50 protein-coding genes and 1 tRNA gene (1 of these 51 cut by a window edge) are annotated in these 57,223 nt (G+C 64.0%); 23 read left to right on the top strand and 28 right to left on the bottom strand.

Annotation, left to right across the window (positions count from 1 at the left end; all coding sequences use genetic code 11):
- The 4 genes from ACFOSU_RS18575 to ACFOSU_RS18560 form a co-directional block, all read left to right on the top strand.
- Positions 1-560 carry the 3' portion of an ArsA family ATPase gene (locus ACFOSU_RS18575; protein WP_380691604.1) on the top strand. Its footprint begins 421 nt before the window's first position, so the window shows 560 of its 981 coding nt (coding positions 422-981); its start codon lies beyond the left edge, outside the window; its stop codon occupies positions 558-560.
- A gap of 60 nt (positions 561-620) precedes the next feature.
- On the top strand, positions 621-845 hold the full coding sequence (locus ACFOSU_RS18570; RefSeq protein WP_380691437.1) for a hypothetical protein: 225 nt from the start codon (positions 621-623) through the stop codon (positions 843-845).
- Between the two features lie 3 nt (positions 846-848).
- Positions 849-2,582 (top strand): PAS domain-containing protein, encoded by a 1,734-nt coding sequence (locus tag ACFOSU_RS18565; RefSeq protein ID WP_380691436.1) that lies wholly within the window; start codon positions 849-851, stop codon positions 2,580-2,582.
- A gap of 279 nt (positions 2,583-2,861) precedes the next feature.
- Positions 2,862-4,028 (top strand): GGDEF domain-containing protein, encoded by a 1,167-nt coding sequence (locus ACFOSU_RS18560; protein ID WP_380691435.1) that lies wholly within the window; start codon positions 2,862-2,864, stop codon positions 4,026-4,028.
- A 75-nt stretch (positions 4,029-4,103) separates the two neighbouring features.
- Here the strand turns inward: ACFOSU_RS18560 and ACFOSU_RS18555 are convergent, their stop codons facing one another.
- From ACFOSU_RS18555 to ACFOSU_RS18540, 4 genes are all read right to left on the bottom strand, one after another.
- On the bottom strand, positions 4,104-5,300 hold the full coding sequence (locus tag ACFOSU_RS18555; RefSeq protein ID WP_380691434.1) for an NAD-dependent epimerase/dehydratase family protein: 1,197 nt from the start codon (positions 5,298-5,300) through the stop codon (positions 4,104-4,106).
- Complete coding sequence (locus tag ACFOSU_RS18550; protein ID WP_380691433.1) at positions 5,297-6,343, bottom strand: glycosyltransferase family 4 protein; 1,047 nt, start codon at positions 6,341-6,343, stop codon at positions 5,297-5,299. The genes ACFOSU_RS18555 and ACFOSU_RS18550 overlap by 4 nt, the downstream gene beginning before the upstream one ends.
- Before the next feature lie 507 nt (positions 6,344-6,850).
- Positions 6,851-7,012: a hypothetical protein gene (locus ACFOSU_RS18545; RefSeq protein ID WP_380691432.1), complete on the bottom strand. Its 162-nt coding sequence runs from the start codon at positions 7,010-7,012 to the stop codon at positions 6,851-6,853.
- Positions 7,013-7,265: 253 nt separating this feature from the next.
- Complete coding sequence (locus ACFOSU_RS18540; RefSeq protein WP_380691431.1) at positions 7,266-8,249, bottom strand: NADPH:quinone oxidoreductase family protein; 984 nt, start codon at positions 8,247-8,249, stop codon at positions 7,266-7,268.
- A 442-nt stretch (positions 8,250-8,691) separates the two neighbouring features.
- Between ACFOSU_RS18540 and ACFOSU_RS18535 the strand changes: the two genes are divergently transcribed.
- Positions 8,692-9,567, top strand: coding sequence for an SDR family oxidoreductase (locus ACFOSU_RS18535; RefSeq protein ID WP_380691430.1), 876 nt, complete (start codon positions 8,692-8,694; stop codon positions 9,565-9,567).
- Here the strand turns inward: ACFOSU_RS18535 and ACFOSU_RS18530 are convergent.
- The gene (locus ACFOSU_RS18530) at positions 9,519-10,196 is read right to left on the bottom strand and encodes a TetR/AcrR family transcriptional regulator (RefSeq protein ID WP_380691429.1); all 678 of its coding nucleotides are present in this window, start codon (positions 10,194-10,196) and stop codon (positions 9,519-9,521) included. The two genes, ACFOSU_RS18535 and ACFOSU_RS18530, sit on opposite strands and share 49 nt — an antisense overlap.
- A gap of 185 nt (positions 10,197-10,381) precedes the next feature.
- Between ACFOSU_RS18530 and ACFOSU_RS18525 the strand changes: the two genes are divergently transcribed.
- From ACFOSU_RS18525 to ACFOSU_RS18495, 7 genes are read left to right on the top strand one after another with little or no spacing between them, the layout of a single operon-like run.
- Positions 10,382-12,184, top strand: a complete 1,803-nt coding sequence (locus ACFOSU_RS18525; protein WP_380691428.1) for an acyclic terpene utilization AtuA family protein — start codon at positions 10,382-10,384, stop codon at positions 12,182-12,184.
- Between the two features lie 3 nt (positions 12,185-12,187).
- Positions 12,188-13,360, top strand: coding sequence for an acyl-CoA dehydrogenase family protein (locus ACFOSU_RS18520; protein ID WP_380691427.1), 1,173 nt, complete (start codon positions 12,188-12,190; stop codon positions 13,358-13,360).
- Positions 13,361-13,372: 12 nt separating this feature from the next.
- Positions 13,373-14,989 carry an acyl-CoA carboxylase subunit beta gene (locus ACFOSU_RS18515; protein WP_380691426.1) on the top strand — a complete coding sequence of 539 codons (1,617 nt, stop codon included), beginning with the start codon at positions 13,373-13,375 and terminating at the stop codon, positions 14,987-14,989.
- Between the two features lie 25 nt (positions 14,990-15,014).
- Positions 15,015-16,172 carry an acyl-CoA dehydrogenase family protein gene (locus ACFOSU_RS18510; RefSeq protein WP_380691425.1) on the top strand — a complete coding sequence of 386 codons (1,158 nt, stop codon included), beginning with the start codon at positions 15,015-15,017 and terminating at the stop codon, positions 16,170-16,172.
- A 12-nt stretch (positions 16,173-16,184) separates the two neighbouring features.
- Positions 16,185-16,988: an enoyl-CoA hydratase-related protein gene (locus ACFOSU_RS18505; protein WP_380691424.1), complete on the top strand. Its 804-nt coding sequence runs from the start codon at positions 16,185-16,187 to the stop codon at positions 16,986-16,988.
- A gap of 8 nt (positions 16,989-16,996) precedes the next feature.
- Positions 16,997-18,985 (top strand): acetyl-CoA carboxylase biotin carboxylase subunit, encoded by a 1,989-nt coding sequence (locus ACFOSU_RS18500; RefSeq protein ID WP_380691423.1) that lies wholly within the window; start codon positions 16,997-16,999, stop codon positions 18,983-18,985.
- Between the two features lie 17 nt (positions 18,986-19,002).
- On the top strand, positions 19,003-19,530 hold the full coding sequence (locus tag ACFOSU_RS18495) for a hypothetical protein (protein WP_380691422.1): 528 nt from the start codon (positions 19,003-19,005) through the stop codon (positions 19,528-19,530).
- Positions 19,531-19,610: 80 nt separating this feature from the next.
- Here the strand turns inward: ACFOSU_RS18495 and ACFOSU_RS18490 are convergent, their stop codons facing one another.
- Both ACFOSU_RS18490 and ACFOSU_RS18485 read right to left on the bottom strand, forming a co-directional pair.
- Entirely contained in the window at positions 19,611-20,012 is a 402-nt protein-coding gene (locus ACFOSU_RS18490; RefSeq protein ID WP_380691421.1) for a universal stress protein, read from the bottom strand.
- 103 nt (positions 20,013-20,115) lie between these two features.
- Positions 20,116-20,191 (bottom strand) — tRNA-Gly (locus ACFOSU_RS18485).
- A 190-nt stretch (positions 20,192-20,381) separates the two neighbouring features.
- On the opposite strand from ACFOSU_RS18485, the gene ACFOSU_RS18480 reads away from it, so the two are divergent.
- Together ACFOSU_RS18480 and ACFOSU_RS18475 are read left to right on the top strand one after the other, a co-directional pair.
- Positions 20,382-21,308, top strand: a complete 927-nt coding sequence (locus tag ACFOSU_RS18480; RefSeq protein WP_380691420.1) for a TIGR01777 family oxidoreductase — start codon at positions 20,382-20,384, stop codon at positions 21,306-21,308.
- Complete coding sequence (locus ACFOSU_RS18475) at positions 21,305-22,723, top strand: FAD-binding oxidoreductase (protein ID WP_380691419.1); 1,419 nt, start codon at positions 21,305-21,307, stop codon at positions 22,721-22,723. Before ACFOSU_RS18480 ends, ACFOSU_RS18475 begins: the two co-directional genes overlap by 4 nt.
- Positions 22,724-23,037: 314 nt before the next feature.
- Here the strand turns inward: ACFOSU_RS18475 and ACFOSU_RS18470 are convergent, their stop codons facing one another.
- The 14 genes from ACFOSU_RS18470 to ndhC all read right to left on the bottom strand — a co-directional run bounded on the left by ACFOSU_RS18470 (position 23,038) and on the right by ndhC (position 39,052).
- A complete protein-coding gene (locus ACFOSU_RS18470) occupies positions 23,038-23,916 on the bottom strand; it encodes a hypothetical protein (RefSeq protein WP_380691418.1) in 879 nt (292 codons plus the stop codon).
- A 187-nt stretch (positions 23,917-24,103) separates the two neighbouring features.
- A complete protein-coding gene (gene nuoN / locus ACFOSU_RS18465) occupies positions 24,104-25,561 on the bottom strand; it encodes an NADH-quinone oxidoreductase subunit NuoN (RefSeq protein WP_380691417.1) in 1,458 nt (485 codons plus the stop codon).
- An 11-nt stretch (positions 25,562-25,572) separates the two neighbouring features.
- Positions 25,573-27,099, bottom strand: a complete 1,527-nt coding sequence (gene nuoM / locus ACFOSU_RS18460; protein ID WP_380691416.1) for an NADH-quinone oxidoreductase subunit M — start codon at positions 27,097-27,099, stop codon at positions 25,573-25,575.
- Between the two features lie 43 nt (positions 27,100-27,142).
- The gene (nuoL, locus tag ACFOSU_RS18455; protein WP_380691415.1) at positions 27,143-28,996 is read right to left on the bottom strand and encodes an NADH-quinone oxidoreductase subunit L; all 1,854 of its coding nucleotides are present in this window, start codon (positions 28,994-28,996) and stop codon (positions 27,143-27,145) included.
- Positions 28,993-29,301 carry an NADH-quinone oxidoreductase subunit NuoK gene (gene nuoK / locus ACFOSU_RS18450; protein WP_380691414.1) on the bottom strand — a complete coding sequence of 103 codons (309 nt, stop codon included), beginning with the start codon at positions 29,299-29,301 and terminating at the stop codon, positions 28,993-28,995. Before nuoK ends, nuoL begins: the two co-directional genes overlap by 4 nt.
- Positions 29,298-29,855, bottom strand: a complete 558-nt coding sequence (nuoJ, locus tag ACFOSU_RS18445; RefSeq protein WP_380691413.1) for an NADH-quinone oxidoreductase subunit J — start codon at positions 29,853-29,855, stop codon at positions 29,298-29,300. The genes nuoK and nuoJ overlap by 4 nt, the downstream gene beginning before the upstream one ends.
- A gap of 12 nt (positions 29,856-29,867) precedes the next feature.
- Positions 29,868-30,383, bottom strand: a complete 516-nt coding sequence (gene nuoI, locus ACFOSU_RS18440) for an NADH-quinone oxidoreductase subunit NuoI (RefSeq protein ID WP_380691412.1) — start codon at positions 30,381-30,383, stop codon at positions 29,868-29,870.
- A gap of 46 nt (positions 30,384-30,429) precedes the next feature.
- The gene (gene nuoH, locus ACFOSU_RS18435; RefSeq protein ID WP_380691411.1) at positions 30,430-31,410 is read right to left on the bottom strand and encodes an NADH-quinone oxidoreductase subunit NuoH; all 981 of its coding nucleotides are present in this window, start codon (positions 31,408-31,410) and stop codon (positions 30,430-30,432) included.
- A 64-nt stretch (positions 31,411-31,474) separates the two neighbouring features.
- Positions 31,475-34,162 (bottom strand): NADH-quinone oxidoreductase subunit NuoG, encoded by a 2,688-nt coding sequence (gene nuoG, locus ACFOSU_RS18430; RefSeq protein WP_380691409.1) that lies wholly within the window; start codon positions 34,160-34,162, stop codon positions 31,475-31,477.
- A 23-nt stretch (positions 34,163-34,185) separates the two neighbouring features.
- Positions 34,186-35,499, bottom strand: a complete 1,314-nt coding sequence (nuoF, locus tag ACFOSU_RS18425; protein WP_380691408.1) for an NADH-quinone oxidoreductase subunit NuoF — start codon at positions 35,497-35,499, stop codon at positions 34,186-34,188.
- Positions 35,496-35,963, bottom strand: a complete 468-nt coding sequence (nuoE, locus tag ACFOSU_RS18420) for an NADH-quinone oxidoreductase subunit NuoE (RefSeq protein WP_380691407.1) — start codon at positions 35,961-35,963, stop codon at positions 35,496-35,498. The genes nuoF and nuoE overlap by 4 nt, the downstream gene beginning before the upstream one ends.
- 142 nt (positions 35,964-36,105) lie before the next feature.
- Positions 36,106-37,854: an NADH-quinone oxidoreductase subunit C/D gene (gene nuoC / locus ACFOSU_RS18415; RefSeq protein ID WP_380691406.1), complete on the bottom strand. Its 1,749-nt coding sequence runs from the start codon at positions 37,852-37,854 to the stop codon at positions 36,106-36,108.
- Between the two features lie 45 nt (positions 37,855-37,899).
- Positions 37,900-38,559, bottom strand: coding sequence for a NuoB/complex I 20 kDa subunit family protein (locus tag ACFOSU_RS18410; RefSeq protein ID WP_380691405.1), 660 nt, complete (start codon positions 38,557-38,559; stop codon positions 37,900-37,902).
- Positions 38,560-38,605: 46 nt separating this feature from the next.
- Positions 38,606-39,052: an NADH-quinone oxidoreductase subunit A gene (gene ndhC / locus ACFOSU_RS18405; protein WP_380691404.1), complete on the bottom strand. Its 447-nt coding sequence runs from the start codon at positions 39,050-39,052 to the stop codon at positions 38,606-38,608.
- A 360-nt stretch (positions 39,053-39,412) separates the two neighbouring features.
- On the opposite strand from ndhC, the gene ACFOSU_RS18400 reads away from it, so the two are divergent.
- The 3 genes from ACFOSU_RS18400 (at position 39,413) to ACFOSU_RS18390 (ending at position 42,929) form a co-directional block, all read left to right on the top strand.
- Positions 39,413-41,344 (top strand): aconitate hydratase, encoded by a 1,932-nt coding sequence (locus ACFOSU_RS18400; RefSeq protein ID WP_380691403.1) that lies wholly within the window; start codon positions 39,413-39,415, stop codon positions 41,342-41,344.
- Between the two features lie 290 nt (positions 41,345-41,634).
- Positions 41,635-42,201: a hypothetical protein gene (locus tag ACFOSU_RS18395; RefSeq protein ID WP_380691401.1), complete on the top strand. Its 567-nt coding sequence runs from the start codon at positions 41,635-41,637 to the stop codon at positions 42,199-42,201.
- Positions 42,202-42,314: 113 nt separating this feature from the next.
- Complete coding sequence (locus ACFOSU_RS18390) at positions 42,315-42,929, top strand: class I SAM-dependent methyltransferase (RefSeq protein WP_380691399.1); 615 nt, start codon at positions 42,315-42,317, stop codon at positions 42,927-42,929.
- A 48-nt stretch (positions 42,930-42,977) separates the two neighbouring features.
- Here the strand turns inward: ACFOSU_RS18390 and ACFOSU_RS18385 are convergent, their stop codons facing one another.
- The 4 genes from ACFOSU_RS18385 to purD form a co-directional block, all read right to left on the bottom strand.
- Complete coding sequence (locus ACFOSU_RS18385) at positions 42,978-43,976, bottom strand: alpha-L-glutamate ligase-like protein (protein WP_380691398.1); 999 nt, start codon at positions 43,974-43,976, stop codon at positions 42,978-42,980.
- Positions 43,976-45,514 carry an inactive transglutaminase family protein gene (locus ACFOSU_RS18380; protein ID WP_380691397.1) on the bottom strand — a complete coding sequence of 513 codons (1,539 nt, stop codon included), beginning with the start codon at positions 45,512-45,514 and terminating at the stop codon, positions 43,976-43,978. The genes ACFOSU_RS18385 and ACFOSU_RS18380 overlap by 1 nt, the downstream gene beginning before the upstream one ends.
- A gap of 181 nt (positions 45,515-45,695) precedes the next feature.
- The gene (gene rloA3 / locus ACFOSU_RS18375) at positions 45,696-46,256 is read right to left on the bottom strand and encodes a retropepsin-like aspartic peptidase RloA3 (protein ID WP_380691396.1); all 561 of its coding nucleotides are present in this window, start codon (positions 46,254-46,256) and stop codon (positions 45,696-45,698) included.
- Positions 46,257-46,335: 79 nt separating this feature from the next.
- Complete coding sequence (purD, locus tag ACFOSU_RS18370; protein WP_380691395.1) at positions 46,336-47,637, bottom strand: phosphoribosylamine--glycine ligase; 1,302 nt, start codon at positions 47,635-47,637, stop codon at positions 46,336-46,338.
- Between the two features lie 186 nt (positions 47,638-47,823).
- Between purD and ACFOSU_RS18365 the strand changes: the two genes are divergently transcribed.
- Both ACFOSU_RS18365 and ACFOSU_RS18360 read left to right on the top strand, forming a co-directional pair.
- The gene (locus tag ACFOSU_RS18365; RefSeq protein ID WP_380691394.1) at positions 47,824-48,639 is read left to right on the top strand and encodes a UDP-2,3-diacylglucosamine diphosphatase; all 816 of its coding nucleotides are present in this window, start codon (positions 47,824-47,826) and stop codon (positions 48,637-48,639) included.
- Between the two features lie 82 nt (positions 48,640-48,721).
- A complete protein-coding gene (locus ACFOSU_RS18360; RefSeq protein ID WP_380691393.1) occupies positions 48,722-49,240 on the top strand; it encodes an NUDIX hydrolase in 519 nt (172 codons plus the stop codon).
- On the opposite strand, the gene ACFOSU_RS18355 is transcribed toward ACFOSU_RS18360, so the two are convergent.
- Complete coding sequence (locus ACFOSU_RS18355; RefSeq protein ID WP_380691392.1) at positions 49,230-49,784, bottom strand: 4'-phosphopantetheinyl transferase family protein; 555 nt, start codon at positions 49,782-49,784, stop codon at positions 49,230-49,232. The genes ACFOSU_RS18360 and ACFOSU_RS18355 overlap by 11 nt on opposite strands.
- Positions 49,785-49,981: 197 nt before the next feature.
- Here ACFOSU_RS18355 and ACFOSU_RS18350 point away from each other — a divergent pair, with 197 nt between their 5' ends.
- Together ACFOSU_RS18350 and ACFOSU_RS18345 are read left to right on the top strand one after the other, a co-directional pair.
- Entirely contained in the window at positions 49,982-51,298 is a 1,317-nt protein-coding gene (locus ACFOSU_RS18350) for a cytochrome P450 (RefSeq protein ID WP_380691391.1), read from the top strand.
- A gap of 29 nt (positions 51,299-51,327) precedes the next feature.
- Entirely contained in the window at positions 51,328-53,292 is a 1,965-nt protein-coding gene (locus tag ACFOSU_RS18345) for a non-ribosomal peptide synthetase (RefSeq protein WP_380691390.1), read from the top strand.
- Here ACFOSU_RS18345 and ACFOSU_RS18340 read toward each other — a convergent pair whose 3' ends face one another.
- Together ACFOSU_RS18340 and ACFOSU_RS18335 are read right to left on the bottom strand one after the other, a co-directional pair.
- Positions 53,293-54,003, bottom strand: coding sequence for a lysophospholipid acyltransferase family protein (locus tag ACFOSU_RS18340; protein ID WP_380691389.1), 711 nt, complete (start codon positions 54,001-54,003; stop codon positions 53,293-53,295).
- Positions 54,000-54,749: a lysophospholipid acyltransferase family protein gene (locus tag ACFOSU_RS18335; RefSeq protein ID WP_380691388.1), complete on the bottom strand. Its 750-nt coding sequence runs from the start codon at positions 54,747-54,749 to the stop codon at positions 54,000-54,002. The genes ACFOSU_RS18340 and ACFOSU_RS18335 overlap by 4 nt, the downstream gene beginning before the upstream one ends.
- A 126-nt stretch (positions 54,750-54,875) precedes the next feature.
- Between ACFOSU_RS18335 and ACFOSU_RS18330 the strand changes: the two genes are divergently transcribed.
- The gene (locus tag ACFOSU_RS18330) at positions 54,876-56,363 is read left to right on the top strand and encodes a nicotinate phosphoribosyltransferase (protein WP_380691387.1); all 1,488 of its coding nucleotides are present in this window, start codon (positions 54,876-54,878) and stop codon (positions 56,361-56,363) included.
- Positions 56,360-56,986: a bifunctional nicotinamidase/pyrazinamidase gene (pncA, locus tag ACFOSU_RS18325; protein WP_380691386.1), complete on the top strand. Its 627-nt coding sequence runs from the start codon at positions 56,360-56,362 to the stop codon at positions 56,984-56,986. The genes ACFOSU_RS18330 and pncA overlap by 4 nt, the downstream gene beginning before the upstream one ends.
- Positions 56,987-57,223 lie beyond the last annotated feature (237 nt).

Below are 57,223 nucleotides of genomic sequence, written 5' to 3'. Positions count from 1 at the left end.
CCGATCGCTTCGACGCGGTGGTATTCGATACCGCGCCGAGCGGTCATACCCTGCGCCTGCTGACCTTGCCGTCGATGCTTGGCGCCTGGGTCGAAGGGCTGGCCGGCCAGCGCCAGAAGGTCAACAAGCTGCAGGGCATGTGGCGCAACATGGCCGGGGTTCAGGAGCCCGAGCGCGAGGATCGCGTGCTCGCCCGGCTGCGCCAGCGTGCCGAACGCTTCGCCACCGCCCGGCAGCGCTTGCACGGCGAAGCGGTGTTCCATCCGGTGATGCTCGCCGAACGCCTGCCGATCGAGGAAACCGCCCGCGTTATCGAGCAGCTACGCGATACCCATATTCCGGTGGGTGCGATCTACGTCAATCGGCTCTGGCCGGCGGACACATCGAGCGCCTTCGTCACCGAACGCGTTGCCCAGCAGGATGAGTACCTCGCCGAGATACACACCCGCTTCGCGGCCCACAGGCGCATCGAAGTGGCCCAGAGTGCGCGCGATATCGTGGGGCGCGATCAGCTGCGCGCACTGGCCGCCCGACTGCCGTCGGAGCCGCCCGGACATTGATCCAAGCTTGTCTGCTGTATGCAGGCCACTTTGCTACTAGGCCGATTACCGATCGCGTAGATGGCCACCGAGCTGGCCGCTCAGTCCTGTTGTGGCCGGTTCGCGTCGGCCGGAGCATCACCGGTCGGCGCGGCGCTGGATATCCTGATTGTTGCGATCGATGCGCGAACCCGCCATATTCTTGGTTGTCGGGACGTCGAGGCCGTATCGGATCATGGCCCAGGCGTTGCCGTGTCGGAGGATGTACGGATTTTGGCAATCGGTATGGTCAACGCGATGGTTTGAGACATGGAACAAATCGCTATCGACGTCCTGGAGCGGCATGCGCTGGGCGGCACCTGGTGGTATGACCTGCAGACCCGCCGGATCTGGTGGTCGAAGGGCATCTACCGGATTCACGACGTCGATCCGGCCGATTACACGCCGACGCCGGAGACCGTGGCCGATTTCTACGAGCCGGAATCGCGCGCGAACGTCCGTAAAGCCATCGTAAAGGCCATCGAGCAGGGCAGTGGCTGGAGCCTGACGCTCCTGCTGCGACGTTCGAACGGGCAACTGCGGTATGTTCACTCGGTCGCTCAGGTGGAGCCGCGACCCGGCATGATGCCGGTGCTTGCCGGTGCTTTTTTCGATATCCATGAAGCCACCGTGGAGCGCATCGAGCGCGAAGCACGGCAACAGCGCGAACTCGAGCAGCAGAGCCGGCGCTGGCGGCTTGCCAGCGAAAACGCGGGCCTCGCATTGATCGACTTCGATCCCGTGGCCTATAGGGTAGCCGGTGCCATCGCCGAATATGTCGGCGCCAGCCGCGACCATGATATCGAGATTCCGGCCGAGCAATGGCTCGAATACATCCACCCGGACGATCGCAAGGTGCGCCAGCAACGGCTGGAAGCCTATCTGGCGGGTCAGACCGAGGCCTATGTCAGTGAGTATCGGCTGTGCCTGCCGGATATTCCGGAGATATGGGTTCAGGAGGCGGCCTGTCGACCGGCTGAGGATGATGCCGGCGATCGCATGCTTGGAACGCTGTCTGATATCCGCGAACGCAAACGTGCCGAGCGTGCCATCTTTCAGGCGCGGGAAATGGCGGAAATCACTTTCGAAGCCATTGGCGAAGGCCTGGTGCGCGTCGACCGTGACGGGCAGATAACCGAAGTCAATTCGGCCGCCTGTGCGTTGCTCGGCTGCGACGCTGGTGACATGATCAACGCGCGTTTTTCCAGCCGGTTCCGTCTCTACGAGGCCGCCAGCCGGCGTCGCGTGCCCGACCCGGTTGGCCAGGTGTTGCGTCACGGACAGCGGATACGCGTGCCGATCTTTACCCGGCTACGCCGCAGTGATGGCGCCTATCTGTCGATCGCCGACTCGATCTCGCCTATTCACGATGAGGAGGGCCGGGTATGCGGGGCTGTTTTCGTGTTCCAGGACATCAGCGAAATACGCCGAATGACCGAGGATCTGGTGCATCAGGCCAGCCATGATCCGCTCACCGGTCTGCTTAATCGGCGCGGTTTCGAACAGGCGCTCGAAGCCGCGTGGCGGCGCGTACGCGCTGGCATGGCGCATATCTTCGTTCTCTATCTGGATATGGATGAATTCAAGCAGATCAACGACAACTGCGGTCATTCCGCGGGTGACGAGGTTCTGCGTCGTGTGGCGCGCTCGTTTCGCGCTATTCTGCGAGACAGCGATGTACTCGCCCGTCTCGGGGGGGACGAGTTTGCGGCGATCATTCATGCCAAGGCCGTCGATGATGTGGAGACCATCGCCAACAAACTGATCGCCGCCGCCGAACAGGAGAGAACACCCGCTGGAAGCGCTACCCGCTTTGCCGGAGTCAGCGTGGGCGTCGCGGCTCTCGATCCGACGCTTGCCTCGATGGAGGCTGCGTTGATCCATGCGGATGCCGCCTTGTATGTCGCCAAGGCGGCCGGCCGGGGCCGTTATCATTTTCATGATTCGGTCGCTCACCCCTGGCGACGGCGCGATGACGATGCCTGCGATCGGGCCGCCAAATAGCATCGGCCCGACCGGGCCGCCCGGGGTCTCGGAGGCAGCTGTCGCCATGCGCGGCCGAGCGCCTCCGGGTTGCGTCGCTGGAGCCCCTGCGATGAGATTTCGCGCCTGCGGTGTGCGCACGGGTCAAATCGGCATCGCTGGTGTAATCTGTTGAATAGTCGATAAACCACGGGCCGGGGCCGGACGGCGTCGAGTCATCGGTGCAAGCGCGGGCAAGGGGAATTCGCGGCTGGCAGTACGGGCAGGGGATGAAGGGGAGGGGGTGATTTGTTATTGGACGTGCACCGCCGACTCGGCTACCGCCGATTGGCGGATTTCCTGCGAGCGACCCAGGACCCCGAATATCTGAGCGCCAAGGCGGTCGATATCGGCGATTTTTCGCGCCTCGCCATCCTGCTGGCGGCCGTATTTCTCGTCGCTGCGATCATCTGGGATTACGCCATCGATCCGGCCAATGCGCTCGGCACGGCCTGGTTGCGGATCGTGGAGTCCCTGGCAGTGCTGGGGTGGGCGATGGCCAATCGTCGGGGTATTCACTCGAAAACCGCGCGTATTGCGGCGCTGGTGACGCCGCTGTTCGTGGAGATCACGTTTTTGCAGATTCTTTCCATGCTGCATAACGGATCGGCTTACGGCATGGGCGGGATCCTCTACGGCTATATCTTCGGCCCGTTTCTGGTACTGGCGCAGCCGTTCGGTTTCGCCGTGCTGGTGCTCGCGCTGCCGGCGATACTGCCGGTGCTGGCCTGGTTCCTGGGTCTTTCCTTCGGCGTGGACTGGGGCATCTACAACGCCTATGTGTGGATGGGCTTCGTGCCGGTTGTGTTCATCCTGCTGTTCTTCGAGTATCTGTACTGGAACGTGTTTTCCTATCGCCGTCAGGTGGAGAAGCAGGCGGTCACCGACGGGTTGACCCAGATCGCCAATCGGCGTCATTTTCTCGGTGAAGGGGCGCGTCATCTCGCCCGTCATCACCGCAACCGGGATCCGGCCAGCCTGTTGTTCATCGACGTCGATCGATTCAAGTCGATCAACGACAGCTATGGACACCATGTCGGCGATGACGCGATAAAACATGTGGTGGATACGCTGCTGCCGCTGGTTCGCGAGAGCGATCTGATCGCCCGCTACGGCGGTGAGGAATTCGTCGTGTTTCTGCAGGAAACCGGCGCCCGTGGGGCCGATCTCATCGCCGAACGCATGCGGGCCGCGGTGGTGGCGCATCCCTTTGTCGCCGAGTTCGAACACGCGCCGACGATCAAGCTGACCGTGAGCATCGGGGTATCGGTGTTCGAGCCCGGCGCCACGCCGGATATCGACCTGCTGATCCACGACGCCGATCAGGCGCTCTACGAGGCCAAGCGCCGGGGCCGCGACTGCGTGGTCGGCTATGGCGCGATCGCGCCGGACGATCGCCAGCCCCACCGTGCGGTCGCCACCACGTAGCCGGCACCAGCGCGCCACCCACACCCGAAGTTCGGGTGTTTTCGGAACTCGACGACCACGCCGCGATCGGCATGATTAACTCGCGAGCGCACTCGACTGTTCGACTCGAGATGTGCGCACCCACTGTGAGGTCGACGGAATCCGGCTACGGTCACAGCGGTCGGCGTAGCGCTCGGCGACATCGACGATCTCGGTGAGCAGATTGTCGCGCAGGGTGGTCGGTTCCAGACCCAGATCGAGCAGGCAGCGAGCATCGACGCACAGGTCGTTGGCCGCGGCTTCGCGGCGTGGATTGGGCAGATAGGCGATATGGGCGCCGGTCAGACGCGCGACCAGCGCGGCGAGTTCGCCCACGCGCCAGGTCTCGGTCATCTGATTGAAGATGCGCACCCGCTCGCCTTGCGCGGGGGCGGCGCCGATGGCCATCCCGATACAGCGCACCGTGTCCTGGATATGGATGAAGGCACGGGTCTGGCCGCCGCTGCCGTGGACGGTCAGGTCGTGGCCGATGGCGGCCTGCATGAGGAAACGATTGAGCACGGTGCCGTAGTCGCCGTCGTAGTCGAAACGGTTGATCAGACGTTCGTCGAGCCGGGTTTCTCGGGTCTGCGTGCCCCAGACCACGCCCTGATGCAGATCGGTGATCCGGATGCCGTCGTTCTTGTTGTAGAAATAGAACAGTAGCTGATCCTGGGTTTTGGTCATGTGATAGATGCTGCCCGGGTCGGGCGGGAACAGGATCTCGCGCTGGGTGCGGATGCCGTCGCTGTCATCGACTTCGACGGTGAGATAGCCCTCGGGAATACGCAGACCGCCGCCATAGCCGTATACGCCCATCGTGCCCAGGTGAACCAGATGCGCGTCGATGCCGGTCTCGACCAGGGCGCAGAGCACGTTCTGGGTCGCCGACAGATTGTTTTCGACCGTGTAACGCTTGGCGCGTGAATGCTTCATGGAATAGGGCGCCGAGCGCTGTTCGGCGAAATGCACGATGGCGTCGGGGGCCAGACGCTCGATTGTCGCCTCCAGGCGGTCGTACTCGCGCGCCACATCCATATGCAGGGCGGCGATGGTGTGCCCGGTGACCTGTTTCCAGGCGTTCAGGCGCACGTCGAGCGGGGAGATCGGGGTGAGCGAACCCACCCCCAGCTCGGTGTCGATATGCCGGCGCGAGAGATTGTCGATGAGGGTCACGTCGTGGCCTTGACCGGACAGATGCAGCGCGGTGGGCCAGCCGCAGAACCCGTCGCCGCCCAGTATCAGGATCTTCATGATGTCACCTCGATGGCTTTGGCAGGAAAACGCAGGCCCGGCCGTCTGGCCGGCGCCAGCTGGGCGGCGAATTCGGCCGCAGATTCGGCCCAGCCGTTGGTACGGGCATGGGCAATGCCGGGCGCCGGATCGAGTTCGAGCGCGGCCAGTGCCGCTGCTCGCAGATCGTGGTCGAGTACGCCGGTGATGCCTTGTTGCACCACCTGCTGGGGCCCGGTGACCGGGTACGCCGCTACCGGCAGGCCACAGGCCATGGCCTCCATGAGCACCAGGCCGAGTGTGTCGGTGCGGCTGGGAAAGACCATGCAGTCGGCCGCGCACAGGTGTCGTATCAGATCGTCGCCCAGGCGCATGCCGACGAAGTGCACGTCGGGATAGCGTTTTTCCAGGGGCTCGCGCGCCGGGCCGTCGCCGATCACCAGCTTGCTGCCGGGCAGATCCAGATCGAGAAAAGCCTCGACGTTCTTTTCCGGCGCGACCCGGCCGAAATAGGCGAACACCGGACCGGGCAGCGCGAGGGCGACCGGCGCGACCGGCCGGAACTGGCGTGTATCCACCCCGCGCCGCCAGAGCGCGAGACGCGAGAACCCTTGGTCGCGCAGAAAACCGGCCAGCGGCGGTGTGCTCACCATCGTGCGTACGCCGCGACCATGAAAACGTGCCAGCACACGGTAGCCGAGCCGCACCGAGATGAACGGCCAGCGGGCGTTGAGGTATTCGGGAAAGCGGGTATGAAACGATGTCGTGAAGCGCCAGCGGCGCAGATGACAGTAGATCCAGCCGGCCAGACCGACGCTGCCTTCAGTGGCGATATGCACCGCGTCGGGCACGAAGCGTTGCAGGCGTCGTGCGACACCGGGCAGGGGCGCTGCGGCCAGCCGGATCTCGCGATAGGTCGGGCAGGCCACGGTGACGAACAGTCCCGGATGGATCACCAGTACGTCGTGGCCGGCGGCTTCGAGTTCGGCGACCAGAGCCGTCAGCGCGGTGACCACGCCGTTGACCTGCGGCTGCCAGGCATCGGTGAGCAGTGCGATACGCATGCATCTCCCGGTTTTGGCCGACCTCGGGCCGGCATCCAACTGGGCGCAGTGTGTGGGGTACAGATAACTAAAAGATGACGATGCCGTGGCGATTGAATGACAGTCGTCGCGCGGACCGGATCATCCGGCAGGGAGTTGCGACGACGGCAAAAGCCCCGAATGGCCGACCGATGGTGCGAGCAGGAAGAAGCATTTTTATCCGCAGATAACGCAGAGCAACGCAGATTTAAAGAGCGTCGAGATCGCACTCGGTTTCGGAGGATGTGATTGCGAAGAGATGCTGCGGCTAACAAAAAACAGGACGCTATCCGCCAGTGAAATCGGACAAGCAGAGACAGTGGCTGGGCTATGCTGGATTACAGCCCTGAAACCCAGCCACGGGCAGCTGGCCCTTGGTTGTCAGCGTTCCAGGTTCCTTGTGTTCATCGCCGATTCGATCTGTATTGAATCGGCGACTATCTGCGTTATCTGCGGATAGAAAATATCGTCGTTGCCCATGTGCCAAGTTCAGCGCGTTTGGTCTACTTCGCGCTGCTCGGATGCCGGAGCCAAAACGGTTTCACGCAAAGGCGCAAAGAAGCAAAGAAGCAAAGAAGCAAAGAAGCAAAGAAGCAAAGAAGCAAAGAAGCAAAGAAGACAGAACAGAGCACCGTCGGAAGCGTGCTTCATTTCTGTGCCTTGGCGGCTTTGCGTGAGCAATGCTTTGTTCTCAAGCCACTCGCCCGTGGTGCCGGGTCGAAGCCTGCTGAGCTTTCTACATACTGCAGGAATCTTTGCGTGCAAAGAGCCGCAGGCAAGCCGGCCCGCCGCAACGAAGCCGCCGCTTTTCCTTTTTTGTCTTTCGAGTCGTGTTCGTCCGTAGGCTATATTTTCAGGGTTCGATCCCGACCGGACAGACCCGGCCGGGATCGACGCAGTCCGGTCAGCCTTCGCGCGGCGTGATCACCAACTTGCCGGATACCTTGCGCGAGGCCAGGGCAGCGATCGCTTCGCCGCCGCGGGCCAGCGGGTAGGTGCCGGCGATATGCGGGCGCAGCTTGCCTTCGCCCAGCAGTTTGAACAGCGCTTTCAGGTCGGAGGCATTATTTTCGGGTTCGCGTTTGACGAATGCGCCCCAGAACACGCCCACGATCGAGCAGCCCTTGAGCAGGGCGAGGTTGAGCGGCGGGTTGGGGATATCGCCGCTGGCAAAACCGATCACCAGCAGACGTCCGCGCCAGGCGCAGCCGCGCAGGGCCGCCTCGGTATGCTCGCCGCCGACCGGATCGTAGACCACGTCCACGCCGCGGCCGTCGGTGCGTTCCTTGATTGCGGTCTTGAGGTCTTCGGTGGCGTAGTTGATGGTGTCGTCCGCGCCGTGTTCCCGGCAGACCGCCAGTTTTTCATCGGTGGACGCTGCGGCGATCACATAGGCGCCGAGCGCCTTGCCCAGTTCCACCGCGGCCAGACCCACGCCGCCCGATGCACCCAGTACCAGCAGGGTTTCGCCCTCGGCCAGCGCGGCGCGGTCGGCGAGCGCGTGATAGGTGGTGCCGTAGGTCATCACGAATGCCGACGCAGTCACGTAGTCGCCGCCCTTGGGCATCGGAATCACGCGATCGGCGCCGGTAACCACCTGCTCGGCGAACGCGCCGTAGGTGGTGAACGCGATCACGTCGTCGCCGACCTTGACGTTCTTCACGTTGGCGCCGGTCGCGGCGACCACGCCCGCGAGTTCACCGCCCGGCGAGAACGGCAGATCCGGTTTCACCTGGTACTTGTTCTCGATGATCAGGCTGTCGGGGAAATTCACCGCCGCCGCGTGCACGTCGATCAACACCTCATCGGCGCCGACTTCGGGCGTGGACATCTCTTCGACGACCAGTGTGTCCGGCGGGCCGAATTGCTTGCACAGCAAAGCTTTCATGCGGTTCTCCTCTGGCGCGCGACGACCGCGCGACTGTGTTTTCAGAATAGTATTTCGAACGAGCGTTCAGTGTAGTTTGCCTGAGGCTAGTACGTTATTTCACCTTATTTTTTGTCAGCAGCGAAATGAGAAGCGGTCAGATGCAAGGCGCGTCGTGCCGGCCGTGGCGGGCCCACGAACGAGCGACGTAACGCTGCAGGTGGCCGCTTGTCGTCGCCCGAAGGGAGACTTCCCAACGCGTTAAAGGCTCGTTGCAGCCCTTGCCAATGAGCGAGTCGTCGGCGGCGGACTGCGCCTTGCCTTGACGCCTTGGGCAGGCCCTGATGATACAAAACAAGGTGCAATAAGGTACCAGTCATGCCGCTCGGCTTTCTGTATATCGCTTTTTCAGACGACGCCTTGTATGTTCGTCGCTGACATTTTTCGATGACAACGTCTCGCCATGTATCAATCGGTCTTCAGGCCACAGGTTTTCGCCGGCCAGCGCATCGTGGTCACCGGCGGTGGGTCGGGTATCGGGCGGTGCACGGCGCATGAACTGGCCAGCCTGGGCGCGGACGTCATCATCACCGGGCGCAGCATCGACAAGCTCGAAGCCACGGCCGCTGAGATTGTCGCCGACGGCGGCCGGGCGGCCATCAAGGCATTCGATATCCGCGACGAAGAGGCCGTGCGCGAGGCCATTACCGCGATGCTTGCCGAACATGGCCCGATCCACGGGCTGGTCAACAATGCCGGCGGCCAGTATCCGATGCCGCTTGCCCAGATCGGCAGGAAAGGCTGGGACGCGGTCGTGGCCAACAACCTCACCGGCGGCTTTCTGGTCGCGCGCGAAATCTATAATCAGTGCATGGCCGACAATGGCGGGGCGATCGTCAACATGCTCGCTGACATGTGGAACGGCATGCCGGGTATGGGCCACAGCGGCGCGGCCCGCGCGGGCATGCTCAATTTCACCGAGTCGGCGGCGGTGGAATGGGCGCCCTCGGGCGTGCGCGTGAATGCCGTGGCGCCGGGCTATATCGCCTCGTCGGGCATGGATCACTACGATCCGGCCTTCGCCCGCGCGATCATTCCGCAATGTCGCAAGGCCACGCCGCTCAAGCGCCTGGGCAAGGAGGCCGAGGTGTCGGCCGCGATCGTGTTCCTGTTGTCACCGGCGGCGGCGTTCATCACCGGCAGCTGTATCAAGATCGACGGCGGATCGAGCCTGTCGGCAGGCCTGTTCGGCGTACCCGATCACGACCGCAGTGTCGCCTATGGTGGCTTTCATCGCGCCGCGCCGCCGCGCGCATCGCTGCCGGAAGACGCGCCCTGACCGGTGGCGTAACGCGCCAGGCAGGTAGCGACCGCCTCATCGCAGGTGCGTTGAACCTTTGCCTTTGACGGACGACGCGCGTCGTTGAGCATGCGCGGCCAGAACACGACGCTGGAAATCATGCCCAGGAACTGTTCGGCGGCGAGGCCGGGGTCGGCCACGTGCAGCGCGCCAAGCTGGTGTTCGCGTTCGAAGTAATGTCGTACCGCGGCCAGGAACGGGCCGTGCCCGCGTTGTTCCAGTGCGTGCCCCATCTCGGGTGCGCGCAGCGCTTCGGAAATCAGCGCGCGTACCAGCGGGTGGAAATAGGGCGTGAGAATCCGGCGTGCGTACTGGGCGGCGATATCCGGCAGCACCGTGTGCGGCTTGCCCGCCGGCCAGTCGGTGCGCGCATCTGGTGTCGTGCCCAGAAAAGGCCGCTCCACGATCTGGGCGAACAACTCGTCCTTGGTCGGAAAATGCCGGTAGAGCGTGGCCGTGGACACGTCTGCGGCGTTGGCGATGCGGTTGAGACTGGTGCCGGCGAAGCCGCGTTCGAGAAAACAGTCGAGCGCGGCATCCAGAATCGCGTCGCGTTTCTCTTCGGAGATCTGGCGCTGGTAGGCGGCTGCCGGACTTGCGCTGGCCATGACGGATACGGTTTCGGGCAATGGCGAGCAGTCTAGCGCGACCAGGCCCGCGGCTAAAGTGAGTCACTCGACTTGACTTAAAAAGGGACGCATAGCAGTCTGCTTTGCTCGATCACGAAAAGACGAGGTACGACCCGGCGCAGATCGGCGGTCTTGTCATCAGTTTTCGGAGGAGAAAGACAGCGGTGGATTCGATACGCATCGGTTGCGCGTCCGCGTTCTGGGGCGATACGAATACCGCGGCTGCACAACTGGTCGCGGGCGGCGAGCTGGATTATCTGGTGTTCGACTATCTGTCGGAGATCACGATGTCCATCCTCGCCGCCAAGCGCCAACGGGATGCGAACGCCGGCTATGCCGAGGACTTCGTCGCCCACGCCATCGGCCCGCTGCTGGCCGACATCAAGACCCGCGGTATTCGTGTGATCAGCAACGCCGGCGGTATCAACCTGGGCGCCTGTCGCGACGCGCTGGCCGCGGTTGCCGAGCAGGTCGGCCTGAATTTCCGTATCGCCATCGTTACCGGCGACGATCTGGGCGCGCGCCGCGACGCGCTCGAAGCATCGATCACGCCGCAGAGCGGCGATGCGCCGTTGCCCGAGCGTCTGGCCAGCATGAACGCCTATCTGGGCGCGCCGGGGATCGTCGCCGCGCTCGACGCCGGTGCCGATATCGTGATCACCGGCCGCTGCGTGGACAGCGCGGTCACGCTCGCGCCGCTCGTGCACGCCTTTGGTTGGGCCTGGGACGACTACGACAAGCTCGCGGCCGGCAGCCTCGCCGGGCATATCATCGAATGCGGCGCCCAGTGCACCGGCGGCAATTTCACCGACTGGCAGCAGGTGGCCGCGGACTTCGACGACATGGGCTTTCCCGTTGTCGAAGTGGCGGCCGATGGCACATTCGTGGTGACCAAGCCGGCCGATACCGGTGGCCTCGTGAGCCCGCATACGGTCGGCGAACAGATGCTCTACGAGATCGGCGACCCGCGCGCCTATCTGCTGCCCGATGTCGCCTGTGATTTCACCCAGGTCGAGTTGATCGAGGACGGCGCGGATCGCGTACGCGTGACCGGCGCGCGCGGCCGGGCACCCAACGACGCCTACAAGGTGTCGGCGACGTACCGGGACGGCTATCGGGCCACGGCGCTGTTCATGGTCGGCGGTATCGACGCGGCGGCCAAGGCACGGGCCAACGCCGAAGCGATCATTCGCAAGACCGATCGCGCTTTTGCGGCGGGCGGCCTGGCGCGCTACGCGGCCGTGGATATCGATACCTTGGGTGCGGAATCCACCTATGGCCCGCATGCGCGTGCGGCTGCGGCGGCCACGCGGGAAGTCGTGGTCAAGATCTCGGTGCGCCACGCAGACCGCGAGGCGCTCGAGCTGTTCACCCGCGAACTGGCCCAGGCGGCGACCGGCATGGCGCCCGGCGTGACCGGCTATTTCGGCGGCCGCCCGAGCGTGAGTCCGGTGATCCGGCTGTATTCCTGTTTCGTGCCCAAGTCCGCGGCCGACGTGGCCATCGACCTCGACGGTCATCGGCAATCGATTGTCATCGATACCGTCGGCGGCTTCGATGCGGACCTGTTGCCGCCGACTCACGGCGAGACGGTCTGGCAGCCGAGCGCGGACGGCGTGGCCATCCCGCTGATCCGGCTGGCGCTCGCCCGCAGCGGCGACAAGGGCGACGACGCCAATATCGGCGTGATCGCGCGCGACCCGGCGTATCTGCCGTATTTGCGGGCCGCGCTGACCGACGCCGCCGTCGGCCAGTGGTTCGCGCATCTGCTCGACGGCGATGTGATGCACTGGGAACTGCCCGGCATCCATGCCTTCAATTTCCTGCTCACCCGATGTCTGGGCGGCGGCGGCATGGCCTCGTTGCGCGCCGACGCCCAGGGCAAGTGCTTTGGCCAGATGCTGCTCGACATGCCGGTGGCCGTACCCGCCGAACTCGCCGCGCGCCTCGATTCGAACCCGGTATAGATCATGCACTTCACGACCGAACACGACGCCCTGCGCGATACTGTTGCGCGTTTCGTCGACAACGAAATCAACCCGAACGTCGATGCCTGGGAGGTCGACCAGCAGTTTCCCTCGCACGCGTTGTTCAAGCAGCTGGGCGATCTCGGCCTGCTCGGCGTCAACAAGCCGGAAGCCTACGGCGGTCTGGATCTGGATTACTCCTATGCCATGGTGGTGGCGGAAGAGCTTGGCCGGGTCCGCTGCGGCGGCGTGCCGATGGCGATCGGCGTGCAGACCGATATGGCGACACCGGCACTGGCGCGGTTCGGCTCCGACGAACTGCGCGCCGAATTCCTGGCGCCGGCGATCGCGGGCGATCAGGTCACGTCGATCGGTGTGTCCGAGCCACATGCCGGCTCAGATGTGTCGCGGATCAAGACCACGGCGGTGAAGAACGGCGACGACTATGTCATCAACGGCTCCAAGATGTGGATTACCAACGGCATGCAGTCGGACTGGATCTGCCTGCTCGCCAATACCTCGGACGACCCGGCGCACAAGAACAAGTCGTTGATCGTGGTGCCCATGGACAGCCCCGGCGTCGAGCGCGCGCGCAAGCTGCACAAGGTCGGCATGTGGTCGTCCGACACCGCGCAGCTGTTCTTTGACGACGTGCGCGTGCCCCAGCGCTATCGCATCGGCGAGGAGGGCGCAGGCTTCATGATGCAGATGCAGCAGTTCCAGGAAGAGCGCATCTTTGCGGCGGTGTCCGCGATCAAGGGCCTGGAGCACATCATCGAGCAGACCATCGAGTACACCGGCGATCGCCAGGCCTTCGGCAGGCCGATTCTCGCCAACCAGAGCGTGCATTTCCGCCTGGCCGAGTTGCAGACCGAAATCGAGGCGCTGCGCTCGCTGATCTATCGCTGCTGCGAGCGGCATATCGCCAATCCCGGCGACAACGAGGTGGTCAAGCTGGCCTCCATGGCCAAGCTCAAGGCCGGACGGCTGGCGCGCGAAGTCTGCGATGCCTGTCTGCAATACTGGGGCGGGCAAGGCTATATGTGGGAAGCCGACGTGTCGCGTGCGTTCCGCGATACCCGTCTGGTCTCGATCGGCGGCGGCGCCGACGAGGTCATGCTCGGCATCATCTGCAAGACCATGGGCATCCTGCCCGGTCAGCGTCGCACCGCATAACGGAGTTCATCAATGGCCGTCATTGCATCCACAGTCGACAGCGCGAGCGACAGTTACCGGCACAACCGCGAAGGCATGCTCGCGGCCGTCGACGCCCTGCGCGGCGTCGAGGCCAGCATCCATGCCAGCGAGATGAGCAAGGCCGAGCGCTACCGCGAGCGCGAACAGCTGCTGCCGCGCGACCGCGTCAATCTGCTGCTCGATGCCGGCTCGCCGTTTCTGGAACTATCCACCCTGTGCGGGTACAAGTTGCACGACGACACCGACGGCTCGCTCGCCGGTGGCAACTCGATCTGCGGGATCGGCTATGTGGCCGGCACGCGCTGCATGATCAATGCCTCCAACAGCGCCATCAAGGGCGGCACGATGACGCCCTGGGGCGTGCAGAAGACGCTGCGCATCCAGGAGATCGCGCGCCTGCAAAAACTGCCGATCGTGTCGCTGATCGAGTCCGGCGGCGCCAATCTGCTCTATCAGGACGAGATGTTCATCGAGGGCGGGCGCACCTTCGCCAATCAGGCGCGTTTGTCCGCCCAGGGTCTGCCGCAGATCACCATCGTGCACGGCTCGTCGACCGCGGGCGGTGCCTATATGCCGGGGCTGTCCGACTACGTGATCATGGTGCGCGGTCGCGCCAAGGTGTTTCTGGCCGGCCCGCCGCTGCTCAAGGCGGCGACCGGCGAGATCGCCGAGGACGAGGAACTGGGTGGCGCGGACATGCACGCGGGCACCGCCGGTACCTGCGAGTATCTGGCCGAGGACGACGCCGACGCCATCCGCCAGGCCCGTGAGGTGGTCGAACGTCTGGACTGGAACGCCCATGTCGATCGTGGTGAGGTCCGTTCGTTCGCGCCGCCGCGCTACGACATCGACGAGCTCTGCGGCATCGTTTCGGACGACCACCGCAAACCCTACGACTGTCGCGAAGTCATCGCGCGGCTGGTCGACGACTCCGACTTCGACGAGTTCAAGGCCGAGTTCGACATGCAGATCATCTGCGGCTACGCGGCCGTGGAAGGCCGCACCGTCGGCGTGATCGGCAACAATGGCCCGATCACCACCAAGGGCGCCAACAAGGCGGCCCAGTTCATTCAGCTGTGCTGCCAGTCCGATATCCCGCTCGTGTTTCTGCAGAACATCACTGGCTACATGGTCGGCAAGGACGCCGAGCAGGCCGGCATGGTCAAGCACGGCTCGAAGATGATTCAGGCCGTGGCCAACGCGCATGTGCCCAAGATCACCTTCGTGATCGGCGGCTCGTTCGGGGCCGGCAACTACGGCATGTGCGGACGTGGTTTTTCGCCCGATTTCATCTTCGCCTGGCCCAATTCCCGTACCGCGGTGATGGGCGGCGAGCAGGCCGCCGGGGTCATGCAGATCGTCACCGAAGGCAAATACGCCGCGCGGGGGCAAACGCCGCCCGAGGGCATGGTCGAGAAGCTCTACAACCAGATCACGAGCGCGTTCGAGGAGCAGGGCCATGCCTTCTACGGCAGCGCACGCCTGTTCGACGACGGCCTGATCGACCCGCGCGACACCCGCCGCGTGCTCGCGATGACGCTGTCCGTCTGCCGCGAGGCTCGTCGGCGCGAGCTGCATCCGACCGATTTCGGCGTTGCCCGATTCTAGAAGACTGCTTCAAAGGAAATAACCGATGTTCACCCACGAACACGACGAGATCAGACGCACCACCGAGCGTTATATCGAGGAGCAGGTCAATCCGCATGTCCTCGAATGGGAGGCCGCCGGGATTTTTCCGGCCCATGAGCTGTTCAAGGGTCTGGGCGATCTGGGTCTGCTCGGGATCACCAAGCCGGAAGAGTACGGCGGGCTGGGGCTGGATTATTCCTATCAATTGGCTTTTGCGGAGAGCCTCGGTCGCATGACATGCGGCGGCATTCCGATGGCCGTGGGCGTACAGACCGACATGGCCACGCCGGCGCTGGCCCGCTACGGCAGCGACCAGCTCAAGCGCGATTATCTCGCCCCCGCCATTGCCGGCGACCAGGTCGCCTGTATCGGTGTCTCCGAACCCGGCGCGGGCTCGGACGTCGCCGGTATCAAGACCACCGCCAGGCGCGACGGCGACGACTACCTCATCAACGGTCAGAAGATGTGGATCACCAACGGCACCCAGGGCGACTGGGTGTGTCTGCTGTGCGTGACGGGCGGCCCAAATGACGACAAGGCGAAACACAGCAACAAGTCGCTGATCGTGGTGCCGCTGGACGCGCCGGGCGTGAACCGCGAGACCAAGCTCGACAAACTCGGCCAGCGCAGCTCGGATACCGCCATCATATTCTTCGACAATGTGCGCGTGCCGGCCACCAATCTCATCGGCGAGGAAGGCCAGGGTTTCACCTATCAGATGCAGCAGTTCCAGGAAGAGCGGCTGTTTCTGGCGGCCAGTATCCTGCAGGCGATGGAACGCGTCTACGACGATACAGTCGAGTACACCCGCGAGCGCCAGGCCTTCGGCAAGGGCGTGATCGACAACCAGTACGTCCAGTTCACCCTGGCCGAGCTAAAGACCGAGCTGGAAGCCGCGCGCGCGTTGACCTATCAGGCCACCGCCGACCTGGTCGCCGGGCGTGATGTGACCCTGAATGCGTCGATGGCCAAGCTCAAGACCAGCCGGCTGGCGCGTACGCTCACCGACACCTGCCTGCAGTTCTGGGGCGGGCAGGGTTATATGGCCGAATCCAGCCCGGCTCAGTTCTATCGCGATCTGCGCCTGCATTCGATCGGCGGCGGCGCCGATGAAATCATGCTCCAGATCATCGCCAAGAAACTCGGCCTGCGTTCGCGCTGAAGGAACAAAGTCATGGCATTGCCCGATACCCGATATCTCCAGCTCGATCTGCGCGACGGCGTGCTGCACGCGACGTTGAATCGACCGGATGCGTTCAACGCCCTTAATGCCGGCCTGATCGACGATCTTGTCAGCACGTTCGGCGCGATACGAGACGATCACGCAGTGCGCGTCGTGGTCATCAGCGGTAGCGGCAAGCATTTCTGCGTGGGCGCGGATCTGCACGAAGTCGGGCAGATGAACACAGACGACGCCGAGCGCGCGACCACGATTCAGCACAACCGCCGCTTCGGCGAAGTCCTGCAGGCCATCGACGCCGCGCCGCAGGCCGTGGTCGTGCTGGCCTCGGGTGCCGCACTTGGCGGCGGTTTCGGGCTGTTGTGCGTGGCCGATGTCACGATCGTGACCGCCGATGCGCGCATGGGCATGCCGGAAACCCGGCTCGGTCTGCCGGCCGCCCAGATCCTGCCGTTCGTGATCGAGCGCATCGGCAAGGCCGAGGCGCGCCGGCTGGGCATATGCGGCATCCAGTTCGACGGCGCCGAGGCCAAACGGCTCGGCGTGGCTCACCACGTGGTGGCCGACAGCGATGCCGGCGAAGCCGTACTGGCCGAGGTGCTGACCCAGATCCTGGCCTGCGCGCCCGGCGCGAATGCGGTCACCAAGGAGGTCATCCGCTCGCACGATCCGGCCCATATCGCCCAGCAGCTGGATACGAGCGCGGCCCTGTTCACCGACTGTCTCTACGGCGCTGAAGGCCAGGAAGGCACACACGCCTTCCTGGAAAAACGCGCGCCGTCGTGGGCCCAGCGATGAGCGCCGACATGAAGGGTATCGACAAGGTATTGGTCGCCAACCGCGGCGAGATTGCGGTCCGCGTCATTCGTGGCGCCCAGGCCCTCGGCTGCCGGACGGTTGCGGTCTATTCCGAGGCCGATGCCGCCGCGTTGCACGTCGCACTCGCCGACGAAGCGGTGGCGATCGGCCCCGCACCGGCGAGTGAATCCTATCTGTCGATCGAGCGACTGATCGAGGCGGCGCGCGCTACCGGGGCGACGGCAATCCATCCCGGCTACGGTTTTCTGGCCGAGAACGCGGATTTCGCCCGCGCGGTGAACGAGGCCGGGTTGATCTTCGTCGGGCCGACGCCCGAGGCGATGGATCTGATGGGCCGCAAGCGCGAAGCCAAGCAATGCATGATCGAGGCCGGCGTACCCTGCGTGCCGGGATATGAAGGCGCCGATCAAAGCGATGAGGTGCTGCTCGCCGAGGGCGAGCGCATCGGCTGCCCGCTCATGGTCAAGGCCTCGGCCGGCGGCGGCGGGCGCGGCATGCGTCTGGTGGAGGATATCGCCGATCTGGGCGAGGCTTTGCGGTCGGCGCGCTCCGAGGCCGCCAGCGCCTTCGGCTCGGACGAACTGATTCTGGAAAAAGCCGTACTCGGCGCACGCCATGTCGAGATCCAGGTACTGGCCGATCATCACGGCCACGTCATTCATCTGGGCGAGCGCGACTGCTCGGTGCAGCGGCGCCACCAGAAAGTCGTCGAGGAAGCGCCGTCGCCGGCCGTGGACGCGGCGTTACGCGCAAAGATGGGCGCGGCAGCCGTCGAGGCGGCGGCGACCATCGGCTATCGCGGCGCCGGCACGGTCGAGTTCCTGCTCGATGCCCAGGGCGCGTTCTATTTCATGGAAATGAACACCCGCCTGCAGGTCGAGCATCCGGTCACGGAGATGATTACCGGCGAGGATCTGGTCGCCTGGCAGCTGCGTATCGCCGCCGGCGAGCCGCTGACGCTGGCCCAGGACGATATCCGATTCAACGGTCACGCCATGGAAGTGCGGCTGTGTCTGGAGGACGTGGCCCAGGATTTCATGCCGCAGACCGGCATCATCCATGTCTGGCAGGCGCCGAGCGGGCCCGGCATCCGCGTCGATCACGGCCTGGCCAGCGGTCAGTGGATCAGCCCGTACTACGATTCGATGGCCGGCAAGCTCATTGCCTGGGGCGAGACCCGCGATATCGCCCGCCGGCGTCTGCTCGGTGCGCTCGCGGATACCCTGCTACTCGGGCCGATCAGCAACCGCGATTTCCTGCGCCAGATCCTGGCGCACCCGGTCTTTGCCGGGGGCGATTTCGATATCGGCTTCATCGGCAAACACATGCAGGAGAAGACCGCGGCGGTCGAGCCGTCCGCGATCCATCGCGCGCTGGCGGCGGCGGTATTCATACACGACCGCGCCACCGAACTGGCTGCCAGTGCCGGACTCGATGCGTCGCTCGTCGGCTGGCGCAGCGCCTATACCAGCGAGACCCCGCTGGTGTTGCAGCACGGCGAGACGCGCCACCATCTGCGTATCGCCAGTGAAGGGCAGGGAAGTTATTGCGTGTGGGTCGATGACGCACCGATCGCGCTCACCCTCGGCGCCATCGACGGGACGCGTCTGATCTATACGTTGGACGGTGTCAGTCACCGTGCAGACGTGCTGCGCCGTGACGACCGGCTGTGGCTGTGCGCCGAAGGCATCACGCTCGTCTACGACGATGTACTGCGACAGCCGCCGGCCACGGCCGGTGACGCCGGCGACGGTCGTGTCGCCGCGCGCATGGACGGCAAGATCCAGCGCGTCGATGTGGCGCAGGGCGACACCGTCACCGCCGGTGACACGCTGCTTGTGCTGGAAGCGATGAAAATGGAGTTCACCGTCACCGCCGATATCGACGGCAAAGTGGAGACGCTGAGCTGCGCGGCGGGCGATCAGGTCGCCGCACGCCAGCTGTTGCTCGTGATTACGCAGGAGGTGGAGTCCTGAAACGCCTGGGCGGCGCGATGATCGTCGCGCTGGCAGCCGCGCTGCTGCCCGGCTGTGCTACTGCGCCGGCCAGCTACGACTTTGTCGATCCGGCGTACGACGAAATCCGTTACGACGGCTTCATGGCCTATGCCGCATTTGCAGATCGGGCTATCGAAGCCGCTTTCGAGCAGGCCCTGTGCAAGCGTCTGAACAGTGCCGGCCATGCCTGTACCACGATGCTGCGCGAAGCCCCGCCCACCCGCGAGCAGGATGCGGCCAGCCGTCACCGGGCAAGTCGCGCGAGCGGCGCCCAGGCCACAATCGTGATCGAGATCGCCGACCCACAGAGCGTGTCGCGGCAGATCATCGCGGGTGGACGTCCGGCCTACGAAGTCAGCCTTGTCGACAACGCCGACCAGCTCGTCACCGGACGTTTCTATATCGAGGCAGGAACCCATCGCGATGATAGCGTCGCCCGGCAGGCGCGTGCGCTGGCAGATCGAATTACGGCGGCGCTGGATGAGCACTCGCTGCTCCAGCAGCGCACCGCCGACAGCCCATAGATCGTAAGTGCGTGCGTCAGTCCGAGCTCAATCGAAGCCGATGCGTTGCGGCGCCCACATCGTGCGATCAAGAGTTGCGGCTAATAGCCCTCGTCGCTGTTGCAGATCAGCACCGGACGCTCCGAGCTCAGGATCACTTGCTGTGCCACGCTGCCGAACAGCGCCTTGCCGACAGGGCTGCGCTTGCGCCCGCCAATGCATATCAGATCGACGTCGAGGGCATCGGCCTTATTGAGGATTTCCGCGACCGGCGAACCGCTGGACTCCTCAAGATCCACATGAATGCCTGCCTGCTTGAATTCCCGCTGTGCTTCGCGCACGCCGTCCACCTGGGCGACCGACAGGCCGCGTGGATTGTCGGAGAAAACGTGCAGTAGCGACACCGACACTTCTTCGGCCGCGTGCGGCAGCGCACGGATCGTACGTATCTGGTGGTCCAGGCCCTGGCGCCCGGGGTGGACGGCAAAAAGGACTCTGTACATATCTACGGCCTCGGCGCTGGGATGAGCAAGAAAGATAACCCTGCAAGGGGCGGCAATGGCTGCCGTCCGGAAATTGAGAACTCGTTGTCGTTAACCGTAAAGATGGAGCGGCGGACGAGATTCGAACTCGCGACCTCGACCGTGGGAGGGTCGCGCTCTACCAGCTGAGCTACCGCCGCCTCACCCGCGTAGCTAACGCCATTGATGGCGCTTTTGCAAGTCGTATTCGTGCCCGTGTGCGCAACGAACAGTCGCTCTCGTGCGTAGTCATGGAAGATGCAGAATATTGGGCTGGTAACCGGCCTTTGTCTGGATCAATATGTCGGTATCCCTTGCTGAACGTTGTTTGACCGTCAACCGAGTCGCACGATGAACAAAGCTCTGATTACCGGCGGCACCGGTTTTATCGGCCGTCATCTGTGTGCCGATCTGCTGGCGGACGGCTGGCAGGTCGAAGTGATCACGCGCGATACGGTAGCGGCTGCGAACGTGTTGCCGACCGGCGCCCAACCGGTCGCATCGGCAGCCGCCGCGGCGCCCGCGGACGCAGTGATCAACCTGGCCGGTGAGAATCTCGCCGACGGCCGCTGGACCGAAGCGCGCAAGCGCGAGATGCGTGAGAGCCGGCTGCGTGTGACGCGCGAGCTGTGTCAGGTCATCGGTGGGTGGGAGCGGCCGCCGGCGGTGCTGATCAGCGGGTCGGCGGTCGGTTATTACGGCGCGCGCGGGGGCGCGGTACTGGATGAGCGCGAGCCCAACGCCAACGAGTTCCAGTCCGAGCTGTGCGTGGCGTGGGAGCAGGCCGCACGCCGGGCGGAAGGCGTCGGTGTACGCGTGTGCCGCATTCGCACCGGCATCGTGCTCGGCGCCGAGGACGGCGCGCTCGCGCAGATGATCACGCCGTTCCGGTTCGGTCTCGGCGGCCATTTTGGTACCGGCAAGCAGTATATGCCGTGGATTCATATCCGCGACGAGGTGCGTGCCATTCGTTTTCTCATCGACCATGACAGCTGCAGCGGCGCATTCAATCTGACCGCACCCAATCCGGCCACCAATCGCGAGTTCACGACCGTGCTGGCCAAGGTCATGCATCGGCCCAGCTTCGCTTGGGTGCCCGGCGCGATGCTCAAGCTGATACTCGGCGAGATGGCACATCTGCTGTTGACCGGGCAGCGCGCGATTCCGGCCGCGCTGCAGCAGGCCGGTTTCCGGTTCGAATTCGACCGCCTCAAGCCGGCCCTGACGGACCTCGTCGGCAAGAACAAGGACAAGCACGGCAACAAGGAATCTCTGTGACGTCTAATGAGGCATTGGAGGCGCTGCGTGACATCGTCGGTTCGTCGCAGGTTTTACCGGCTGCAGACGCAGCGTCGTACCTCAAGGACTGGCGCGGTGAATTCGAGCCTGCCGCGCTCGCGGTAGTGCGGCCAGCCGATACCGACGAGGTGGCGCGCGTGATCGAAGCCTGCGCCGAGGCCGGACTTGCCGTGGTCGCGCAGTCCGGTAATACCGGGCTGGTCGGCGGCTCCGCGGCCGGTGACGCGCAGCGGGAGGTCATCGTCAGTCTGGAACGACTAGACAGGGTGCGCGAAGTCGATGTCGACAACGCCACCATGACCGTCGAGGCCGGTTGTATTCTGGCCGACGCACAGCAGGCCGCAGCCGATGCCGGACTGTATTTCCCCCTGACGCTGGCCTCGAAGGCGCGTTGTCGTATCGGCGGCAACCTTGCCACCAATGCCGGCGGGCTCAACGTCGTGCGCTACGGCAATACCCGCGATCTGGTGCTCGGCCTCGAGGTCGTGCTCGCCGATGGGCGTGTCTGGCACAACCTGTCCGGCCTGCGAAAAGACAACAGTGGTTTCGATCTCAACGATCTGTTCGTTGGCAGCGAAGGCGCGCTGGGCATAGTGACAGCGGCCGTGTTCAAGCTCTATGACCCGATCGTGCAACAGGTCGTGGCATTGTTCGGGCTGGACGATCCGGCCGATGCGGTGGTGCTGCAACGACGACTGATCGCGGCGTCCGGACACAATCTCACCGGTTGCGAACTGATGTCACGGCAGTCCGTGGAACTGGCCTGCGCCCATATCGAGGGCTGCGACAAACCCTTCGCGCGTGAATACGACTGGTATCTGCTGGCGGAGCTCGGCAGTTCCGCCGAAGGCGACTGGCTGCCCGCGATCATGGACAGCGTGGTGGCGCGGGCGAAATATGAAAACCGCTTGCGCGATGTACGCATCGCCACCGACGCGGCGTCCGCGATCAGGCTATGGCATCTGCGCGAGTCGCTGCCGCCGGCCCAGGTCGCCGAGGGCGCGTCGATCAAGCACGATATTTCGTTGCCGGTCTCGAAGCTGCCGACCTTCCTCTCGCGCGCGCTGCCGGCGATCAAGCAGGCGCTGCCCGGTGTACGGCCGTGCCCGTTCGGCCACGTCGGCGACGGCAACCTGCACTTCAATCTGTCCAAGCCCGCGGGCGGCGATGACAGCGCCTTCATGGCGGAATCGGAGCATGCCCACCAGGTCGTGCACGATATCGTCGTGGATATGGGCGGTTCGTTCGCGGCCGAGCACGGCATCGGCCGGCTCAAGGTGGAGGCGCTTGCCCGCTACAAGCAGCCGGTGGAGCTCGACATGATGCGCGCAATCAAGACGGCGCTCGATCCGGATAATCGGCTCAACCCGGGCGTGATTGTTCCTAAGTTGTAGTTTGTCTGCGAGCCGCATTCTTTGGACGCTTCTACGCGATTGGAAACGAATGAGCGCAAACAATACGAGATTGAGTTGTCTGACACTGAATCGGCCGTTCTTGGGGAGCCATTTATCCGCAGATGACTCAGATTGGTGTCGGCTACCGCCGACAAGACGGATTGGGCTAGTCTCGTCATAGCGACTGAAGAAGAGGAATTGTTGGAAACCGGACGCTGGGTATCGCTTGTGCCACTTATACGACATGCAGAAAATGTCTGGATGCAGATGCGACGGACGCGCGAAGCGGTTCGCGCGTCGATTTCAACATATTGCTATCTGCGGATTTGGCTAATGTTTTCGCTGATCTCATGGATCGCGGCTCGAAGTACCTGCAGGCAGAGTTTTGCAGTGTGTTGGCGGGGAGTGAACCCGGATGCCATCTGCTGGAATGGATGTATGTAGTTACGGAAATCGCGCAAGGTGTGACTGAACTTCTGCGTATCGTGCTGGACGAGGCGAAGCTCGTGGGCGACGTCGATAAATGAACTCAGCTTCCAGTGCTGAAATTGCCTAACTTTGCCCGATACATCTTTCGGCGATGCGTTTGCGGAGTTGAAGTGCTTCGGATGCGCAAATGCTAGGCCAAGTAGTACTCCCTCAAGAGTGCTGCCTGCCATTAGGATTACTGATAAATGCGCACCAGAACTAAAGCACTTTTCGATCTCCCTTATGCGTTGATCAAGAATTTCGGAGACGGTGCTTTCCAGACCAATCCTTGAGACCGATACGTTTGTGAATTCCCGGGTTAGAAACTCGTCCTCACTTGTAGCTTCTGTCTCACGCGGCGGTTCCTCTATCTCAATCTTTTCCAACTTTTTGAAAGAGATTTCTGCCCCTTCGCGCACTACCTTCCATTTATCGAATGTTACAAACTTGTTGAAGCCTGCTATGTGGGCGTCTAACTTGTCGACCTCGCCGATAAAATTTACAGGTGCTAAAACCTCTCTTATGCATCTGTCCAGTTCTGGTGAGCCATTGATATTTTTGAGCTTTTCATCTGTGTAAACCCACCGGGAAGGAAATCCTTGGCCATACGCGTCTTTGAAGCCAAGATTGTTGAAGAACTGAACGAGCTGGGGCCCGGAGCGATATTCCGTTTCCTCATTGATGAGGAGTCTCAATTTCTCGAGCGACTTGGGACTAAGGATCATCTTGTCGCGGCCGGATCTGAAAACACATAGCCGATCTATTAGCTATTCGTTTTGTCGAAAGAAATGGCGAACGTTTTACCAAGGCCATCCGGCGCAGTTGAAGACCCGGTCGCTAATCCACATTTGCACTCATCCGCATACATCCTGCGCCGGATAAGTGCCATAGCTCAAGCGTGAAAAGGCAGAATCAGAACCCACCAATCCCGGCCGCGGTCACGAACTTGATCAGCGGTGCCGGGAAGATGCCGAAGAAGAGCACGGCGAGGGCGATCAGGATAACCATGATGCCGCCGGATTGCTGGCCCCAGCCGGAGACGGCGTCGCGGCGGCTTTCGCCGGGCTGATCCAGGTAAAGGATCACCATCACGCGCAGGTAGTAGTAAAGACCGATCGCGCTGCCGGCGACGATGCCGCCGACCAGCCACCACAGGCCGGATTCGACGCCCACGGCGATCGCATAGAACTTGCCGACGAAGCCGGCGGTCATCGGAATGCCGGCGAGCGAGAGCATCATCACGGTCATTACCGCGGCCAGATACGGCCGCCGCCAGAACAGGCCCCGATAGTGGTGCAGCGCGCCGGCATCGGTGCCCGAATAGGGGCTGGACACCAGTGTGACCACGCCGAAAGCGCCGAGCGTGGTGGCGACATAGGTGGCCAGATAGACGCCGACGGTCTCCGCGGCCAGGCCGCTGCCGCCCGCTACAATCGCGGTGAGCAGATAGCCCAGATGCGCGATCGAGGAATAACCGAGCAGGCGTTTGATGTTGTTCTGACGCAGGGCCAGCAGGTTGCCGATCATCATCGACGCGAACGCGACCACGCCGAGCAGGGTCAGCAGCCAGCTACTGTCGGCCGGCGGGGCGAGGGTGAAAAAACGCAGCAGCAGGGCGAACACCGCCACCTTGCTGACGGTGGCGAGAAACGCCGAGACAGGCCCCGGTGCGCCTTCATAGACATCGGGCGTCCACAGATGAAAGGGCACCAGCGACAGCTTGAAGGCCAGTGCCACGACCATCATGCCCATGCCCATCAGCAGCCAGCTCTGGTGACCGCCGCCGTCGCTCGTCAGCGCGGCCAGATCGGCATAGACGAGGGTGCCGGAGGCGCCGTAGATCAGCGCCATGCCGAACAGCAGGAAAGCCGAGGCCGCGCCCGACAGGATCATGTACTTGAGGCCGGCTTCCAGCGAGATGCGGTCGCGATAGGCGTAGGCCACCATGCCGTACAGCGGCACCGACAACAGTTCCAGGCCGATGAACAGCGAGGCCAGATGCCGGCTGGCAATCAGCGCCATGGCCCCGCCCGCTGAACACAGCAGCAGGATATAGAACTCTTCGCGCCGGTCGGGCAGGGTCGACAGATAGGCGTGTGCGAGCGTGGTACAGGCGAGCGAGGCCACCAGCACGATCGCGAAGAACAGCACCGAGTAGTTGTCGATGATGAATAGCGGCGTGACCTGTATCGGGGTGACCCGGAGCACGCCCAGCAGCGACAGCAGGGCGACATTGAGCCCGATCACGGTCATGGTCGCGGTGGCGAAATGTTGCCGGCGGAACGCGATCGCGAAGACTACCGCGACGATGGTCGCACAGAGAGCGACCAGCGGAGCAAGCGCAAGCAGATGAGTCGAGAACTGGTTCATGGCAACGTCGCTTAGCGTGTCGGCAGCGGAGAGACGGCGAACCAGTGCGAGACTTCGGTCATCGCCGTCTGCGAGATATTGAGCACGGACTGCGGATACAGGCCCACGAGCAGGGTCAGCACGAGCAGCAGCAGCATCATGCTGTACTCGCGCGGATCAAGTCCGCCCAGCGACGCGTCGGATTTGGACGGGCCCCAGTAGACGCGGTGCATGAGCACCAGCGAGTAGACCGCGGCCAGCACCAGTCCGCCGCTGGCGATCACCACTACCCAGGGCACGCTCGGGAATGCGCCGAACAGGATCAGGAACTCGCCGACGAAGTTGGCCGTGCCCGGCATCCCCAGCGAGGCCATGACGAAGACCAGCGCGAAGCCGGGTAGCGCGCCCATGCGCCCGAATAGCCCGCCCATCTCGGGCATGTTGCGGGTATGGATGCGTTCGTAGATCTGGCCGGAGATGATGAACAGCCCGGCGGCGGAGAACGCATGCGCCACCATCTGCACGATCACGCCCTGCAGCGCCAGCAGCGAGCCCGAATAGATGCCGATGAGCACGAAGCCCATATGCGAGATGCTGGAACAGGCGATCAGGCGCTTGACGTCGGTCTGCGAGAACGCCAGCAGCGCGCCGTAGTAGATACCCACCAGCCCCAGCGCCATCGCGATCGGCGCGAACTGGGCGGAGGCTTCCGGAAACAGCGGGATCGCGTAGCGCATCATGCCGTAGGCCGCGGTCTTGAGCAGGATGCCGGCCAGATCCACGGAACCGGCCGTGGGGGCCTGCGCATGCGCGTCCGGCAGCCAGCCGTGCAACGGCACCACCGGCAGTTTGACCGCGAAGGCGACGAAGAAGCCGAGCATCAGGATATAGGCGACCGGCCCCTGCAGCGGCGTGTCGCGCAGCACCGAATAGTCGAAGGTGAATGTGCCGGTCTGGCTGTAGTGGGCGAACACCAGCCCCAGTATCGACACCAGCATCAGCAGGCCGCTGGCCTGGGTATAGATGAAGAACTTGATCGCCGCCGAGATGCGCGTATTGCCCTTCGACCCGCTGTGTCCCCACAGCGCGATCAGGAAATACATCGGTACCAGCATCATCTCCCAGAAGAAGAAGAACAGGAACAGATCGACCGCCAGGAATACGCCGACCACGCCGCCGATGATCCACAGCAGGTTGAGATGAAAGAAGCCGATGCGATTGGTGATTTCCTGCCACGAGCACACCACCGCGAGCACGCCGAGAAAACCGGTCAGCGTGATCATGATCAGCGACAGGCCGTCCAGGGCCAGATGGAAGGAGATGCCGAAGCGATCGATCCAGCCGATCTGGAACTGCTGTTGCCAGGCCGGGGTATCGCCGACCGCGCCTGTAAGCGAGTAGTCACCGGTGACCCACAGCCACAACGACAGCGCGACCACGATCAGCATCGTGATCAGCGCGATCCAGCGCGGCATCTGGGAAGGCGCGTGCCGGCTCTCCAGCTGCCAGCACAGCAGGCCGCCGATGAACGGAACGAAAAGAATCCAGCAGAGGATCATCGGGCTTCCTTAAACGCGGTTCCTGAAATCACCATGTGCATGTCTATCCGCCAAACATCAGGGCGGCGAGCAGCACTGCAGCGCCGGCAAACAATGACAGCGCGTACCAGCGCAGTCGCCCGTTCTGCATCGGCGAGAGCACGCCGTTGAGGGCCAGGGCCAAGCCCGGCACGATGTTCATCAGCGAATTGACCCAATCGCGGCGATGCAGCGCGGTAAGAAACAGATAGGGTTTGACGAACAGCACATCGTAGATCGCATCGAATCCCCAGGCGTTGTGCCACAGCTGCCACAGGGTGCGCCCGGCCGGCGTGCCGGCCAGCCGGTTGGCGGTCTCGCGATTGCCCAGGAACAGGGCCGCGGCCACGCCGAGCCCGACGACCGCGACCACGCTCGACAGGATCTCCAGGCTCAGCTGCAGGATGCCGTGACCACCGGCTTCGGCGTGCGGCAATACATCGCCCAGCGGCGGATGAATCCAGGCGCCGACGAAGGTCGACAGGATCGCCAGCACGATCAGCGGCAGGTGATGGGTGATGCCGCTGCCCGCATGGGCATGAGTCTTCTCGTCGCCGTGGAAGGCAATGAAGATCATGCGGAAAGTATAGACCGCGGTCAGGAAGGCGCCGACCAGACCGGCGAACCAGAGCACGTGGTGGCCGTTGGCGAACGACAGCCACAGGATCTCGTCCTTGGAATAGAAGCCGGCGGTCACCAGCGGCAGGGCCGACAGGGCAGCGCCGCCGATGATGAACACCCCGTAGTCGAGCTTCAGCTTATGCCGCAGCCCGCCCATCTTGAAGATGTCCTGTTCGTGATGACAGGCGATGATCACCGAGCCCGAGGCCAGGAACAGCAAGGCCTTGAAGAAGGCGTGGATCATCAGATGGAAGATGGCCGCGTCCCAGGCGCCCACGCCCAGGGCCAGGAACATGTAGCCGATCTGGCTCATGGTCGAGTAGGCCAGCACGCGCTTGATATCGGTCTGGCACAGGGCCGCGAAGCCGGCCAGCAGTAGCGTGAGTGCACCGATGATGCCGACCAGTTCCAGCACCATCGGTGCCAGCTCGAAGATGCCGTGCATGCGCGCGATCAGATAGACGCCGGCGGTGACCATGGTGGCGGCGTGGATGAGCGCGGATACCGGCGTCGGGCCGGCCATTGCGTCCGGCAGCCAGGTCTGCAGCGGCAGCTGGGCGGATTTGCCGACCGCGCCGCCGAGCAGCAGCAGGGCGGCCACATTGGCCATGGTGTCGCCTTCGGCCCACGCCTGCGGGGCTTTCTCCAGCAGCGTCTGGATATCCAGCGTGCCGAACGTGGTGAACAGCAGGAACAGGCCGATCGCCAGGAACACGTCGCCGATACGAGTGATCAGGAATGCCTTGAAGGCGGCCCAGGCATTGGCCTCGTCCTGATAGTAGTAGCCGATCAGCAGATAGCTGCACAGCCCCACGCCTTCCCAGCCCAGGAACAGCAGCAGCAGGTTGTCGCCCAGCACCAGCAGCAGCATGGCGACGATGAACAGGTTCATGTAGGCGAAGAAACGCCCCATGCCCGGCGCGCCGTCCAGGTCGTGGGTCATGTACCAGCCGGCGAACAGGTGGATGAGAAACCCCACCCCCGTGATCACGCCCAGCATGGTCACCGACAGACCGTCCAGATACAGGCCGATCGTGGGGGTGAAATCGCCGACGTCGATCCAGGTCCACAGTGTCTGGCCGAAGCTCGGCTCGCCCGAAGCCAGAAAGCTGGACGCGACGATTGCGGTCAGCACGGCGGACAGGCCGATCGAACTCGCGCCGATGGTGCTTGCCAGGCGATCGGGCATGCGCGGGAAGAACGACAGCACCAGGCTGCCGGCGAGCGGAAAGGCAATGATCAGGGCGAGCAGATTCATCCGTGCATCTCGCTTGCGGCGTCGATGTCGATTGTCTTGAAGCGCTTGTACAGCTGCAGCAACAAGCCGAGCCCGATGCTGGCCTCGGCGGCGGCGAGGGTGATCACCAGAATGAACATCACCTGGCCATCCGGCTGCTGCCAGTGCGCACCGGCCACGATGAACGCCAACCCCGCGGAATTGAGCATGATTTCAAGGCACATGAGGATGAACAGCGTATTGCGCCGCGTCACCAGCCCTGCCAGGCCGAGTACGAAAAGCACGGCGGCGAGCGCCATGCCGTGTTCGATGGGCAGTCCGTTCATCGTTTGGCCCTCGTCGGCTGCGGTGTATCGCTGTCGCGCCCGGCAATGGTTTCGGCGACGTCGCGATCGTCGCGGCCCAGATGGGCGGCGACCACGAGCGCGGCCAGCAGCACGAAGGCGGCCAGTTCCACCACCAGCACGTAGGGGCCGAACAGGGCCATGCCCACGCGCTGGGCGTCGAGCGGGCTACCTTCGATGGTCCCCAGCGAATCGCCGCTGGTGAGGGCCATCGCCATCACGACGAGCAGGATCACGCCGAGCACACCGGGGCCGATCCAGACCGAGGGCGCCAGCCAGCGCCGTTCGCGGTCCATGGTCTCGACGTTGAGATTGAGCATCATGATCACGAACACGAACAGCACCATGATCGCGCCGGCATAGACGATGACCTCGAGCGTGGCCGCGAACGGCGCGCCCAGCGCGTAGAAGACCACGGCCACCGACAGCAGCGACATGATCAGATACATCAGCGCATGCACCGGATTGGCGCAGGTGATCACCCGCAGCGTGGCGACGACGGCGACCAGGGCAGCGGCATAGAACGCGATGAACATAACTCGGCAGCCTTACGGTAGGAGCGTCTTGACGTCGATGGGCTGGGCTTCGTTGACGGCCTCGCCCTTGTCCTTGCCGCCCACGGCCATGCCGGCGACACGATAGAAGTTGTAGCCCGGGCGCTTGCCGACCCCGGAGATGGTCAGATCGGATTTCTCGTAGACCATCTGCTGGCGATCGAACTCGCCCATCTCGAAGTCGGGTGTCAGCTGGATCGCATAGGTCGGGCAGGCCTCTTCACAGAAACCGCAGTAGATACAGCGCGAGAAGTTGATCCGGAATGTCTCCGGATACCAGCGCCCGGTCTCGTCCTCGGTCTTGACCACGCTGATGCAGTCCACCGGGCAGGCCACGCTGCACAGGTTGCAGGCGACACAGCGTTCGGCGCCGTCCGGATCGCGGGTGAGCACGATACGGCCGCGATAGCGCGGCGGCAGATACGGCTGCTCCTCCGGATACAGCACCGTGTCGCGTTTGCGAAAGGTGTGCATGAAGGTCATGCCGAGGGTGCGCAGGACACTTAGCATAAGCGACTCGTATAACGCGTTGTCTTGAAGCGGTGACGCATGTTCATCAGTTCGCCATGGCCACGACGATGGCGCCGGTGATCGCCACGTTGATCAGCGACAGCGGCAGCAGGACCTTCCAGCCGAAGGCCATGAGCTGGTCGTAGCGCGGCCGTACCGTGCCGGCTCGCAGCAGGATGAAGAACACGATGAAGAAACCGGCCTTCAACAGGAACCAGACGATGCCGGGCAATACCGGCCCGAGCCAGCCGCCGAAGAACAGCACCGTGACCAGGCAGGAGATGAGCACGATGCCCAGATATTCGCCGACGAAGAACATGCCGAACTTCATGCCTGAATATTCGGTGTGATAGCCGGCCGTGAGTTCCTGCTCGGCCTCGGGCAGATCGAAGGGCGCGCGATGAATTTCCGCGCAGCCGGCGATGAAGAAGATCACGAAGGCCGGGAACTGCGGGATCACGTTCCACATGCCGGCCTGCGATTCGACGATGGCGCGCAGGTCGAAGCTGCCGGCCAGCAGCACCACACCCAGCAGGCTCAGGCCCATGAACACTTCATAGGAGATCATCTGGGCGGCGGTACGCATGGCGCCCAGCAGCGCGTACTTGTTGTCCGAGGACCAGCCGGCCAGGATCACCGAATACACGCCCAGTGAACTCATGGCGAGTATGAACAGGATGCCCACGTTCAGATCGACCACACCGATGGTTTCGGTGAAAGGCACCACCGTGAACGCCATCATGGTGGTGAACATGATGATGCCGGGGGCGATCACGAATACGGCCTTGTCCGCGAACGGCGGGATCCAGTCTTCCTTGAAGAAGATCTTGATCATGTCGGCCACGACCTGCAGCAGCCCGAACGGGCCGACGCGGTTGGGCCCGTAGCGGTCCTGCCAGAGCCCGAGCAGCCGGCGTTCCAGCCAGATCAGCATGGCCGCGATCAGTACCACGACGAGCAGGATCGCAATCGTCTCGATCGCGGTGAACAGGATGCCGAGCAGTTCGGCTTCGCTCAGACCAAACATCACCGCGACTCCTGTGCAGAACGTAGCGAGCGAAGCCGGCGAGCGCAGTCGTTCTGAAGTGGTGTCATGGCGTGACCACCGCCGGCAGGCGTACACCCATCAGCCCGTGCGCGCCTACCGGCACGCCGATGGTGCGATCGGGCAGGCTCGGATCGATGGTCACCGGCAGGGCGTGCACTTCGTTGCCGATGGTCAGGCGCAGGGTATCGGCGGCCGAGATGCCGAGTTCCTTCGCGCCGGCTTCGTTGAGCGTGAACCAGGCGCCGCGCGGCATGCGTTCCTGGATCGCCGGGGCCTTGGCCGACTGCGATTCGCTGCCGAAGATGTGATAGCGCGGAATCGCCTGCCAGCCCTCGACCGGCTTGATATCGGCATCGGCGTAATCGGGAATGGCGCCGCCGTTGGACAGCAACCGCACGCCGGGATCGCCGCCCTTGAGGGCGCCACCGATTTCGTCCTGGAAACGGGTGATCGCGGCCTGGTTGGAATCCCAGCCCGGCGACCAGGCATAGGACATCAGCGAGGGCGGGGTTTCGGTGCCCTGATAGCCTTCCATGGAATAAGCCAGCGCCGAATCCGGATCGACTTCCGGGCGTTTCTCGCGTACATCCACGTTCGCATAGAGCGCGGTGCGCCCCGAGTAGCGATGCGGGCTGCGCGGGAAACGCATGCCGAATTTGCGGAAACTCTGACCGGGCGCGGCGTCCTTGATGCCGGCCAGATGCGGCATGTCGGTGGCGATCGCGTCGATCAGGTCGTCCATGCCCTGCCAGCGCACGGGCTGGTCGACGGCGCGGCCGATATCCGCGCACCAGCGCCAGCCTTCCTGCAGCGGCGCATCGGGGATGAACACCTGGAAGAAACGCTGGGCGCGGCCCTCGTTGTTGATCAGCGTACCGTCGGCCTCGGCGAAGCTGCCGGCCGGCAGCACGAAATCGGCCTTGGCGATGGTCGCGGTCATGCTGTGATCGAGCACGATCAGATGACGTGCCTTCTTGATCGCCGCGTCCACCCGCGACTGCGGGCAGCGCTCGTAGAGATCGTTCTGCATCACCACGAGCGTGTCGGCGCGATTGGTCTCGATGGCGGTCAGCGCATCGTCCACGTCCTGGTCGGCCATCATCGCCATGCCGAGGCTGTTGGCTTCCTGCAGGGTGACGAACAGGCCGGCGTCATCGTGCACGGATTCGAGCGCGCGCATGACGTTGCCCGCAGCGGTGAGCACCGCTTCGCTGCCCAGGCTGGTGCCGGCCACGATCAGTGGTTTCTTGGCGCTCTTGAGGGCAGCGGCGATGGTTTCGGCCTGGGCGCGGGTCGCGTCTGTGAGGTTTTCCGGGGCTGGCGCGCTCGGGTCGAGCACATGGGCCACGGCAAAGCCGAGCCGGGCGATCATGGCCGGGCGCATATGCGACAGGTCGCTGGCGACGTCGTCCAGCCGCGTCGCGGCCGGGACGGCCATGAACAGGGGACTGTAGAAATGCTGGCCTTCGTCGCGCACCGCGCGAGAATGCCATTTCGGAATCTTGGCGGCCTTGGCCAGTTCGTAGTGCCGGTTGCGTACCGACTGGCGCAGCGACAGGGCCAGTCTCGGCGCGGTCTGGGTGACGTCTTCGCCGAGAATGAACACGGCGTCGCATTCCTCGACCTGACGCAGCGTCGGCAGACGACTGGCGTGGGCCTTGAGCAGGGTCAGCGCGGCCAGACTGGCATGGCTGTCCGGCGCACTCATGCCGTTGTAGAAGTTCTTGGCGCCCACCAGATGCCGCAGGGCGAAATTATCCTCGACCGAGGCGCGTGGCGAACCGATGCCGACCACACCGTTGGCGCCGGCGATCGCGCTCTTGATCTGGGTGAGGATCACGTCCATGTCCTGCGGTTCGAGCAGGCCCTTGGCGTTGCGCGTCAGCGGCTGGCGCGGGCGGTCGTCGCGATTGACGAAGCCGGCGCCGAAACGCCCGCGATCACACAGGAAGTAATGATTGATCTCGCCGTGATAGCGGTTCTGGATCCGCTTGAGCAGGCCCTGGCGCGAACCCGGGCTGGTATTGCAGCCCAGCGAGCAATGGGTGCAGATGCCGGGGGCGTTCTGCATGTCCCACTTGCGGTTGTACTGCGCACCCAGCGTCTTGTCGGTGAACACGCCGGTGGGGCAGACCTCGACCAGATTGCCCGAGAATTCGCTGTTGAACGCGCCGTCCGAGCCGCGCCCGAAATAGACGTTGGAATGCGAGCCGAGCACGCGCAGATCGTCGCCATCGGCATAGTCACGGTAGTAGCGCACGCAGCGATAGCAGGCGATGCAGCGGTTCATCTCGTGATTGATGAACGGCCCCAGATCCTGGTTGCGGTGGGTGCGCTTGGGCCCGCGATAACGGCGTTTGGTATGGCCGGTCATCAGGGTCATGTCCTGCAGATGACACTCGCCGCCTTCCTCGCAGACCGGGCAGTCGTGCGGATGATTGATCATCAGCCATTCGATCACCTGGGCGCGGAAATCGCTGGCTTCCTTGTCGCAGACCGAAAAACGGCTGCCATCGGAGGCCGGCGTCATGCAGGCCATCACGATCTGGCCCTGGGTATCGTCCTCGTCCTTGTACTGCTTGACCGCGCACTGGCGGCAGGCGCCGACACTGTGCAGCTCCGGATGCCAGCAGAAGTAGGGCAGGTCGAAGCCCTTCGACAGCGCCACACGCAACAGATTGTCGGTGTCGTCCGCGTCGTACTGCTTGCCGTCGATCGTGATCGTTGCCATCGCGTAAACCGTAGAGCTGGAAGCTAGGAGTTCTGGACTGCGTTCGCCGGCTGCGTGAGCCCCGGCGCCGCCTGGTCGTCGGGAATCAGCGCGGCGAGTTCGTCGCGGAAATACTTGAGGCCGGATTCGAGCGGGCCCATCGCGCCCGGCGCGTGCGCGCAAAAGGTCTTGCCGGGACCGAGCAGCTTGACGTGCAGGTCCAGCAGCTCGATATCGCCCGGCTGACCTTCGCCGGCCTCGAGGTTGGTCAGAATGCGCTCCACCCAGGGCAGACCGTCGCGGCAAGGCGTGCACCAGCCGCAGGATTCCTGCGCGTAGAAATGCTCGAGATTCCGGAGCACGCCGACAATCGGCGTGGTCTCGTCCATCACCACCATGGTCGCGGTGCCCAGCCGGCTGCCGACCGCGCCCACGCCCTCATAGTCCATGGGCGTGTTCAGGTGCTCGTCGGTGAGCAACGGGGTCGAGCCACCGCCCGGCAACAGGGCCTTGAGCCTGTGGCCGTGGCGGATGCCGCCGAAATGTTCGAGCACGTCGGCGAGCTTGGTGCCCAGCGGCAGTTCCACCAGGCCGGGGCGGGCGACATGGCCGGAGGCGCCGAAGATCTTGGTGCCGCCGTCCTTGTGCAGGCCCAGGCCTTTGTACCACTCCGCGCCGTTGTTGATGATATGCGGGACGTTGCAGATCGTCTCGACGTTGTTGACCGTGGTCGGCTGGCCGAACAGGCCGGAAGCGGCTGGAAACGGCGGCTTGTGGCGCGGTACCGCACGCCGGCCTTCAAGCGCCGACAGTAGCGCCGATTCCTCGCCGCAGATATAGCGGCCCGCGCTCATGTGCAGGTGCATGGTCAGATTGAAGCCGGTGCCGAGAATGTCGGTGCCCAGATAGCCGGCTTCCACCGCTTCGTCGATGGCCCGCTGCAGATTGCGTTGGCACTGGATGTATTCGCCGCGGATGAACACATAGGCGATATCGGCGCCGATCGCATAGGCAGCGATCGCCATCGACTCGATCAGCTGGTGCGGGTCGCCTTCCATGAGCAGGCGGTCCTTGAACGTACCCGGCTCCATCTCGTCGGCGTTGACCACCAGATAGACATGCGCCGGGCGCTCTTCGGGACGTTCCTCGAAGCGCGGCATGAACGACCATTTCACGCCGGTGGGAAAGCCCGCGCCGCCACGACCGCGCAGGCCGGCTTCCTTGACCAGCCCGGCGACCTCGACCGGGGTGAATTCCTGAATCGCTTTCTTGAACGCTTCCCAGCCGCCGGCTTTCTCGTAGTCGACGCGCGTCATCGGTTCGCGGTTGTCGCGGATGTTCTTGGTGAGAACCTTCATGGATACTCCGCCAGGATGGCGTCGACCCGCTCGGGGGTCAGGCGTCCGTGGTAATCGGTATTGATGCGCATCGACGGGCCGTTGTCACAGTCGCCGAGGCATACGATCGGCAACAGCGTGAACCGGTTGTCCGGGGTCGTCTGGCCGAACTCGATCTGCAGCGTTTTCTTCAGATAGGCGAGGATTTCCTCGTAGCCGGTCAGATAGCAGGAGATCGAGTCGCAGATCATGATCACGTGCCGGCCCACGGGCTGGCGAAAGATCAGGTTGTAGAAGGTCGCCACCGCTTCCATCTGCGTGGGGGTGACGCCGACTACCGCAGCCGCGGCCTCCAGCGACTCGTCGGACACCCAGCCGCGATGTTCCTGCACGATCTTGAGCGCCTCGATGGTAGCGGCACCCGGATCCTCGTAGAGCGTCATCTCGTGCTGGATGGCTTCGATTTCGGTTTCGCTGAGTTTCATGCTGAGGCCTCTGAATCACTACTGCGCTCGACATCTTGCGCGCCGGCGGTGCTCGAAAGTCTCATGTATCGACGCATACACTGCGATTCCTGCGCTCCGGCGACGCACAACCTGTCTTCGCTCGCTACGTTATTCAAAAGCCTCATCGGTCCACGTCTGCCATCACAAAGTCGATCGAGCCGATGATCGCGACCAGATCCGCGACCAGGCCGCCCTGCGAGATCAGCGGGATCTGCTGCAGATGGGCGAAGCTCGGGGTGCGGATGCGGGTGCGATAGCTCGTCGAACTCTTGTCGGAAATCGAGTAGTAGCTGTTCAGTCCCTTGGTGCCTTCGACCATGCAGGCCGACTCCATCGCCGGGATCACCGGGCCCCAGCTGACGGTGAGAAAGTGGGCGATGAGCGTCTCGATGTCCTGCATCGTGCGCTCCTTCACCGGCGGCGTGGTCATCGGATGATCGGCCTTGTAGTCGCCGGCGGGCATGTTCTTCATGCACTGCTCGATGATGCGACAGCTCTGGAACATCTCCTCGATACGCACGTCGAGCCGATCCTGGCAGTCGCCGTTGGTGCCGGTGGGAATCTCGAAGTCGAAGTTCTCGTAGCCGGAGTAGGGGCGGGCCTTGCGCAGGTCGAAATCCACGCCGGTCGCGCGCAGTCCGGCGCCGGTGATGCCCCAGTCGATGGCTTCGTCCTGGGAGTAGGCGCCGATGTGCCTGGAACGCGCCACCAGCATCTTGTTGCGCGACATGGCCTTCTTGTATTCGGCCAGCCGCGGCGGGAACCAGTCGACGAATTCCTTGACCTTGCGATCCCAGCCCTTGGGCAGGTCCATGGTCAGGCCGCCGATACGGAAATAGGCCGGATGCATGCGAAAACCGCAGATCGCCTCGATCACGTCGTAGGCTTTCTGGCGATCCGAGAACATCCAGAAGATCGGGCTCATGGCGCCGATGTCCTGGACATAGGTGCCGAAGAACATCAGATGGCTGGTGATCCGGAAGAACTCGCACAGCATCACGCGGGTGACCTTGACCCGTTCCGGCACCTCGATGCCGAGCACGCGCTCGAGATTCATCACATACGGCAGCTCGTTCATCACGCCGCCGAGATAATCGATGCGATCCGTGTATGGGATATAGGTGTGCCAGGTCTGGCGCTCGGCCATCTTCTCGGCACCACGATGGTGATAGCCGATATCCGGCACCGCGCCCATGATCTCCTCGCCGTCGAGCTGCAGCACGATCCGGAACACACCGTGCACCGAGGGATGGTTCGGGCCCATGTTGAGGAACATGAAGTCGGCGTCTTCGGACTCGCGCTTCATGCCCCAGTCCTCGGGCTTGAACTGCAGCGCGTCCTCTTCCAGATCCTGGCGCTTGGGGTCCAGATGCAGCGGCTCGAATTCGGTGGCGCGCGCGGCGTGGTCCTTGCGCAGCGGATGCCCTTGCCAGGTCGGCGGCATCATGATCCGGCGCAGGTTCGGATGGCCGTCGAAGACGATGCCGAACATGTCCCAGACTTCGCGCTCGTACCAGTTGGCGTTGGGCCAGATACCGGTGATGGTGGGCGCGTTCAGATCGTCGTCGAACAAGGCCACCTTGAGCCGGAACTCGGCCACCGGGAACAGGCTCAGCAGGTGGTAGACCACGGTGAAATCGGCGGCCGGCTGGCCCTGGCGATGTTCGCGCGGACGCTCGTCGATGGCGGTGATATCGAACAGCATGCGATAGCGCGGCGTGGCGTCGGCCTTCAGGAACGCGAGCACGTCGCGGATCATGCCGCGCTCGACCCAGAAGGTCGGCATGCCGTCGGCGGTGATCTGCTGATGAAACGCCGACTCGCCGAAGCGCTCGGCGAGCTGATGGCCGATGGTCACGGTATCAAGCATGGGCCGCTCCGGCGCGAAGCCGCGTGGGATGCATCAGGAGCACGATTACACCTCGTCCGGCGAACGCAGTGTGGTCGCGGACAGCCGCTCGGCGCGCTTGGTGTCGCGCTGCGACAGCTTGGGCGCCTGGGTCACACCCTGCGGGCCGATCATCCAGGACAGCGGCCGCTTCTCGGAGCCGATCGATTCCTGCAGCAGCAACAGCCCCTGCAGGAACGCCTCCGGGCGCGGCGGGCAGCCGGACACATACACGTCCACGGGGATGAACTTGTCCACGCCCTGGACCACCGAATAGATGTCGTACATGCCGCCGGAATTGGCACAGGAGCCCATGGAGATGACCCAGCGCGGTTCCATCATCTGGTCATAGAGACGCTGGATGACCGGCGCCATCTTGAGAAAACAGGTGCCGGCAACGACCATTACATCGGACTGGCGCGGGGTGGCACGGATGACTTCCGAGCCGAAGCGCGCCATGTCGTGCGGCGCGGTCAGGGCGGTGGCCATTTCCACATAGCAGCAGGACAGACCGAAGTTGAACGGCCACATCGAGTTCTTGCGGCCCCAGGCGATCATGTCGTCGAGCTTGGCGGTGACGACGTTGCGCGCCAGCGCATCCTCGATCGTGCCGCCGCTCGCGCCCGCGTCGCTACCGGCCGAGCCGGGCTTCGGATTCTTGTCGGTGCTTGTAAGAGACCAGGCCATTATCGACCGTCCTGTCTGAAGTCGTAGCGAATGTCGGGATCGCGGTTCACGAGCGACCCTGAAGATTACGTGCGCGATTGCTCTCGATCGCTTCGAGTCGATACTGGCGCGGCGCTTTGGGCGCCCAATCCAGGGCACCGATACGCCACTCGTAGATCAGGCCGAGGGTCAGCACGCCCAGAAAGAACAGGAACGCGAAATAGCCCGGCCAGCCCAGATCGGGCGCGGCGATCGCCCACGCGAAGATGAACACCACTTCCAGATCGAACAGCACGAAGATGATGGCCACCAGATAGAACTTGGCCGAGAAGCGCATACGGGCGCTGCCGGTCGGCTTGATACCGGATTCGTAGGGCTGATCGCCCAGACGCGATTGATGCCGCCCGCCCAGCATGGCCGAAAGGCCGAGCATGAGCAGGATCAATCCGATCGCCGCGGCCGTGAAGAGCAGCAGCGGCCAGAGGACGACGGCATGTTCGGTGGCGGCATCCATAGCGTTAATCCATTCTACGTGAAGCCATCGGAAACAGATGACCGGTCACGGCAAGGCGAGCGGCGCGTTATTGTTTGTATTATACAAAAGACCGCTGGCCTGTGTCCCTCGTTACAAGACGAATTCGTCTTGTCCATTGCCGAACGTTAGCCGATTTTGCCCCCGATTGGCGAGTGCGCGACGACAAACCCCGCGGTCACGCGCGCCAGCTGCGCAGCCAGCGCCAATCCTACGCCGGTTAAAGCTCGCGCGTCGCGCGCGCCACCCGCGCCCGCGATCGGCCGCTCCACCTTCCGCCCGGCTTGGTGATTGGCGGTTCGCGGGGCTAGAGTGGGGTATCGCACATATCGAGAGGAACCGATGGCACAGAACGTTGCCCAGAAACTGATCGAATCCCATCTGCTTGACGGCGAGATGACGCCGGGCAAGGAAATCGCGGTGCGCATCGATCAGACGCTGACCCAGGACGCGACCGGCACGCTGGTCATGCTGGAACTGGAAGCGATGAAACTCGATCGGGTCAAGACCGAGATTTCGGCACAGTACGTCGATCACAACCTGATTCAGGAAGACAACAAGAATCCGGACGACCATCTGTTCCTGCAGTCCGCCTGCGAGCGTTTCGGAGTGCATTTCTCGCGTCCCGGCAACGGCATCTCCCATGCCGTGCACATGGAGCGCTTCGGCCGCCCAGGCAAGACCCTGCTCGGCTCGGACAGCCATACCCCGGCGGCCGGTTCGATGGGCATGCTGGCGATCGGCGCCGGCGGCCTGGAAGTGGCCATGGCGATGGCCGGCGAGCCGTTGTATACCAAGATGCCCAAGGTGTTCGGCATCAAGCTTACCGGCGAACTGCCGGACTGGGTATCGGCCAAGGACGTGGTGCTGGAAATGCTGCGCCGCCACGGTGTCTCCGGCGGTGTCGGCAAGATCATCGAATATCACGGCCCCGGTCTGAAGAATCTGGAGGCCATGGATCGGCACGTTATCGCCAATATGGGCGCCGAACTCGGCGCGACCACGACCGTGTTTCCGGCCGATGAAGAGATCAAGCGATTCCTCAAATCGCAGGGGCGCGAGGACGAATACGAAGAACTGGTGGCCGATGACGGTGCCGAATACGACGAAACCGACGAGATCGATCTGTCCACGCTGGTGCCGCTGATCGCCAAGCCCACCTCGCCGGGCAACGTGGTGACCGTGGAGGAACTGGCCGGCGACGATCTCTATCAAGCCTATATTGGTTCATCTGCCAACCCTGGCTATCGCGATTTCGCCATGGCCGCGGAAATGGTGCGTGGCCGCAACGTGTCCAAGGACGTGTCGTTCGACGTGAACCCGTCATCGCGCGCCATGCTGCAGACGCTGGCCCGCGACGACCGCCTGGGCGTGCTCATCGCCAGTGGTGCGCGTATCCATCAGGCCGGCTGCAACGGCTGTATCGGCATGGGACAGGCGCCAGCAACCGGCCGCAACAGTCTGCGTACCACGCCGCGCAATTTCCCGGGCCGTTCGGGCACCAAGGAAGACTCGGTGTTCCTGTGCTCGCCGGAGACGGCGGTGGCGAGCGCCCTGATGGGCAGGATCACCGATCCGCGCACCCTCGACTTCGATTATCCCAGGATCAACAACCCGGACGACCCGGTGATCAACGAACAGATGATGGAAGCGCCGCTGCCCGCGGACGAGGCCAGGAACGTCGAACTGATCAAGGGCCCGAACATCAAGTCGCTGCCGGATTTCGACGGTATTCCCGACGCCTTCGACCTGCCGGTGCTGCTCAAGGTCGGCAACGATATCTCCACCGACGAGATCATGCGGGCCGGCGCCGAGGTGTTGCCGTTCCGCTCCAACATTCCCGAAATCGCCAATTTCGTCTACGACGGGGTCGATGCCGAGTATCCGGCGCGTGCCCGCAAGACCGGCGACCACATCATCATCGGTGGCTCCAACTATGGCCAGGGCAGTTCGCGTGAACACGCGGCTATCGCGCCGCGCTATCTCGGGCTGCGGGTGGTTATCGCCAAGGACTATGCCCGTATTCACTGGCAGAACCTGGTCAACTTCGGCGTGCTGCCGCTGATCTACGAGAACGCCGACGATCACGACACGCTCGACCAGGGTGCGAAACTGTCGATCAAGGGCTTGCACGACGCCCTCGACAACGGCGACACGGTGAGCGTGGATGTGGACGGCGGCGACAGCGTCGCTTGCAGGCACGGTCTGTCGCCGCGTCAGGTCGAGATTCTCAAGGCCGGCGGGCTGATCAACTGGAAGCGTGACCAGGGCTGAGCAATCTCTGATCCATCGATCGCCGGTGCAGGCCGTGCCTCGAAAATGCGTTGCTAAAAGGTGTTTGTCGAGCCAACCCGCCGCGGCCGCTAAAAGACGATTTCTGTAGTGACCGCTGACTCACGCCGGTAACACTGCGCCGCTTACAATGCCGGCGCCGTATGGTTCGGCGTCCGACTCGAATACGCGGTTGTCGCGACATACTGCATGCCGGGTCGGGGACAATACCTAGAGCGCGGCCACGCGATCGCGTTTAAGCTTTTGGGTCCTGAGTCATACGTGGAACGACGATGACCGAACTTTATTCCGACAGTCTTCAGACGGCCGAGCTGCGGCTTTGTGATCGCGAACCGGCCTGCATCTCGGCGCGGCTTGCGCCGCTGGGTGTGCGCTACCAGCGCCTCGATCTGCCCGTTGTCGCCTTCGATGCCGCCGCCGAATGCGACGAAGTGATCGGCAGCTATCTGGAGCCGCTCAACGCACTGCTGCAGACCATGCCCTGTGCGACCCTGGATGTGACCAGCGTACTGCCGGATCACCCGCGCATCGACGTGCTGCAGCGCAAGTTGATGACCGAGCACGCGCACGATACCCCCGAAGCGCAGCTGATGGTGTGGGGCTGCGGTATGCTTTTCATGCGTGACCAGAATCACGTCTGGGCGCTGCGCTGTGAAGCCGGAGATTTCGTGCGCTTGCCGCCGCGGCTCTATCATTGGTTCGAAATGCAGCCGGGCATGGGTTTTCGCGCGCTGCGCCTGTTCGAGGAACGGCGCGCATCCGGGCGCATGTGGCGCGGGCGCGACATGCGCGGCGTCTATCGGCCGGCGACCGCAACGCCGAGCGCGCGCACCCATTGAAAGCCGCTGTCGCGGCCGGGAAGAAACCCCCTGTTTTTGTGTCGGCGCGGGTACAGGCGTATTCTTCCTGCGCCAATAACGCCATTGGCTCTTAGATTATGGGAACAGTATCCATGGACGAACAATCCGTTGTAACCGCCTACCGCCGTCTTTCGCGGCAGTACGATCGGTTTTTCGGGCCGGTATTCGAACAGGGACGCCAGGAAGCCGTGCGCCTCATGGATTGCCGGGCAGGCGACCGCGTGCTGGAAGTCGGTGTCGGTACGGGCCTGTCGCTTGATCATTACGGCGACGGCGTTCAGGTCGTGGGTATCGATGTGTCGCCGGACATGCTCGAGCATGCCAAGGCGCGCGTGAACGGCAACGCCGATCGCATCACGCTGGCGCTCATGGACGCGCAGGCACTGGAATACGCCGATCACAGCTTCGACAAGGTCGTGGCCATGTACGTGGCTTCGGTCGTGCCCGATCCGCGCAAGATGATCGAAGAGATGAAACGCGTCTGCAAGCCGGGCGGCGAGCTGTTCATCGTCAATCACTTCAGCGGTGACAAGGGCCCGATGGCCTCGCTGGAGCGGCTGGTATCGCCGTTGTCGAAGCTGGTCGGTTTCCGGCCCTCGTTCCCGCTCGACGAATTCCTGGCGATGGCCGATTTCGACGTGATCGAGACCAAGAAGGTCAATGCCTTCGGCTACTGGACGCTGATCCACGCACGCCATCATGGCTGAACACTAGCGGCACGGCGTCCGGCTGAACGCGGCGCCGCAGTCGTGTCGTTATTCGCCGAACAGGCGCTTGCCGAGCGCGACGCGCTCGGCTGCCGACGCCGGGATTTCGTCCAGCGCTCTCACCTTTTCGAGGCGATTGAGCAGCCCCATCTGATTGGCGAGCTGGATATTCAGCCCCGGGCGCGCGTTGTACTCCAGAATGAGCGGTCCGTGGTCGCGGTCGAGCACCACGTCCACGCCGAGATAGCCCAATCCGGTCAGATCGTAGGAGCGTGCCGACAGCTCGAGCAGTTTGTCCCACTCGGGCACCTCGATGCCGCGTACGACATTGCCCGAGTCCGGATGTGAGTCGAGCACGCTGTTGAACCACACGCCATCGACCGTGCGCCCGGTGGCCAGGTCGATGCCGGCGCCGATCGCGCCCTGATGCAGATTGGCCTTGCCGTCGGACTGCCGGGTCGGCAGCCGTACCATCGCCGCGATCGGCACTCCACGGAACACGATGGTGCGGATGTCGGGCACGCCCTGATAGCTGACCGTATCGAACACCGCGTGCGGTTTGACCCGGTATTCGATGATCGCCTTGTCCGGCAGCCCGCCGAGGCTGTACATGCCCGACAGCACGTTGGAGATGAAATGCTCCAGCTCGCCGCGCGACACGGTGGCGCCGGAGGCGCGGATGAACTGCACGCCGCGGCGTCCGGAAATCACCATGATGCCGTTGCCGCCCGAGCCGTTGGCTGGTTTGATCACGAAGTCCTGATGATTGCCGAGCAGGGTGTCGAGATCGCGGATCTGATGCTCGATCTCGATCACGCCGTAGAGTTCGGGCGTGTCGATGCCGGCTTCCAGCGCCAGCTGCTTGGTTTTGAGCTTGTCGTCGACCAGCGGATAGAAACGGCGCGGGTTGTAGATGCCGATGTAGTCGCCGTTGCGCTGGTTCATGCCGAGCACGCCCAGCTTGCGCAGCGTCCACGGCATGCGCAGCGGTGGGTTGCGGCGGATCAGGCGCAGGCGTGCGCGCATGCGTTGGCCCAGACTCGCCATCAGCGTTCAGCGATCGCTTTGGCGGCCGCGCGAAAACGCCACAGTTCCGACAGCCGATAGCCGGTGTAGCGGCCCGCCAGCAGGGTGAAGGCCAGCACCAGCAGCAGCAGCTCGGGGAAGACGAACGCGAGATACTCCATCCATTCGTTGGTCATCACCACGAACCCCACCGCGGCCACGACGAGACTGCCGAAGCCCGACAGCAGCGCGTCCTTGGGCCCGTTCTCGTCCCAGACGATGGACATGCGCTCGATGGTCATCGCCAGGATCACCATCGGGAACAGCGCGATCGACAGGCCGTGTTCCATGCCCAGCTTGTGGCTGATCACCGACACGCCAGACATCAGCAGGATCACGATCGTGAGCATCGAGGCCAGTCGGGGCACCAGCAGCAGCTTCAGCCGCTCGAGGTAGAAGCGCACGATCAGACCCAGCGCGACCAGCACCGAGAACAGGATGCAGCCCCAGATCAGCTCGGTTTCGCGAAACGCGAGCGCGATCAGCACCGGCATGAAGGTGCCGAAAGTGCGCAGACCGATGAAGTTGCGCAGCACGACGACAACCAGCGCGCCCAGCGGTACCGTCAGCAACACCTTGTAGACGTTCTGGGTGGCGATCGGCAGCGACAGCAGCGAATACTCGAGGATGTCGGAGTTGAGCAGGCGCGCGCGCTGCTGCGCCAGGCCCATGACGTCGCGCGCGGAGCGGGCGGCAGAGAATTCCACGCTCGCGTTGTTGGCGCCTTCCAACTGTACCAGCGGCGTATCGCCGGCATGCCAGACCAGCACATCGCGCGGGAAGCCGGCATGGCCGTTGCGCGGGTTGAAGGCCAGCCAGCGTTCGCCGTTGTAGACCTCCAGCCAGGGGTCGAGCGAGCCGTGACGCATGCCTTCGACCAGCGGCAACACGTAAGCAATGCGCGTGGGAATACGGGCGCCGGCGAGCACATATTGCAGACGTTTGACCTGCGCCAGCGGCTTGGCGCTGTCGTCGCGCAGCACCTTGGCCTCGGCGTCGGGGGTGGGGTCGTTGAAGCGGCGCAGCAGTTCCTGGGTGAAGGAGCCGGTATCCGCCGAGCGCGCTCTCACATCGTCGAGCAAGGCGAACACCGAGGCCCGCTCCGGGTCGGTGTATTCGGGGATGTCGGGATACTCGGGCACCGGTTCGGTGGGCTCCCGATGGGCGCTGGCGTCTTCGTTGAGCACGACACGATAGTAGAGGGTCTGTGGCCCGTGCAGATTGCGCGCGGCCCAGCGCGCGTTGCGGTTGGCGCCGTGCTCGCCCGTGGCCAGACCGAAGCCCGAGGATATGAAGCTCTCGTCGAGCAGCGTGAAGCCGGCGGGCTCGTTGGGGATCTCCAGTGCGATCTTGGCGGAGCGATCGGCGCCGTCGAAGCGCAGGGTGGCCTCCACCGTCCAGACTTCGGTGCTGGCGTCCGGCGCCAGCGGTACGCCCAGGCGCGAGACCTTGTAGTAGCAGATGCCCAGTGCGAAGGCCACGAGCACCAGCGCGAGCACCTTCAGATGCAGATCTTTCATGTTGGCATTCCGGCGTCGGCGTCGTGTTCGGTCACGCAAATACGCGTCACCATTTCGGCGTGTCTTTGCGCCATGCGGGGTTGTGGCGTCTCGCTCGGGCCTGCGCCATCACGCGTTGCCGGGCCGGGCCTGACACCACCCATCACGCGAACCTCGTTGGGGGAACTGACGTTACAAGACACTAGGCGTCGTCGCCTTCGTGGGACTCGTTTTCGATCACGTCCGAATCGACGGTGCATTCGGGATCGCGCAGGAACGTCTTGTTCACGTCGATCAGGCCGAGATGCTTGATCGTGCGCCGGCCCAGCAGCAGCGGATAGTTCATGTCGCCGCGATCGCGCAGCGAGAACTGCTCTTCGTAGATGGTGTGGTTCATGCAGATCTTGAGCAGCACGACCGGGCGATGGTCGGAACCGCCGGCGCCGGTGACCTTGAGCTGGCGATAGAGCGGCCGCTCGAACTCGCGGCTGACCATGTCGTCATTGCGTTCGTCTTCCACGCGCGTGGTGAAGCGGACCCATTTCTTGTCGTCGCGCTCGAATTCCTCGATATCGGTGGCATGCAGCGACGACGTGAGGGCGCCGGTATCGAGCTTGCTCTTGACCTCCACGCCCCAGGGGATGAGGCGGGCGTTCTCGACCCATCCGTAGACGGTCTTGTCTTCATCGGCGAAAGCGGCGGTACAGCCGATGACAAGAGTGCACAGAACGAGCGTGCGGCTCAGAAAAAGAGTCGGGCGCATGGTAGAGAATTCCTTGCTTGTCGGCGCGACGGATCGCGAGAGTCGTTATGCTTTTTTGATTGCGGCGTGGCGCGAGGTTCTATTTGTCGCGGTTGATGGCGCGATAGCCGATATCACGCCGGTACATGGCGTCACGCCATTTTATTTTATCGACGCCCGCGTAGGCGCGGGCCTGGGCGTCGGCGACGTTGTCGCCGAGCGCACACACGCATAGTACCCGACCGCCACTGGTACGCACGCTGTCGTCCTCGGCCAGACGCGTGCCGGCATGAAAAACCTGCGTGCCCTCGGCGGTCGCAGCGTCGAGACCGGTGATGATGTCGTCCTTGTCATAGGGGCCGGGGTAGCCGCCGGCAGCCATGACCACGCCGAGCGCGGCCTGATCGCTCCAGCGCGCCTCGACCTGATCCAGGCGCTTTTCGAGCGCGGCCTCGATCAGATCGATCAGGTCCGATTTCAGGCGCATCAGGATCGGCTGGGTTTCCGGGTCGCCGAGACGCACGTTGAATTCGAGCACGCGCGCACCGCCGTCGTCGTCGATCATCAGTCCGGCGTAGAGAAAGCCGGTGAACGCACAGCCGTCGGCGGCCATGCCCGCGACTGTCGGCCGGATCACCTCTGCCATCACGCGCTCGCGCACCGCGTCGGTCATCACCGGTGCCGGCGAATAGGCGCCCATGCCGCCGGTGTTGGGGCCGGTATCGCCGTCGAATGCGGCCTTGTGATCCTGCGAACTGGCCAGCGGCAGAATATGTTCGCCGTCGACCAGGGCGATGAAGCTCAGTTCCTCGCCGGAGAGAAACGTCTCCACCACGATGCGCGCGCCCGAGTCGCCGAAGGCGTTGTCCTGGAGCATGTCGCGGGCGGCGTCGAGCGCCTCGTCCACGCTGGCGGCCAGATATACGCCCTTGCCGGCGGCCAGGCCGTCGGCCTTGACCACGATCGGCGCGCCCACGCGGCGAATGTGTGCCTCGGCCTCGCTGTAGTCGGTGAATACCGCGTAATCGGCGGTCGGAATGGCGTGGCGGGCGAGAAAATCCTTGGAGAATGCCTTGCTCGCCTCCAGCTGGGCGGCGTCGCGCCCGGGGCCGAAACAGGCCAGCCCGGCCTGGGTGAATACATCGACGATGCCGGCCGCCAGCGGCGCTTCCGGGCCCACAACGGTCAGGGTGATGGCGTTGTCGGTGGCGAAATCACGCAGGCCGTCGATATCGTCCGCGGCGAGGGCGATATTGGTGACGGCGTCCATGAGCGCGGTGCCGGCATTGCCGGGGGCGACATAGACATGGGTCACGCGTTTGGAGGCGGCGATCTTGACCGCCAGCGCATGCTCGCGTCCGCCGTTGCCGACGATCAGTACCCGGTGCTCGGATTCGCTCATGAACTACTGCCTGGATGGGGATGCCCGCGCTCGCCGGCATGGTCGAAACACAATGCCGCGCAAGCTTAGCAAAAGGACGCCTTCGATTGCGCCGGCGGGCACTGTCACGAAAACGCCACGAAACCGTCATATCGCGGTGATCTGGCCTGTCTAGCCTGTGCCTGCAGCCCGCGATTCGAGGATGTCATGAGCCCGAACGAAGAAAAAACCAGCCAGCCGACGCGCTATCGCAGCGTGTTCATCTCCGATGCCCATCTGGGCACCGCCGGGAGCCAGGCAGAAAAGCTGTCGGCATTTCTCAAGCACTGTCAGTGCGAGCAGCTGTATCTGGTCGGCGATATCATCGACGGTTGGCGCCTGCAGTCGACCTTCTTCTGGCCGCAGGAACATACCAACGTCATCCGCAAGATCCTGACCAAGTCCAAGCGCGGCACCCAGGTCTATTACGTGACCGGCAACCACGACGACTTCCTGCGCAAGTTCGTCGACTACGAACTGCGCATGGGCAATATTCATGTGGTCAACGACGCCGTTCATGTCACTGCCGACAACCGCAAGCTGTTCGTCATCCACGGCGATCTGTTCGACGTGGTCACCCGTTACCACCGCTGGGTCGCCCGTATCGGCGACGTGGCCTACATCACGCTGCTGCGCGCCAACCGCTATGTGAATGGTGTGCGTGCGCGCCTGGGCTACCCCTACTGGTCGCTGTCGGCCTATGCCAAGCACAAGGTGAAATCGGCGGTGAACTTCATCAGCGAATTCGAGAAGGCGGTCGCCCACGAATGCCGCCGGCGCGGCTTCGATGGCGTGGTCTGCGGGCATATCCATCACGCCGAGATCAAGACCATCGAAGGCGTGACCTACTACAACTCGGGCGACTGGGTGGAATCCTGCAGCGCCCTGGTCGAGCATTTCGACGGCTCTATGGAGATCATCTACTGGGACGACGTGGTTCGTGCCGCCCAGCCGAGCAAGGTCAGGGCGTTGCACGCCGCATAATCTCCGCCAGACGGCGGCGCTGCGGCACGACTGGCCACGGCGCAGGTAGAATGACGGGCTTTCATCGACTCAGAAGAGTGCCATGCCCGCCGACTGCATCCTCCACGACGGCGACTTCCTGCGCCTGAAACGTATCGATACCTGGGAATACGTGGAGCGCGCCAACGCGCGCGGCGCGGTGATCATCGTGGCGGTGACCGACGCTGACGAACTGCTGCTGGTCGAACAGCCGCGGCTGCCGATGGGCGCCAACGTGCTCGAACTGCCGGCCGGCCTGGTGGGCGATATCGCGGGCGAGGAAGACGAGGAACTGGCGATCGCCGCCGCGCGCGAACTCGAGGAAGAGACCGGCTACCGCGCCGGCCGGCTGGAATTTCTCACTGCCGGTCCGCCCAGCGCGGGCCTGGCCAACGAAACGATCAGCTTCTTTCGCGCCCACGACCTGACCCGTATCGGCGCTGGCGGCGGCGACGACAGCGAAGACATCATCCCGCATGCAGTGCCGTTGGCCGGGATCGAATCCTGGCTGCAGCAGCGCCGTGAAGAAGGTCTGCTTGTCGACCCCAAGATCTTTGCCGGGCTGTATTTTCTTACCCGGTAAGCGTTATGCGTTCGCTGCGCACCGGGCCGATCGGGCGGTCGCTGGCGATACAGGCGGCGTAGCCGGGGACAAGATCCAGCGGCTGTAGCGGCCAGTCGTGCGCGTCCAGCCGTGCGTGATCGCCGTGCAGATCCAGTGATCGGATCCGAGCCAGGCCCACCCGGCCGCTGGCCTTCACCGTTGCCTCGCGCGCGCACCAGAAATCGAAGAAGCGATCGGGCTCGTCCTCGACAATCGCGGCCTGGCCCGGGCTCATCAGGCGGGCCAGGCGCGCAGGCACGATCGGGCGCCGTGCTTCCACGTCCAGCCCGACGAGGCGGTGTTCACCCGGCCTCGAATCTCTCGTATCGTCGTCGACCGCGCAGGCCACCAGCCGATCGCTATGCGAAATGCTGAAGCCGGGCGCGCCGCTGATCTCGGGGCGCCCGCCAGCGCCGAACCCGATCCGCTCGATCGCCGATTCCGCCACATCGAGGCCGCGCAGCGCATGGGCCAGCAAGTCCAGTCCGGCCTGGGTTCGAACCCGGGCGTGCTCGCTTTTCATGCGCTCCAGGCGGCCCCGATATGCCGGTGCATAGCGCGCTAGGGGAATACCCGACAGCTGCTGCTGGCATTGATCGGAGATTATTGTGTAAACTACATACATAACAAAAAATTGATGTCGCCTTTCGCTGCTGACGGCGAGCGAACGTACTGCCTTGGAGCGCCAGATAACGCCGTCCGACCGGGAATCTGTCTGCCATGTCGATTAGCGTATCCGATCTCCAGCATCGTGCCCGGATTGCCGGGCCCATCGCGCGTTTTTCGATCGGGCCGGACGATGCCACCCGGGCCATGCTCTGTCGCTGGCACAGCGCCTTTGGAGACATCTACCGGGTTCGCCCCGATCACGGCGACGCCGAACACTGGGTCGTCCACGATCCGGAGGCCGTGCAACAGATTCTGGTGCGCAACAGCCGCAACTACAGCAAGGGCATGGGCCTGGACCGGGTCAAAATTCTGCTCGGCAACGGCATCATGGTCAGCGAAGCGGATTTCTGGGCACGTCAGCGGCGGCTGATCCAGCCGGCCTTCAAGCCCAGGGCGCTGGCGGATTTCAACGCCATGATCTTCGACGAGAACGTCGTCCTGGCCAAGCGCTGGTCGCAGTTCGCCGCCGCGCGGGAACCGCTGGACGTCGCCGCCGAAATCAGCGAGCTCACCCTGGTGATCGTGCTCAAGTCCATTTTTGGCGAGGACTATGCCGATCTGATCGCCGGTGGCGCCAATCCGTTCGCGCTGCTCAGCGAGGCGCCCGAACGCAATCTGCGCTTTGCCGCGCGTTTTCATCGCCTGCGCAAAGTGGTCGAGTCGATCATCGACAAGCGCCTGGGCGCGCCTCGGCAGCCGTTCGATTTTCTGGGCCACATGCTCGCCGCGCGCAGCCGCGACGGTGAAGCGATGACCCACCGGGAACTGGTTGACGAGGTGCTCACGCTGATCGTGGCCGGCCACGAGACCACGGCCAGCGCGCTGGCCTGGGGGTGGTATCTGATCGCCACCCATCCGGAGGTAGGCGCCACGTTGCAGGCCGCTGCCGATGCCATCGACATGGACGCGTTGCGCCGCGACGGTGGTCATCGCAACGACGCATTCGCCTGGTTCGACGCGACGGTGAACGAAACCCTGCGGCTGTACCCGCCCGGCTGGCTGTTGTCGCGGCGCGCGCTCGCGCCCGACCGGCTGGGTGGGTACGACATCGAACCCGGTACCCAGTTGTTCATCAGCCCTTATGTACTGCATCGGCACGGCGACTACTGGCAAGACCCCGAGTGTTTCGACCCCACGCGCTTCATCGACGGCGAGCAACCGGCGCATCGTTTCGCCTATGTGCCTTTTGCCGCCGGCCCGCGTCATTGCGTGGGTGAGCAGATGGCGCTCACCGAGATGCGTGTGCATCTGGCGGTCATGATCCGGGCCTTCACGCCGTGCTACGTGGCCGCGCATCCGCCGCAGATCGAGTCGCATATCAATCTGCGGCCGGCCGACGGTGTCCGTCTGCAACTGATTTCGCAATAATTTTCTATTCGGGACAACCCATAATTCCTATGCTCTCGTTCAATACCTTGATAGACGCGCTCGACGCGCAGGCCCGGTCGGATACAGGCGAATCGGCCGAGATCGGTTTCATCGACGGGGCCAGCGACGAACGCCGCCTGAGCTACCGTATGCTCTCTCGCGCCGCGCTGCGCCTGCTCGCGGTGCTCCAGCATCGGGGCGCGAAGCAGGGCGATCACGTCATTCTGTTCGTCGCCGACAACCTGCGTTTTCTGCAGTTCTTCTGGGCCGCCCTTCATGGCGGCATGGTGCCGGTGCCGATCGCCGCCGGGGTCGGCGAGGCGCAGCTCGAAAAGCTGGTACGGGTCTGGAAGCATCTGGGCCAGCCGCGGGTGATCGCGGACGCCAAGCACCTGGAGCGTGCGCGCGCCTACCTGGAAAAACAGGGCGATGGCGCCAGCGCCCGGCTATTGGCCGACGGCACGATCTCCGACGAGCCGCCCGCGGTCGAGGCCGAGGCCGTACGCGCCGATGTATCGGCCGACGACATCGCCTTCATCCAGTTCTCTTCCGGCTCCACCGGCGACCCGAAAGGCGTCGTGCTCACCCATGCGAACGTGCTGGCCAATATCCGCGCGATAAGCGAGGGCTCGCGCTTCGGCGACGACGAAGTGGCGGTGTCCTGGATGCCGCTGACCCATGACATGGGTCTGATCGGCTTTCATCTGACTCTCGTCTGCAACGGTTTCAGCCACTATCTGATGGCCACCGACCTGTTCGCGCGGCGACCGCTGCTGTGGCTGGAAAAGGCGGCCGAAAAACAGGCCACGCTGCTGTGCTCGCCCAACTTCGGCTATCGTCACACGCTGCGTGCGATCGCGGCCAAGGGCCTGCCGGCGCTGGATCTGTCCAGCGTGCGCCTGATCTACAACGGCGCCGAGCCCATTGCGCCGACGCTGGCCCGTGAATTTCTGGATACGCTCGCGCCGACCGACCTCGACGCCGGCAGCATGTTCGCGGTCTACGGCCTCGCCGAGGCCAGCCTCGCGGCGACCTTCCCGCAGCCCGGCTCCGGCCTGAGTAGCCTGAGCGTGACCCGCGGCGAACTGGGCGTGGGCCAGCGAGTGCAGTTCGACGACGGCGACAGCGCTGTGGAGCTGGTCTGTCTCGGCGCGCCGGTTACCGGTACCGAACTTCGTATCGCCGATGCCGACGGCGCCGCGCTCGACACGGACGTGGTCGGCCGTGTCTGGATTCGCGGCGACAACGTCACCGCCGGCTATTACCGCAACGATGCCGCCAACGAGGCCGCGCGCATGGGCGAGGGCTGGCTGGATACCGGCGACCTGGGATTCCTGCACGACGGGGATCTGTTCATCACCGGACGCGCGAAGGAGATCATCTTCGTCAACGGCCAGAATCATTACCCGCAGGATCTGGAAGCCATCGTGCATCGGGCCAGCGGTGTGGAACACAACAAGGTGGCCGCGGCCGGCGTGCGCGCGCCGGCCGCGGACGCCGACGAGCTCGTACTGTTCATCGTCTTTCGCGGCCATCTCGAGGACTTCCTGCCCATGGCCCGCGAGGTCGCCGGCCTGATCAATCAGCAGGCCGGCCTGGCGGTGGCGCGGGTGGTGCCCGTCAAGCACATGCCCAAGACCACCAGCGGCAAGCTGCAGCGTTCACAGCTGGCCTCGGCCTATGCCGCCGGTGAATTTGCCGCGGTGACCGAGGCGCTGGATGCGTTGATGCAGGCCGATGCCCCGCAGGCGGCGTCCGAGAGCAGCGGCGATGTCGCGACCGATCTGAAAGCGATCTGCGACGAAGTGGTGCCCGACAAGAACATCGGCTTTGACGACGATCTGTTCGAGATCGGGCTGTCGTCGCTGGAACTGGCACAGATCCACGAGGGCATCGAGCAGCGCTGGCCGGACCGGTTGGAGGTCACCGATCTGTTCGACTACCCTACGATTCAGGAACTCGCGGCGTATCTCGAGGAACGACGCGCGGCCTGACTAGCGGCGCTGTCTTGCCGGCGTGACGCCCATCGCCTGGTCGGCGCGCGCGGTGAGCGCGTCGAGCTGTTCGCCCAGGACAACGGCGCGGGCCTCGATATCGTCGCCGCGCGCTATGGTGAGCGGTTCGCCGATGACGATTACCACGCGCGCAAACGGCTTGGGGATGATCAGCGCATCCCAGGAGCCCAGTTGCCAGAAGCGATCGGCGGAGAAGGCCATCGGCAGTATCGGGGTACGGGTCATCTGCGCCAGCATCACGCTGCCGCTCTTGACCTGTCGTGCGGGCCCGTGTGGCCCGTCGGGATGGAGGACCGGCGACACGCCGTCGCGGATCGTGCCATAGAGTTCACGCAGCGCACGCGCGCCGGTGCGCGTCGACGAGCCACGCAGAATGGTCGCGCCCATGCCGGCGACTACGCGGGCGACCAGTTCGCCGTCGCGCGAGGGCGATACCAGAAACCCCGGTTGCAGGCCGCGCCGGCGCGCCCGCAGCAGATACCCCACGCAGACACTCAGGCGCTGATGCCAGCAACACAGCAGCATCGGCTCCTTTTGTTCCAGCAGCATCGCCAGGTTGGCCTTGCCCTCGACGCGCTCGATCCGGCAGCTGGCCAGCAGGGTGCGGCCGATCAGTCGCAGAATCGGTGCGGCAAGCGACATCCACAGCCGCGTGGACCACGGCAGCTCGGTCTCGTTGTCATGGGTCATGTGTGGCTTGCACGCTGTGGGGGTGATTGTTCCGCCCTCAGGTTGAGGGCATCCAGGCGATGGCCGAGTTCGGTGGCGATATCCTCGGCCTCGACGGTGCCCTCGAGCGCCCCCACCGTCCAGGGTTCGCCTACCGCGATCAAAAAACGGCAGAACGGCTTGGGAATACGAAAGGCATCCCAGGACTTGACCTGCCAGTAGCGGCTGGCGGCCGCGCCGACCGGAAACAGCGGGGCACCGCTGCGGCTCGCCAGAATCACCGCGCCGGTCTTGAACTGCCGTGCCGGACCGCGGGGGCCGTCGCCGTACATCATCGGCGATATGCCCTCGGCCACGGCCTCGGTGAGCGCGCGCATGGCTTCCTTGCCGGAGCGGCTGGAGGAGCCGCGTATCGGTTTCACCCGATGCGCATGCGCGACGCGCGACATGAATTCGCCCTCGCGCGACGGGCTGATCAGAAAACCGATGTTCATGCCGCGAGGCACGAGCGAACGCAGAAACAGGCCGCTCGGCACCAGGCTCTGATGCCAGCCGCAGGGAATCACCGGGGTGCCGGACGCCAGTGCCGCATCCAGGTGCTGCCGGCCTTCGACGACGCGGATGCGACAGGTCAGGCGCAGCAGCCAGATATATCCGGCAATGCCCCATTCGGACAGCGTTCGCAGCAGTCGCTTGCGCCAGCCCGGCGCCTTGTTCTTGCGCTGCCTGTGGTTCCGGCCGCCCGGGGTGCTGTGTTTATCGGCCATCCGTGCTCCGAGGCGCGCCGTCAGGGCTTGTACTACGGGGCTGCAAGACTAATCTCATCGGCCGCGAGTTGAAACCGCCGGCCAGTGCTCGCATCCTTTGCGGACCATCAATCGCCCGATCCATCTATGTCCGCTCTGGGACGTCTCTATGGCCGCGCACCGGCGCTGCTGACCGATCTGTATCAGCTGACCATGGCCTACGGCCATTGGTATAACGCCACCCACGAGCGCGAGGCGGTATTTCATCTGTTCTTTCGCGAGGCCCCGTTCAACAACGGCTTCGCGATCGCCTGCGGAATCGAGACGGCAATCGAATACGTTACCCGCATGCGCTTCGAGCACGACGATATCGCCTATCTGGCGACACTCAAGGACAACGTCGGCAATCCGCTGTTCGCCGAGGGTTTTCTGCGCTATCTGCGCGATTTCCGATTCACCGGCGAGATCGATGCCTTGCCCGAAGGCACGGCAGTGTTCGCGCACCAGCCGATGCTGCGCGTGCGTGCGCCGATTCTCCAGGCGCAGCTGCTGGAAACGGCTCTGCTCAATCTGATGAATTTCCCGACCCTGGTCGCCACCAAGGCCGCGCGCATCGCGCATGCCGCGGGCGATGATCCGGTGCTTGACTTCGGCCTCAGGAAAGCCCAGGGCATCGACGGAGGGGTGTCGGCCGCGCGCGCTGCCTATATCGGTGGATGCGCCGGCACGTCCAACGTCCTCGCCGGCAAGCTGTTCGGCATTCCGGTATCGGGCACCCATGCCCACGGCTGGGTGATGGCCTTTGACGACGAACTGGATGCCTTCGACGCCTACGCCGCGGCGCTGCCCGACCACTGTATTTTTCTGGTGGATACCTACAACACGCTCGAGGGCGTCGAGAACGCGATCCGTGCCGGCAAGAAGCTTCGTGCCGCCGGCCACGAGATGGCCGGTATCCGGCTGGACTCGGGGGATATGGCGGAGCTGTCGCGCGCCGCGCGCCGCCGGCTGGACGAGGCCGGCTTCCCCGACGCCAAGATCGCCGCGAGTTCCAATCTCGACGAGCATGCCATTGCCGATCTCAAGTCGCGCGGCGCACCGATCGTGCTCTGGGGCGTCGGCACGCGGCTGGCGACCGCACAGCCGGATGCCGCGCTCGATGGCGTCTACAAACTCGCGGCTTTGCGCAACGACGCCGGGCGCTGGTCCTACCGGATGAAGCTGTCGGATACGCCGGGCAAGCTCACCCGCCCGGGCGTGCAGCAGGTGCGCCGGTTCCTCGACGCCGACGGCGCGCCGCTCGCGGATCTGCTCTACGACGAAGCGGCACCGAAGACCGCCTGGGCCGGGGGCGATCAATCGGGCGTGCGTGAATTCAGCGCCGATAGCGCGCATCGCGATCTGCTCGAACCGATGGTGCGCGCCGGTGAGCGCGTCGGTCAGGCGCCGGCCCTTGCCGCGGTGCGCGATCACGCGCTGCAGCAGTTCGCCTGTTTTGCCGCGCGCCCGGGCTATCCGGCGCTGATCGACCGCTATCTGGATGCAGCCACGGCCGATCTGCGCGACTGGCTGATGCGCCGCCACGCCGACGGCGTCGACGACAGGGCCGCCGCAACCGGAGTGGTTGAATCATGAAAAGCGCATTGCTGCTGGTCGATATACAGAACGATTTCCTGCCCGGCGGCGCGCTGGCGGTGGCCGAGGGTGATGCCATCGTGCCGATCGCCAACCGCCTCATGCCGGTGTTCGACCACGTGATCGCCAGCCAGGATTGGCACCCACCGCATCATCTGTCCTTCGCCGCCGAGCATGACGGCTTCGAGCCGTTCCAGCTCACCGAGCTCGACGGCCTGCAGCAGATTCTGTGGCCGGTGCACTGTGTTCAGGGCACGCCGGGGGCGGGGTTTGCCTCGGCCCTCGATGTCGCCGGCATCGATCATGTGGTGCGCAAGGGCAGCAATCCGCGCATCGACAGCTACTCGGCGTTCTACGACAACGACCATCGTCAGGCGACCGGTCTGACCGAGCATCTGCGCGAGCGCGGTATCGATGCGCTGTTCGTCGCCGGTCTGGCGGCGGATGTATGCGTGAAATTCACCGCGCTCGATGCGCTTGCCGACGGTTTCGATACCACGCTGATCGTGGACGCCACGCGCGGCGTCGACATGCAGGAAGGCGATACCGACGCTGCGATCCAGGCCATGCGTCAGGCCGGCGTGCGCCTCGCGGACAGCCACGATCTGCTCGCGGCCGGCTAGCACCGGTCGCCGCCGCGCGGGCGTTCGATCGCAGGCAAGCTTTTATTGCAGGGTGCAGGTTGTTAAATTGCAGCCGTTACCCGTTTCCCTTGCCGGTGTCCCACCATGAGTGCCCTCTCAAAAAACTTGGCCAAAGATCTGGCGGTGTCCGCGCGTCTTGCCGACGAAATGCGCGAACCGTTTCCGAATTCGTCCAAGATCTACGTCACCGGTTCCCGGCCCGATATCCGCGTGCCG

The organism is Salinisphaera aquimarina, assembly GCF_042643355.1.
Classification (GTDB): domain Bacteria; phylum Pseudomonadota; class Gammaproteobacteria; order Nevskiales; family Salinisphaeraceae; genus Salinisphaera; species Salinisphaera aquimarina.
This window is presented reverse-complemented; position numbering and strand designations above follow the sequence as displayed.

Bases quoted from the DNA above. Each gene is read 5' to 3' on its own strand.
- ACFOSU_RS18570 (WP_380691437.1), top strand. From the start codon at position 621: ATGGCCACCGAGCTGGCCGCTCAGTCCTGTTGTGGCCGGTTCGCGTCG.
- ACFOSU_RS18565 (WP_380691436.1), top strand. From the start codon at position 849: ATGGAACAAATCGCTATCGACGTCCTGGAGCGGCATGCGCTGGGCGGC.
- ACFOSU_RS18555 (WP_380691434.1), bottom strand. From the start codon at position 5,300: ATGAAGATCCTGATACTGGGCGGCGACGGGTTCTGCGGCTGGCCCACC.
- ACFOSU_RS18550 (WP_380691433.1), bottom strand. From the start codon at position 6,343: ATGCGTATCGCACTGCTCACCGATGCCTGGCAGCCGCAGGTCAACGGC.
- ACFOSU_RS18545 (WP_380691432.1), bottom strand. From the start codon at position 7,012: ATGAAGCACGCTTCCGACGGTGCTCTGTTCTGTCTTCTTTGCTTCTTT.
- ACFOSU_RS18540 (WP_380691431.1), bottom strand. From the start codon at position 8,249: ATGAAAGCTTTGCTGTGCAAGCAATTCGGCCCGCCGGACACACTGGTC.
- ACFOSU_RS18535 (WP_380691430.1), top strand. From the start codon at position 8,692: ATGTATCAATCGGTCTTCAGGCCACAGGTTTTCGCCGGCCAGCGCATC.
- ACFOSU_RS18530 (WP_380691429.1), bottom strand. From the start codon at position 10,196: ATGGCCAGCGCAAGTCCGGCAGCCGCCTACCAGCGCCAGATCTCCGAA.
- ACFOSU_RS18520 (WP_380691427.1), top strand. From the start codon at position 12,188: ATGCACTTCACGACCGAACACGACGCCCTGCGCGATACTGTTGCGCGT.
- ACFOSU_RS18515 (WP_380691426.1), top strand. From the start codon at position 13,373: ATGGCCGTCATTGCATCCACAGTCGACAGCGCGAGCGACAGTTACCGG.
- ACFOSU_RS18510 (WP_380691425.1), top strand. From the start codon at position 15,015: ATGTTCACCCACGAACACGACGAGATCAGACGCACCACCGAGCGTTAT.
- ACFOSU_RS18505 (WP_380691424.1), top strand. From the start codon at position 16,185: ATGGCATTGCCCGATACCCGATATCTCCAGCTCGATCTGCGCGACGGC.
- ACFOSU_RS18500 (WP_380691423.1), top strand. From the start codon at position 16,997: ATGAAGGGTATCGACAAGGTATTGGTCGCCAACCGCGGCGAGATTGCG.
- ACFOSU_RS18495 (WP_380691422.1), top strand. From the start codon at position 19,003: ATGATCGTCGCGCTGGCAGCCGCGCTGCTGCCCGGCTGTGCTACTGCG.
- ACFOSU_RS18490 (WP_380691421.1), bottom strand. From the start codon at position 20,012: ATGTACAGAGTCCTTTTTGCCGTCCACCCCGGGCGCCAGGGCCTGGAC.
- ACFOSU_RS18480 (WP_380691420.1), top strand. From the start codon at position 20,382: ATGAACAAAGCTCTGATTACCGGCGGCACCGGTTTTATCGGCCGTCAT.
- ACFOSU_RS18470 (WP_380691418.1), bottom strand. From the start codon at position 23,916: ATGATCCTTAGTCCCAAGTCGCTCGAGAAATTGAGACTCCTCATCAAT.
- nuoN (WP_380691417.1), bottom strand. From the start codon at position 25,561: ATGAACCAGTTCTCGACTCATCTGCTTGCGCTTGCTCCGCTGGTCGCT.
- nuoM (WP_380691416.1), bottom strand. From the start codon at position 27,099: ATGATCCTCTGCTGGATTCTTTTCGTTCCGTTCATCGGCGGCCTGCTG.
- nuoL (WP_380691415.1), bottom strand. From the start codon at position 28,996: ATGAATCTGCTCGCCCTGATCATTGCCTTTCCGCTCGCCGGCAGCCTG.
- nuoK (WP_380691414.1), bottom strand. From the start codon at position 29,301: ATGAACGGACTGCCCATCGAACACGGCATGGCGCTCGCCGCCGTGCTT.
- nuoJ (WP_380691413.1), bottom strand. From the start codon at position 29,855: ATGTTCATCGCGTTCTATGCCGCTGCCCTGGTCGCCGTCGTCGCCACG.
- nuoI (WP_380691412.1), bottom strand. From the start codon at position 30,383: ATGCTAAGTGTCCTGCGCACCCTCGGCATGACCTTCATGCACACCTTT.
- nuoH (WP_380691411.1), bottom strand. From the start codon at position 31,410: ATGTTTGGTCTGAGCGAAGCCGAACTGCTCGGCATCCTGTTCACCGCG.
- nuoG (WP_380691409.1), bottom strand. From the start codon at position 34,162: ATGGCAACGATCACGATCGACGGCAAGCAGTACGACGCGGACGACACC.
- nuoF (WP_380691408.1), bottom strand. From the start codon at position 35,499: ATGAAGGTTCTCACCAAGAACATCCGCGACAACCGCGAACCGATGACG.
- nuoE (WP_380691407.1), bottom strand. From the start codon at position 35,963: ATGAAACTCAGCGAAACCGAAATCGAAGCCATCCAGCACGAGATGACG.
- nuoC (WP_380691406.1), bottom strand. From the start codon at position 37,854: ATGCTTGATACCGTGACCATCGGCCATCAGCTCGCCGAGCGCTTCGGC.
- ACFOSU_RS18410 (WP_380691405.1), bottom strand. From the start codon at position 38,559: ATGGCCTGGTCTCTTACAAGCACCGACAAGAATCCGAAGCCCGGCTCG.
- ndhC (WP_380691404.1), bottom strand. From the start codon at position 39,052: ATGGATGCCGCCACCGAACATGCCGTCGTCCTCTGGCCGCTGCTGCTC.
- ACFOSU_RS18400 (WP_380691403.1), top strand. From the start codon at position 39,413: ATGGCACAGAACGTTGCCCAGAAACTGATCGAATCCCATCTGCTTGAC.
- ACFOSU_RS18395 (WP_380691401.1), top strand. From the start codon at position 41,635: ATGACCGAACTTTATTCCGACAGTCTTCAGACGGCCGAGCTGCGGCTT.
- ACFOSU_RS18390 (WP_380691399.1), top strand. From the start codon at position 42,315: ATGGACGAACAATCCGTTGTAACCGCCTACCGCCGTCTTTCGCGGCAG.
- ACFOSU_RS18385 (WP_380691398.1), bottom strand. From the start codon at position 43,976: ATGGCGAGTCTGGGCCAACGCATGCGCGCACGCCTGCGCCTGATCCGC.
- ACFOSU_RS18380 (WP_380691397.1), bottom strand. From the start codon at position 45,514: ATGAAAGATCTGCATCTGAAGGTGCTCGCGCTGGTGCTCGTGGCCTTC.
- rloA3 (WP_380691396.1), bottom strand. From the start codon at position 46,256: ATGCGCCCGACTCTTTTTCTGAGCCGCACGCTCGTTCTGTGCACTCTT.
- purD (WP_380691395.1), bottom strand. From the start codon at position 47,637: ATGAGCGAATCCGAGCACCGGGTACTGATCGTCGGCAACGGCGGACGC.
- ACFOSU_RS18365 (WP_380691394.1), top strand. From the start codon at position 47,824: ATGAGCCCGAACGAAGAAAAAACCAGCCAGCCGACGCGCTATCGCAGC.
- ACFOSU_RS18360 (WP_380691393.1), top strand. From the start codon at position 48,722: ATGCCCGCCGACTGCATCCTCCACGACGGCGACTTCCTGCGCCTGAAA.
- ACFOSU_RS18355 (WP_380691392.1), bottom strand. From the start codon at position 49,784: ATGAAAAGCGAGCACGCCCGGGTTCGAACCCAGGCCGGACTGGACTTG.
- ACFOSU_RS18350 (WP_380691391.1), top strand. From the start codon at position 49,982: ATGTCGATTAGCGTATCCGATCTCCAGCATCGTGCCCGGATTGCCGGG.
- ACFOSU_RS18345 (WP_380691390.1), top strand. From the start codon at position 51,328: ATGCTCTCGTTCAATACCTTGATAGACGCGCTCGACGCGCAGGCCCGG.
- ACFOSU_RS18340 (WP_380691389.1), bottom strand. From the start codon at position 54,003: ATGACCCATGACAACGAGACCGAGCTGCCGTGGTCCACGCGGCTGTGG.
- ACFOSU_RS18335 (WP_380691388.1), bottom strand. From the start codon at position 54,749: ATGGCCGATAAACACAGCACCCCGGGCGGCCGGAACCACAGGCAGCGC.
- ACFOSU_RS18330 (WP_380691387.1), top strand. From the start codon at position 54,876: ATGTCCGCTCTGGGACGTCTCTATGGCCGCGCACCGGCGCTGCTGACC.
- pncA (WP_380691386.1), top strand. From the start codon at position 56,360: ATGAAAAGCGCATTGCTGCTGGTCGATATACAGAACGATTTCCTGCCC.